This window comes from Williamsia sp. Y844 (assembly GCF_056786475.1).
On sequence record NZ_JBXCJB010000006.1, the window covers coordinates 114,722 to 172,392 of the forward strand.

The following is a 57,671-nucleotide window of genomic DNA, read 5'->3' on the forward strand; positions in this document are numbered from 1 at the left end:
GGTAGTAGCGGCAGCGCCGTGAATGGTGAAGCGGCGAAGGTGATCAGATGAGCCACCGCGGTGGGGATCGTCAGCCAGTTGATGATCTTGTCGGCCCAGGTCAACCCGAGCAGCCAGCCGAATCCATGACCGACGACCAGTGTCAGGCCACCGAAGATCACCGCGCCCAGTCCGATGATCCAGGCCAGCACCCGGACCACATCGCCCGCCCGCACCGGTCGCTCGGCGCGGATGTGCGCGAGCCAGATCCAGAGGACAAACGGAATCGCCACACCGGCAGTGATCTTGATCGCGGTGGCCAGTGCCAGCACACTCATCCCGGCAACATGGCGGCCTTCGACCACCAGCGTGACGCCTGCGATCAACACACCCATCATCAGCAGTTCGACGTGCGGGCCGCCGACCAGATGGATCAGGACCATCGGATTGAGGAGCACGATCCAGATGGCCATCGACGGATTGGTGCCGAACCGGCGGGCAAGCCTGGGCAGTGCCCACAGCGTCAACAGCAGGCCGGGCAGCAAGACCAGGCGCATCACCAGGACTCCGGCAACCGGACTGTCGCCGGTCACCTCCGTCACCGCGCGGGCAACGGCCATGAAGCCGGGTCCGTAGGGCGCGGTGGTGGTCGCCCAGACCTGCGCCATCGAATCGACCAGCGGCCCCGGATTGACCGCTGGACCGTCGGAGTAGGGATTGAAGCCGTCGCGCAGCAACGCCCCCTGCGCGAGATAGGCGTATACGTCGCGACTGTAGAGCGGTATCGCGATCAGCAGGGGAGCAGACCAGGCCACCGACGCCCAGCCGATGGCCGATGCGGGTGTGGCGCTGGTCTTCTGAGCGTTACCGGCCTGCTGTGCGTGCAGCGTGCGGCCGATCCGGACCCACGCGATCACCATCAACGCAACACCGAGCCAGAAAGCGATGGTGCTCAGGGTTCTTCCGTGGCCGTAGTACATCCACGACAGGTTCATGCTCTGGAGCGAGGTGTTGTTGCGGGGGACGTCACCGACACCGAAACTGCCGATGGTGACCAGTACCGAACCGATGAATCCGAGTACTACGTGGCGCCCGATCTCGGTGGCACAGAACTCGCGCAACGCTCGAACCGAGAAACCTCGCCGCCACCGACCGGCGACGGTGACCGGCGCAGGGGTGGTGGCGGGTACGGACATCTCGATGATCCTAGTCACCGACGATGCGGGCGGCGGCCAGGCGACCCGAGACCAGCACCGGCGGGATGCCGACCCCGGGCACCGTCGAGCTGCCTGCCAGCACCACGTTGTCGGTTCCGCGGACGAGGTTGGGGGTCCGCAGTGGTCCGGTCTGGCGCACGGTGTGGGCTGCGGCGAAGGGTGTGCCCGCCGCCATCCCCTTGTCAGCCCACGTGCCGGGGTCGTCGACCTTGACGATCTCGAAGTTCTCCCGGATGCCGTGGTAACCCCTCGACTCGAGGACGGCGAGCACCTCGTCCACGTACGGCCTCGAGAGTTCTCGCCACGGCAGAGGTGCGGAATCGAGATTGGGGCAGGGGGCGAGCACCGTCACGGATTCGCCGGCCGCGGTGATCGAGTGGTCGGGATCGGAGACCGCGGGCCGGTTGATGAGCAGCGACGGGTCGCTCATGAGCCGGCCCCGGCCCGAGCGGGCGGTCAGTTCACGGAAGGTTTGCGACCACGCCATGCCGAAGTCCAGCGTGTGATGCCCGCCCGGCCACTGTGCCGTGACGGAGGTGGGAACCACGCCGTGTGCGACCACTGCGCTCGGCGAGTAGACGATCTTGCGGGAACCGCCACGGGGCTTGTCTCCGAGTAGTCGCCGGGTCACGGGCGTGTCGGTGGTGAAGATGACGGCATCGCAGGGCCACCGGCGGCCATCGGTGGTCGCGATCGCGCTCACCCGGTTGCCGTCCCACTCGACACCTTCGGCGGCGGCGCCGAGTTCGACGCGGCCACCGGCCTCGATCAGTGCGTTGGCCATCTCCTGGGCGACCCGGCCCATACCGCCGCGCGGATAGTAGACACCCATGCTGATGTCCATGTGGGCGATGACCGCGTACACCGCGCGGGCTCGCTCCGGCGGTACCCCCGCGTACAGGGCCTGAAAGGTGAAGGCGCGCAACAGTCGTTCGTCGGTGATGAAACGCCCCGCCGCCGACGAGAGCTTGCCCAGTGCGCCCAGGCGCACCAATTGTGCTGCGTCGGTGCGGGTTTTCCGGTCTCGGACGATCGAGATGGGCGAATCGAAGTTGCGGTCGATGAAGCGGTCGAACTCGGCGTCGTACAACCGTGCCAGCCAGTCGGTGAGGCCTCGGTAGCCGCGAGACGCTTCGACGCCGAAGGTTTCGGCGATGGCGGCGGCCAGCCTGTCGATGTCGCGGTGCATCTTCAGTTCGGTTCCGTCGGCGTATCGCATGTGATAGGTCGGGTCGACGTCGATCAGATCCAGACGCCGCACCGCGTCGTCTCGATTGATGCCCACCGCGGCCAGTGGTGCGTGGACGAGTTCGGGCATCGTGAGAATTGTTGCGCCGGTGTCGAATCGGTTGGTACCGATCGTCTCCGTTGCGACCCGGCCGCCGGGTAGCTCGGCGGCCTCGAGCACGGTCACCTCGCGGCCTGCACCGCGCAGATACAGGGCTGCGGTCAGCCCCGACAACCCTGCGCCGACAACAACAATCCGGTCGCTCTTGCCTGAGGTGGTACGCGGCATCAGTACTGGCGGCGGGTCATGGCGGTTGCCAGTTCGATCAGATCGGCCTTGGCGGAGGCGGTCGCGGTGCTGGCGGTCAAGGTGGCCAGCGCGCTGGTCACCAGATCCTCGATCTGTTGTTCCACCTCGGCGACGGCACCACTGGCGGTGATGATCTCCAATGTCTGAGCCAATTCGTCGGCGTTGAGCGCACGTCCGACCCGCTCACGCAGTACGCGTGCCGCCGCCCGGTCATGGGTGTCGAGATGGCCCAGAGCGGCCGACAACAGTGCGGTCCGCTTGCCGGCGATGATGTCGTCGCCTGCCGGCTTGCCGGTGATCGACGGATCGCCGAAGACCCCGAGTAGATCGTCACGAAGCTGGAAGGCGATGCCGATGTCGGTGCCGAACGAACGCAACGACTCGATCAGGCCGGCGTCGGCGCCGCCGATCGCAGCGCCCAGGTGCAGCGGGCGTTCGACCGTGTAGGCGGCGGTCTTGAACCGCATCACGCGATAGGCGGCCTCCGGTGTCTCGTCGCCGGAGGCCTCGGTTGCGATGTCGAGGAACTGACCGCCGAGGACCTCGGTGCGCATACCCCGCCAGATCGCCGACACTGAGCGGTGGGTCTCGGGATCGAACCCGGCTTCGGCAATCAGGTCATCGGCCCAGGCCAGGGCCAGGTCTCCAAGGAGGATGGCCACACCTTCGCCGTAGTCGGCGGCGTCGCCACGCCAGCCGGCCTCGCGATGGCGGGTCTCGAACTCGCGGTGGATCGTCGGGAACCCGCGCCGCGTGTCAGAGCGATCGATGATGTCGTCGTGGATCAACGCGCAGGCCTGCATCAGTTCTAGGGCGGCGCAGACCGACAGCAGCCGGTCGGGATCGGTGCGGGCCGGGCCTGCGGACAGGTAACCGGCCCAGGCGAACGTCGGTCGGACACGTTTGCCGCCGCGGAGTACAAAAGCAGACAGTGCGTCCACCGCATCGCAGAATCCCGGACCGATGTCGGCTGCCGTGGATGCGCGGTCTGCAAAAACCCGCTGCAAGAGGTCGGTGGTCGCGGCGGGAACGTCGGTCACAGACTGGATTGCCACGTCAACCACACTACGGTGGGATGTGGCGGCGGCAGGCAGGCGGTCGTCCCCGGCCGCCACCTCTATACTTGCCGGGTGAGTTCGCAGATGACGCAATCATCGATCGTGAAGCGGCTGACCGAACCCCATTCGGGTCCGGTGCCGTTCTCGGTCGAGTTCATGCCGCCCCGAGACGAGCAGGCCGAGGCGCGCCTGTGGCGAACCGTGCGGATTTTCGAGCGAATGAACCCGGCCTTTGTCTCGATGACCTACGGCGCCGGCGGCTCCACCCGTGATCGGACATTGCGTATCACCGGGGAGATCGCGCGCGAGACCACGTTGCTCCCCGTCGCTCACCTGACTGCGGTGGGGCACAGCATCGACGAGCTTCGGGCGATGGCCGGCGGCTACGCCGACCAGGGCATCACCAACATCCTGGCCCTGCGTGGTGACCCGCCGGGTGACCCGCTGGGCGAATGGGTCAAGCATCCCGACGGGCTGGAGTACGCAGAACAACTCGTCCGGCTACTGCAGGATCTCGGCGACTTCAACATCGGGGTGGCCTCGTTCCCCGAAGGTCATCACCGGGCGCCCGACCTCGATCACGACACCAGGTACCTGGTGTCGAAACTTCGTGCCGGAGCCCAGTATTCGATCACCCAGATGTTCTTCGACGTCGATCACTATCTGCGACTGCGCGACCGGGTAAACGCCACCGATCCGGAACAGGGCGCCAAGCCGCTGATCCCGGGGATCATGCCGATCACCTCGCTCGCCTCTGTGCGGCGCATGGTCGAACTCTCGGGTTCGGTGCTCCCGCCCGCGGTCGAGAAGCGGCTGGCCGAGGCTGCAGGCGACGGGCCAGAGGAGAACCGGGAATCGGTCCGCGCTGTGGGCATCGACCTGGCCACCGAGATGGCGCAGCGCCTGATCGACGAGGGCGCGCCGTGTCTGCACTTCTGCAGCCTGAACTTCGCGAAGGCCACCAGCGAGGTCCTCGAGCGACTCGGGATGAACTCGCTCGCTGCCTGACCGCTCGACGACACCAGAGTGGGTAGCCAACCGATCAGTGTGAGTTCCCGCTGCTGTCGGTTCCGCTGCGACCCGTACCGCCGGCGTTCGAGCTTCCCACGGGTGGATGTGGGGCGTCCTTGGGACGTTTGTGCGGGGCACCTGGCCGCGACGATTGGTCGCGGCTGACCCACGCGAGCGCCACCACCACAACGGCCACGGCCAACGCGATGCCTGCCATCAGGCCCGTCCAGCCGGCGAACGCGGCGGTCCCGGGTTCGTCGTAGCGGGCCTCGGCGGTCATCGGGGTCGCCTTGCCGATCTCCGGCTTCCAGGAGACGGCGTCGTCGCCGTCCTGCTGGCCGTTGGTGGCACTGATCGGTCCGGCGAACTGGACTGAGAACTCGATGTAGTCGCGCTCAGGCGTCAAACCCTGCAGATCGGCCGTACCGCGGAAGGTGACCGCTTCTCCGCGGCGCTGCGCCTGCAGGTCCAGGGTCACGGGGGCATCCGGGTAGGCGTCGTCGACGAGTTCGCCGAGCTGGGCGAATTGGCCGAGGGTGGCCTCGGTGAATGTTGCCCGGGTGCCGATCAGTCCGTCGCGTTTGAACTCGGTGGCAGTGACCACCGTCTCGAGCGATTGCGGCACCGTGATCTGCGGACCCTTTTCCTGGCCGATGTCCTTCTCGGCGAGCACAATCGCGCCCCACAGCCGATCGCCGTATTGGGCGGGTTCGTCAGAACAGGCGGCAAGTGTCGGGCCGAAGAGCAGGGCCAGCACGAGCAACACCGCACTCAGGGGACCGCGACGGCGGTTGGGTCGGGTGATCTCAGGCACGCAGCTATCGTGCCATTAGCCGGACCGGTCCGTGAGGAGGGCCGCGCTGATCGCGTTCAGTTGATGCCGGAACGAGGCCGACGAGACAGTGCCACAGCCGCCGGTACCCCCAGGATGCCCATCCCGATCAGCCCGTACGGAACCGCCGCGGGAAGCGCGGGATCGTCGAGGAAGACCAGAAACGCCAGCGCCGATCCGAGCCAGGTCCAGGTGAACCAGCCCACCGGTGCGACCAATGTCATCGGTGTCACCGTGACCGGTTTCGGGTCGATCAGCGAGAGCAAGATGAACATGACGCACGCGACACCGGCCCAGCCGATGAAGTTGGTGACCGGGATCTGGTCGATGCCGGGGAGCCCGGCGTCATCGGTGGACCAGGTCCACAATCCGGCACTGACCATCTGCGGGTCGAGGTACAGATCCCAGCCGACCATCCCGACGGTTGCCGCGGCGATCCGGGTCGGAAGACGGCGACTGATCAGCGAGCTGATCCACCACATGCTGTAACCGCCTGCGGTCCAGGCCAAGCCGATGATCACCGGTACCTCGGCCACGGATGGCCCGATCCGATCGGTGGCGTAGGCGTAGGCGCCGAACGGGAACCCGGTGGCGACGCCGACGATTTCGGCGGTCCATCCGACGCCGGCCGTGGCCGCGAAGACCGCGACCGCCCGAAGTGGCCCCAGCCGGAACGTGGCATGAGCGAGCATCGCGGCGGCCGCGGCGACAACGACGACCACGGTGGCCTGATCGCGCGCCACCCCGTCGACCAAGGGGTAGATGATCTGCGCGGCGATCGATCCGGCGAGCAGGACCGCGGAGGTCCACAGCAAGATCTGACGTCGGGGGACCACCAGCGCGGCGGTCATCCCCATCGGCCGCGGGTGATCCTGGCCAACGGAGATCTCCGGTCGGACAGGACCGCGGTCGCCGCGATGCGACCGCTGGCACCGCTGACACCACCGCCCGGGTGGGTCGAGGCCCCGGCGAGCACCAGACCCGGGGCGCCGGGAACCCGGTGCCGGGCCAATTCGGGATGGGGGCGCCACATCAGCATCTGATCCAGCGACATCTCCACATGCATGATGTTGCCGCCGGTCATCCCGATCTCGGACTCCAGGTCGGCGGGCGTCTGGACGTAGGTGTGCTCGATCGAGTCGGCGAACCCCGGTGCGTGCCGGTCCAATTCGTTGATGATCTCCTGGCCTGCGGTAGCCGCGAGGTCAGACCAGCTGCGCCCGCCGGAGAGCTTGTACGGATGCCACTGGGCCCACAGACTCGTCTGATGCCGGCCGGGTGGGGCCAGGGTCGGATCGATCGCGGAGAAACTCATCGCGATCAGCGCGGGGCGCCGCGGCAGATCGCCTGCGCCGGCATCGGCGTGCGCCCGGGCCAGATGTCCGCGATCGGTCACCAGCAGACCCAGCCCGCCATGTACCGAGGTGTCGGTGGGCAGTCCGGGATACTGCGGCAGGGCGGTGCCCCCGAGACGGACCGCCATACCGATACCGCCACCGATCCGGATCTGTGAGCGCCACCGGTCGGCGGTGGTGCGGTCGAATCCACCGGCCTGCAACAGGTCAAGGGTGGTGAGAATGTGGCAGGCACTGATCACCGATCGGGCACGGTGCGCGCCTCCATCGGCAGTCCGAACCAGCCAGCCGTCACCCTGCTTCTCGATGGCGGTCGCAGCGGCCGAGAGTTCGAGTTCGCCGCCGTCGGCGTGAAGTTTACGGATGAGGGCTTCGGCGAGCGCGCCGCTGCCGCCGACCGCCCGGCCTGGGGGAATAGTGTGCATCGCGGCGGCAAAACCGACCATGGGTGCGGTTCCGGGTTCGTTCATCGGCGGACCCGACTGCGCTCCGAACCACGCCAGCGCCGCCTTGAGGTGTTCGGATTCGAACCAGTTGTCCAGGAGTGCATTGCCGGACATCAGGAACTCTTGTGAGAGCCCGAGTCCGGCGGCGGAGCCGTTGCCGGGGATGCGCGCAGGCAGACCCCAGAACGCCTTGCCGAGAGCGAGCGGGGAGGGCGACGAGGTGAACGCCGACATCATCGCCGCCGACCGGCGCGCCCAGACGTCGACGAATCCACGGTAGGCGCGCGCATCGGCGGGACCGCAGGCCGCCTCGATCGACGCGACCGTCTTCTCGAGGTCGCGGTGGAAGATGATCGGGGGAGCATCGTCGGTAGCGGGGCAGAACGCCCATGGGTCGCAGTCGATGTATCGCAGTCCGTGATCGGCCAGTGCGAGTTCTTCGAGGATCGGGGTGTGCCTGATCATCAGGTGCGCCGAGGATCCACGGTCGACGCGATAGCCGGGGAACCGTTCGACGGTGGACACGGCTCCGCCTGCGACACTGTCGCGTTCGAGCACCTTGACCTGTTGACCGGCGGCTGCCAAATAGGCGGCGGCCACGAGGCCGTTGTGTCCGGAGCCGATAACGAGGGTGTCGATCATGTGGTCCTATCGCAGTGGGAGGGCGCGGCCGAGGACAGCAAACGGTCTGGGATCACCGGCGAAGGTGAAGCCGCGGAGCACGTCGGCAAAACCCAACCTGCGGTACAGCCGCCACGCACGGTTGTTCTCCTCGTCTACCTCGGGTGTCGAGAGCAGCACCTGTGGTTCGGAGCGACCGGCCAGCAGGCGTTGTAGCAATTGCTCGCCGATCTGCCGGCCCTGTGCGGACGGATGCACGTGAAGTTCGGTCAGCTCGAAGTAGTTGTCGGTGAGGGCGCTGATGCGCTCACGGCTTGACCCGGCGCGGACCAGACCACTGCGCACCTGCTGGTTCCACCATTGATCGTGCGCGCCGCTGTATCCGTATGCGATCCCCACCAGGGTTTCCCGCCCGGTCGCCGGGCCGGCTGAGTCGATCGCGGCGACGGCCTTCCAACCGGGGCGCCGGATGTGGTCGTGCCACAGGGGAGCCCGTTGCATTTCGGTGCCCGGCGGGTAGTTCATCGCGGTGACGTACACGCTCAAGGCCTCGGGTAGCCATATCTGTGCATCGTGGGCCGAGAGGTCGGCGATCCGGATGGGCACAGAAGTTTCCGCCTTTTTTGCTTGATGGTTGTCGGTGTCGTTGGGTATATTGAATCTGTCGAACGGGTGTTCGAGGCTTCAACCTCCGCAAAGGCGCAAGCCGCATCGTTTACCCGCTTTACGACGTGAGGGCGGCTCGGTGGCCAACGAGGGAAGCGTAGGCCACCGAGCCGACCCCGCATAGACAACAGATAGTCCGGCAAAGGAGGACCGAGATGGCGACGATGGCACGAACCCCTGCGCGCGGCCCCCGGAATGTCGGACCGGCCTCGACCGGACGGGCCGCACGGGTCACCCGACTGCCCGAGCCGACCCAGATCATCGCCTCCCGCGAGATGCTGGAACGAGCGGAGTCGCGTCTGCGTGAATCGGATGTCGTCACCGACTCCGCCGAGGCGTTCAGCGCGCTGTATCAATCGGCGCTGCGCGCGGCCGGCGCCGTCCTGGCCGTCGCCGAGCACCCCACCCGCCGACGTGGGTCGCGCAGTGCGTGGGCGCGGTTGCCGCAGGCGATGCCTGAGCTCTCCGAGTGGGCAACGTACTTCGCCGGGCTCTCTCGCCTACGCGCCGACACCGAGGCCGGGATCCGGTCGGTGACCGACGAACAGATTGCCGAGTTGCGACCGAAGGTGGACAAGTTTTTACACGTGGTCGAGATGGAAATCCTGCGACTCGAGCGGGGCAAACCGTCGAATATGCCTGCTGGTGCGGCCTGAAGGCTCCGAAATTACTGCTAACGGACCAAAATTGACCAACTTGTGGCGGGGAATGGTGGTTCGAACTTCCAACACCTCGTATCATCGGAGGTGGGTCCACCGCAGTGGGTCCGGGCAACCGGAATTGTCTCCTCTGGATGCTCTACCGAAACCATGTGCTGAAGGAGGGGGCGGGTGCCACTCTCAGAGCACGAGCAGCGCATGCTCGAACAGATCGAAAACGCTCTGTACGCCGAAGACCCCAAGTTTGCGTCGAACGTACGGTCGCGTCGCTTTCGCGGCTCCACTGCGCGCCGTCGACTGCAGGCTGCCGTGTTGTTCCTCGTCGGACTTGTCCTCCTTGTCGGGGGAGTCGTCATCGAGGTGCAGATCGGCGGATTCCCCATTGTCAGCCTCATCGGCTTCCTGGTGATGTTCGGTGCCGGGCTGATGGCGTTGTGGGGAACTAGGAGCGGATCGACTCCCGGAGGTTCTTCGGGGTCGTCGTCGCGCGGCGGTTCGTCGGGCCGCGAGCAGCGGCAAGGACGAAAGTTTTCTGAACGGATGGAAGAGCGGTTCAACCGCCGCTTCGAGCAGGAGTAGACGTCTTCGGGCGCGCTTGACCGTAGAAGGCCGTGCATCGCATTGCGATGTACGGCCTTTTTTGTGTTTTCAGGGCATCTCGCCCCACTTTCCACCCGGGCCCCCACTTTCTCCCACCCATGAGGTTTCGCCGACAAAACGGGGCTGAAGTACCCCCTGGATCTCGAAAATGCCGCCCGAACGGTTCCCTGACACCCGGGATCAGGTTTCGTCCCCCACCTTGCTACAAGGCCTTTACCTGCAGGATCGGCGGAGTTACGCCCATTTTTGCGCTCCAAGGGGTGGAAAGTGGTGGATTGTGGGGTACAGTGGTGATCGTTGGTGGAAGAGAACCGGATCTTTCCATCAACCTTGGGGTTGGAGGTGACGACACATGGCCAGCGCTATGTTCCTCGGCACTTACACACCCAAGTTGGACGACAAGGGGCGGCTCACGCTGCCCGCAAAGTTCCGAGACGCACTTGCAGGAGGGGTGATGATCACAAAAGGTCAGGACCGCAGCCTCGCAGTGCACATGCGGGATGACTTCTATGAGTTGGCTCAACGAGTGATGAGCTCGCCCAAGAACGATCCTGCTGCCCGGGCTTTTCAACGTCAACTGAGCTCGGGTACCGATGAGCAGCGGCCAGACGGTCAGGGGCGCATAACCCTGTCCCCGGATCACCGTCGCTATGCGGGGCTGGCCAAAGAGTGTGTGGTCATCGGAAACATGAGCCACTTGGAGATCTGGGACGCGCAGACATGGCGCGATTACCAGGATGAGCACGAGGAAAACTTCTCGAGCGTGGGCTTCGACGTCCTGGACACGGCCTGAGGCCAAGGACCACAAGACCACGTGGGTGAATCGAGGCCTTTGCCCGATCCGACCCTGACGCACTTCCCCAGCGCCAGGTTCGACAGCCCGCCCCTGACGCACTTCCCCAGCGCCAGGTGCGGAGATCGGGCAGGGACCAGGATCCACCCACACACCTGCCGGCCAATTGGCGCACCCGGACCGCACGAGAGGTAGCACAGTGGATCTCGCCGATGGCCCCTTCGGGCACGTCCCGGTCATGGCCGAGCGGATGATCGAACTGCTTGCACCTTCGATCACCCGGCGACATCCCGACGGTACCGACGCGATCTACGTCGACGGCACTCTCGGCGCAGGCGGCCATACCGAACTCATCGCCCAGAGATTTCCCGGTGTTTCGATCATCGGAATCGACCGCGACATCAACGCTTTGAATCTCGCGCGCGAGCGCCTGTCACCCTTCGGTGATCGGATCACCTTTGTCCACACGCGGTACGACGCGGTGGACGAGGCCCTGGAGCAGGCCGGTGTCACGAAGATCGATGCCGCACTCTACGATCTCGGCGTCTCGTCGATGCAACTCGATCAGCCCGACCGCGGTTTCGCCTACGCGGTTGATTCTCCGCTGGATATGCGGATGAATGCTGATGACCCCCTGACCGCGGCCGACGTCCTCAACACCTACGGGCACGGCGAATTGGCCCGTGTCCTTTCGGAATACGGTGACGAGAGGTTTGCAGGCAAGATTGCCTCCGCGGTACTGCGTGAACGCGAGATCGAACCTTTCACCACGAGTGGCCGACTGGTGGAACTGTTGTATCGGTCAATCCCGGCGGCCACCCGACGTACCGGTGGTCATCCGGCCAAACGCACATTCCAGGCGTTGCGGATCGAAGTCAATGGAGAGCTGACCTCATTGAAGGCTGCTCTGCCCGCTGCACTTTCGGCGTTGGCGGTCGGTGGGCGCCTGGCGGTCATGTCCTACCAATCGCTGGAGGACCGGATCGTCAAACGCGAGTTCGTCGAGCGGACCAAATCGAAGACACCACCCGGACTCCCTGTCGATCTGCCAGGAACCGCACCGGATTTCGTGTTGGTGACCAGGGGAGCGGAACAGGCATCGGACGAAGAGATCGAGCGCAACCCGAGGTCCGCATCCGTGCGGGTGCGGGTCATCGAGCGGATAGCGGGGGGGAAGAAGTGACGGTTACCGACGACAATCTCGCCACAGCGCGTCGCCGCGATGCCGGTGAGCAGGGTGCCAGGCATTCGGGTGCGAACAGGCAACGTTCGGCCGCCGCGGAGAAGGCGCTCGAGCGTCGTCGCAAACGCCTTGGTGCCGGGGCGGTTCCGTCGACTTCGCGTCACTGGCAACGTCCCGAGGGCCCGGCCACGCCGGTGGAGAAGCCGGCGATGTGGGGCCGCATGCGAAGTGCGCCGGTACAGGCGGTGCGTCGTGTCCCGTTCGCCGTTGTCGTCGTCGGGATGCTGTTGGCCGGATTGGCGCTGACACTGTGGCTTTCGACCAAGTCGGCTCAGGACTCGTACCAGCTCGGTGTGGAACGCGCATACAACGAACAGCTGTCAGACCGTCGCGACGCTCTCAAGAAGGAATATGAGTCGGGTGATTCTGCTCCTGAATTGTCCGAAAAGGCCGGTGGATTGGGCATGATCCCGGCCACCGATGTGCCGCGGATGGTCGTCGGTCCCGATGGACGTGAAACCGTTGTCGGGGAGATAAAGCCTGCTGAAGGTGACAAAGCGCCGTCAATGAACAACGGTCCGAAAACGGTCGTGCCGAAGCCCGCCGAGACTCCGGTTGTCGCCCCGACAACACCAGGGGCTCAGGGTATTCCGATCCAGGGAACCCCGGTCGCCCCGGGTGGCGATGCCGCCAATCCTCTGCCGACCGCCCCGACCTCTCCGACGGCACCGACCGTGAATACCCCGGCCGAGGCCCCGACGGCGCCCGCGTACACAAATGTTCTTCCAACCAATGGCGGCGCGCCGGGCGCAAATTCGGGCGAAGACGGTTAGCGCAGCAGAGAATTGACAACCATGAAGGTCTCATTTGCGATGATGTTCACGGCGAATGGATCTGCTGACGATCGGTACCGCCGATGATGCGGCCGAGGAGTGCGGGCGACCGTCGTACCCGGCAGCGATCGGCGGGCAGGGATCGGGTCGGCCCATCCCAGCGTCCGCGGGGACGTCAGGGAACGGGTCCTGCCGGATATCGCGACAGCGACCATCCGGACAACGCGCCCCGGACGGCCGCCGGTCGCAACAGTTTCCCGGCCGGTGGTTCGCACCACGGGAGTGACGACATGATCCGGGCCAGTCGCCAATTCTTGCGGCGCCACCGGGTGGCAACGGCTTTGATCCTTGTTGTGGTCCTGGTGGTCACGGTGAAGATGACGATGCTGCAGGTTGTCGACGGTCCGTCATTGTCCGCCGAGGCGGCGAGTCAGCGTGCGGTGACCGAGGTGCTGCCCGCGAAACGTGGTGCCATCGAAGACCGCAACGGCAAGGCCATCGCCTACACCGATGACGCTCGCGCACTGACCTTCCAGCCGGCCAAGGTGCGCAAAGAGATCGAAGAAGCGCATCAGAAGGATTCGAAGCTACCGGACCTCGACACCCGGATCGGCGAGATCGCGAGGGGAATCCGAGAGGAACTCGGCAACGAGTTCGACGAGTCCTCGCTTCGTGAACTGCTGCGTAGCAACGAGACTTTCGTGTACCTGGCTCGGGCGGTCAGCCCGGAGTCGGCAAACAAGATCATCGACGAATTCCCCGAGGTCGGTTCGGAGCGACAGGACGTTCGGCTGTACCCCGGTGGCGAGTTGGCCGCGAACATCGTCGGCGACGTCGACTTCGACGGAAACGGGTTGATCGGCCTGGAATCCTCGATGGATTCAGTACTTTCAGGCGCTGACGGGTCGCGCACCTACGACCGTGGCTCCGACGGCGCGGTCATCCCGGGCAGCCCTCGCAACCTGCATCCGGCCGTCAACGGTGCCACTGTGGAACTGACCATCGACTCCGACATCCAGTGGTACGTCCAGAACCAGGTGCAGCTGGCCAAAGAACGCTCGGGCGCGGTGAACGCGTCGGCCGTGGTCATGGATGCCAAGACCGGTGAAGTGCTGGCGATGGCCAACGACGGAACGTTCAATCCCGCCAAACCCCTTGATGAACAGGGGGATGTGCAGCTCGGTGACCTACCGGTCACATCGCCGTTCGAGCCCGGTTCGGTCAACAAGCTCATCACCGCGGCGGCCGCCATCGAATACGGTGTCACCACGCCGGACGAGGTGCACCAGGTGCCGGGAACGATCACCATGTCCGATGCCACCGTGAAAGATGCCTGGGCGCATGATGTTGCGCCGTACACGACAACGGGCATCTTCGGTAAGTCCTCCAACGTCGGAACCCTGATGCTCGCCGAGAAGGTGGGCGAGGACCGATTTGCCGACATGCTCAAGCGTTTCGGCCTCGGCCAGAGCACTGATGTGGGTCTGCCGGGCGAGAGTGGCGGCGTGGTCCCGGCCCGCACGCAGTGGTCGGGTGGCACCTTTGCCAACCTTCCGATCGGCCAGGGTCTGACGATGACGCTGCTGCAGATGACGGCCATGTACCAGGCCGTTGCCAACGACGGCGTGCGGATCCCGCCGCGGATCATCCAGGCGATCAACGGCGAGGGTCAGCCCGGTGTCACCGAGCAGCCTGCAGGGGTTCGGGTGGTGAGCCCCGCGACCGCCAAGTCGGTTCGTGACATGTTCCGTTCGGTGGTCCAGAGCGATCCGATGGGTGTGCAGAACGGCACCGGCGTGAAGGCCGACGTCCCCGGATATCAGATCAGCGGTAAGACCGGTACCGCGCAGCAGGTGGATCCGAAGTGTGGTTGCTATTCCAACGAGGCGTACAACATCACATTTGCCGGAATCGCGCCCGCTGACAACCCGCGATACGTGATCGGCATCATGCTGGACAACCCGAAACGAAGCAGTGACGGCACCGGTGGACAGAGCTCTGCGCCGCTTTTCCAGACCATCGCGTCCTGGATGCTGCAGCGCGAACGGATACCACTGTCATCGGGCCCGACGCCTCCACTGGTCTTGCAAGCCGGGTGACCCCGCGGCGGTATGTTGAGGAAATGTCTGCTCCCGATAGTTCGGTGTTGCGCCCTGCCCTGGTCACCCCGACCTCGGTCGAGGCTCTCGCGGCGACCGGCAACACACAGATACATCTGATCGGCACGGCGACAGGACAGACCGCGGTGAGCGGTGTGACCCTTCGGGCGCAGGATGTTCGGCCCGGAGACCTGTTCGCGGCGCTACCGGGCAGCCATTTCCACGGTGCGCAATTCGCCGCGGATGCACTGGCTGCCGGTGCGACGGCGGTACTGACCGATCCCGCCGGACGCGACATCGTCGCCGGTCTCGATGGCGCCCATGACTGTGCCGTGCTGGTTCATCCGCAGCCGCGGCAGGTCCTCGGTGACCTCAGCTCCCAGATATACGGCCACCCCTCCCGGCGTCTGACACTGATCGGTATCACCGGAACCTCGGGCAAGACCACCACGAGCTACCTCACCGAGGCGGCGCTGATGGCGGACGGGCACTCGGTGGGACTGATCGGCACCGTCGAGACCCGGATCGCCGGGATTCGGCAGCCCAGTGCGCTGACCACGCCGGAGGCCCCACAGTTGCAGGGGTTGTTGGCCGCAATGCTCGAGCAGGGTGTGGATTCGGTGGTGATGGAGGTCTCGAGTCACGCCTTGTATCTGGGTCGTGTCGACGGCAGCCGGTTCGCGCTGGGGGCTTTCACCAATCTCTCGCAGGATCATCTCGACTTCCATCCGACGATGCGCGACTACTTCAACACCAAAGCGCTTCTGTTCCAGCCGGATTCGCCGGTTCACGCCGAGGCGTCGGTGATCTGCATCGATGATGACTGGGGCCGTGAGATGTTGCAGATCGCCGGCCCCGGCGCGGTCTGTGTGTCGACGTCGGGTTCAGGGGAGGGCGTCGACTGGCATGCCGGACCATCCGAGCTGTCCGCAGACGGTGCACAGCACGTCACGGTGACCGGGCCGGACGGCCGGTCGTACGTGATGGCTGTCCCGATGCCGGGCCGATACAACGTCGCCAATGCGCTGACCGCAGTTGCGCTCGCGGCCGGTGCCGGTGTGCCGACGGCGACGGCGATCGCATCGATCGGTGACGTTGCGGTACCCGGACGAGTCGAGCGCGTGGTCCGCGGGCAGCCGTTCCTCGCCGTGGTCGACTACGCCCACAAACCCGCCGCGCTCGAGGCCGTCATCGGCACGCTGCGAGGACAGAGCAAAGGCCGCATCGCCGTTGTCGTGGGAGCCGGTGGCGACCGCGACACCGGTAAGCGTCCGATCATGGGTGAGGCGGCCGCACGCGGCGCCGAGTTCGTGGTCGTGACCGATGACAATCCGCGATCCGAAGTACCAGCCGAGATCCGGGCGCAGGTGGTCGCCGGAGCCGCGGCCGTACCGCTTGCCGAGCGCCCCTCGGACGCTGAACCGGTCCAGGAGATCGGCGACCGGGCCGAGGCGATCGAAGCCGCCGTCCGCTGGGCGCGGCCCGGTGACGTGGTGCTGGTGGCGGGCAAAGGCCACGAGGCCGGTCAAGAGATCCACGGCGTGAAGCATCCCTTCGACGATCGGGTCGTCCTGGCCCGGGCGATCGATGATCTTGGAACGCAACAGAATTCAACTGACACGGAGTCATCACAGTGAGCAATACCGATAGTGGCCAGGCCGAGCAGGTGGACCGGGTCGACACCAGGGCGGTACGCGCCGCCCTGCGGGACCTGGCCGATGCGGTGCACGCCGCGCCGGAGCGGCGCAGTTGGGCGGTGCTCGGTGAGATGGACCTCCCGCCGGATCTCGATGCCGATGATCGGCTTCAGATGACGCGCTGGGTGGTCTCCCACGACGAACTCGGACGGCTGGCTGTGCGCCTGGACATCGGTCAGGTCATCTGCGTGGGTACCTCTCGAGCCGTACACGGACTCCACCAAGGTGCGGTCATGGAGGGGTCGTGGGGTTCGGAGGCGGTCCTGGTGTCCACACCACAGGAGGCTGCGGAGATACTGGACGCGCAACTCGGCGAGCACGATGTGGTGCTGGTGATGGGTGGGCGCGAGCTCGGTCTGACCGAATTCTTGAACGGCCGCGGCGACCGCCGGACTCCGGGCGGCGATCCTGCGTGAACGTCTTCGACCACAGCTTTGATACTCGACAGATAGGGATGTTCAGGTGAGGCAGATCCTGATTGCGGGCGTGATCTCGCTGGCGGTGGCGATCTTGCTGACCCCGGTGCTGATCAAGGTCTTTTCGCGTCAAGGCTTCGGTCAGGAGATCAGGGTCGAGGGGCCCGCGAGCCACCAGACCAAGCGCGGGACCCCGTCGATGGGCGGCGTGGCGATCGTCGCCGCACTGTGGGCGGGCTACTGGGGATCGCATCTGTTCGGGTACATCACAGACGGCAGCGGTCCGACGGCCTCGGGCATCCTGGTGCTGTCGCTGGCGACCACGTTGGCGCTTGTCGGCTTCCTCGACGACTTCATCAAGATCCGCAAGCAGCGCAACCTCGGACTGAACAAGACCGCGAAGTCGGTGGGTCAGCTCATCGCCGCATTGCTGTTCGGTGTGCTGGCGCTGCAGTTCCGCAACGAGGCCGGTTACCAGCCGGCAAGCCCGAAGCTGTCCTATGTCCGTGAGATCGACGCCATCGCCATGGGTTCGGTGGTCTTCATCATCTTCGTGTGGCTGGTCGTGTCGGCATGGTCCAACGCGGTCAACTTCACCGACGGACTCGACGGCCTCGCCGCGGGTTCGATGGCGATGGTGCTCGGGTCCTACGTCCTGATCACGTTCTGGCAGTACCGCAACGCCTGTGTCGGTGGGCCCAAAGCTGCCGAGCCCGGTTGCTATACCGTCCGCGATCCACTCGATCTGGCGTTGATCGCGGTGGCCGGCGGTGGAGCCTGTCTGGGATTCCTGTGGTGGAATGCCGCGCCGGCCAAGATATTCATGGGCGACACCGGTTCTCTGGCACTGGGTGGTCTGCTTGCCGGTCTCTCGATCACGACGAGTACCGAGTTGTTGGCCGTCGTCGTCGGCGCGTTGTTCGTCGCCGAGATCATCTCGGTTGTCATCCAGATCGCAGTCTTCCGGACCACCGGCAGGCGGGTGTTCCGGATGGCGCCGTTCCATCATCACTTCGAACTGTCCGGGTGGGCGGAAACCACGGTGATCATCAGGTTCTGGCTGCTGACCGCCATCGCCTGCGCTCTGGGGCTGTCGCTGTTCTACAGCGAATTCCTCGGTGCAAGTGGGGGATAGCCGATGACGGTGCAGGAATCACCGTGGGGTGAGCGGGTTCTGGTCGCAGGCGCCGGTGTTGCCGGAGCCTCCGCAGCACGGTTCCTGCTGAACCAGGGTGTGGCGGTCACCGTCTGCGACAACCGACCTGCCGCGCTCGAGCCGCTGGTGGCCGCCGGTGCTGCGGCGGTGTCCCCGGACACTCTGACCGCTACCTCGGACTGGACCACCGACTTCGACCTCGTCGTCGCATCGCCGGGCTTTCGGCCCGACAACCCGCTGGTGGTTGCGGCCGCGGGGCTACCGGTCTGGGGCGAGGTCGAATTGGCCTGGCAGGTGGACCGATCCGGCGTCACCGGGCCGCCACGTCAGTGGCTGGTGGTCACCGGTACCAACGGCAAGACCACCACAACCGGGATGATCGAGTCGATCATGTCCGCTGCCGGAGCCTCGGTCATGGCCTGCGGCAACATCGGCCTGCCGGTGCTCGACGCGTTGGTCGCGGAGCCCCGCGTCGACGTGCTCGCGGTGGAACTGTCGTCCTTTCAACTCTTCTGGGCACCGTCCGTACGTCCGACCGCGGGTGTGGTGCTCAACATCGCCGAAGACCACCTCGACTGGCACGGCTCGATGGATGCCTACATCCAGGCCAAGGCGATCGCCCTGTCGGGGCCGGTTGCGGTGGTCGGCCGCGACGACCCGGTGGCAGGCAACCTCACCGGTTCGGATCCGGAAGGGCGCACGCTCGGATTCCGGCTCGGGGTCCCGGAACCGGATGAACTCGGTGTTGTCGACGGCCGACTGGTCGACCGGGTCGACTGGGACGCCGGTGGCGATTCCCGTCCGGTCCCGTTGTCCGATGTCGTTGCCTTGATCGACGCCGACAAGGTGCGGCCGCAGGGTCCGTCCGGCGTACTCGATGCGCTGGCGGCGGCGGCGCTGTGCCGGTCCGTCGGGGTGAGCCCGCAGGCCGTGGCCGAAGGGCTCGAAGCGTTCACCGTCGCCGGACACCGCAGTGCGCCGGTCGCCATTGTTGGGACCACCACCTTCATCGATGACTCGAAGGCGACGAACCCCCACGCCGCGCAGGCCTCGATCCTGGGACATCGCCGGGTGATCTGGATTGCCGGGGGATTGCTGAAGGGCGCTTCGGTCGACGAACTCATCGTCGCCGTCCGCGATCGGCTCGCCGGGGTGGTGATCATCGGAGCCGATCGCGACATCATCAGAGATGCAATGGCACGACACGCCCCTCTGGTCCCAACAGTCACACGAGTAACAGGGGAAGATGGGGCGGTGAACATCGCTTCCGCTACTGCGGTCATGGACAGCGCGGTGCGGGCCGCCTGGGACCTCTGCGCAGCCGACCCGGACACCCCTGATGCAGTGGTGTTGGCCCCGGCGGCGGCATCGCTGGACATGTTCTCCGGTTACGGAGCCCGCGGCGACAGCTTCGCCGCGAGTGCCCGCGCCCTCCCGGGCGCGCAGGTGCTGGGGGAATCCTGATGCGAAAGAACCGGATCAACGCGGACTCTGACAATTCTGATTCGAATATCGACTCCGATCCGGAAACAAGCCTGGGCGGCGTAGACCTCGAGGACGACGGGGATCTGGAAGGCGTCGACATCGGCGGCGGCTCCGATGACAAGGCCGAGGCCGCCGGTTCGACCGGGGCCGGTACTCGCAGCACATCCAAGTCCGGGCCAGAGCGCAAGTCCGGGCCAGAGCGCCGCGTCATCTCCCTTGGCGAGGGGATCGGTTCGATTCTGACCAGGGTCGCCGGTGTCCTGAGCCGGCCACTTGCGTCGTTTCATCTCGTGGTGACCCTCACCGTCCTGCTGACCGCCTTCGGGTTGGTGATGGTGCTGTCGGCATCGTCGGTGGAGGGCTATTCCAAAACCGGTTCGTCGTACGGCATGTTCACCACGCAGTTGGTGTTCGCCGCGATGGGTGTGGTGCTGTTCTACTTCGCCGTCCGGATGCCGGTGCGGATCATGCGACGGCTGGCCGCCCCGGCGATCATCATCACCACGATCATGCTGATGCTGGTCCTCGTGCCGGGCATCGGAACGCTGAGTCAGGGTGCCCGACGTTGGTTTGTCATCGGTGGACTCTCGGTGCAGCCCTCAGAACTGGCCAAGGTTGCACTCTGTGTCTGGGGTGCCCATCTGCTCGCCTCCCGTCGCCGGGATGACGCGCAACTGCGTGAGCTGCTGATCCCGCTGATCCCGGTCGCGGTCCTGATCTGTGGCCTGATCATCCTGGAGCCGAACCTCAGTACCACCATCACCATCGCGATCATCATCGGCGCACTGCTGTGGTTTGCGGGTCTGCCGATGAAGGTCTTCGGCTTCTTCGCGCTCACCGGTGTGGCGCTGGCCGCCGTGTTCGCCATGTCGGCCGGCTACCGCAGCGCGCGGGTGCTCAGCTTCCTGGGTCAGGACAACGATCCGCAGGGTGCCGGTTACCAGGCCCGGCAGGCACGCTATGCCCTCGCCAACGGTGGACCGTTCGGTGAAGGACTCGGGCAGAGCCGGGCGAAGTGGAACTACCTGCCCAACGCCCACAACGACTTCATCTTTGCGATCATCGGCGAAGAACTCGGACTCGTCGGTGGCGTCATCGTGCTGCTGCTGTTCGGTCTGTTCGCCTTTGTCGGCCTGCGGATCGCGGTGCGCTCGGTGGACCCGTTCCTGCGACTGCTCACCGCGACCATCACGATCCTGGTGACCGCGCAGGCACTGATCAACATCAGCTACGTCGTCGGACTGCTCCCGGTGACGGGCATCCAGCTGCCGTTGCTGTCGGCCGGTGGCACCTCGACGCTGACCACACTGATCATGTTCGGTTTGCTGGCCAACGCGGCTCGGCACGAACCCGAAGCGGTTGCGGCGCTGGCATCGGGCGGTGACGGCAGGTTCGGCCGAATGCTCCGGCTGCCCAACCCGGTTCCGTACGCTCAGACCCGTGCCGAGGTTCTGCGCGACCGCCTGGACCGGCGACGGGTGCAGCGCGCACCGAGTCCGGTGGGACGCGCACGCCGCGCCGCGGCCACCGAACCGGCGCGGCGACCGGCCCAGAAGCGGCAGCCTCCACGCAGCCATCCGGCGCGTGAGGACACCAGGCGCGTGCGGGTGCAGCGACCCCAGGATTGGGGTTACGACGGCACTGCGAACCCGCCGCAGCGCCGGTCGCAGTCACTGCGTAACAATGACAGTTATGCCCATGATCGTCAGCCGCGAGATATCCGTCGCGGCAGCAATACCTCTGCCCGTCCGGCCTACGGCGAGGACCGCCGATACCGCGATCCGCGACCGAGGCGGTGAGCGAACCGCCGGATGGAAATCTGGACGGGGCGCAGGCGGATGGGGCACGAAACCATGAGTGAATCGACCCGGCCACTGTCGGTTGTGGTGGCAGGTGGCGGTACAGCCGGTCATATCGAACCGGCGATGGCCGTCGCGGATGCGTTGATCGAGATCGATCCGACGATCAAGGTCACCGCGCTGGGTACAGCGCGTGGGCTCGAGACGACTTTGGTGCCCGAACGCGGCTATCGGCTCGAGCTGATCCCGCCCGTACCGTTGCCCCGCAAACCCAACGCGGATCTGGCCAAACTTCCACTGCGGCTGCCCAAGTCGGTCGCGGCCACGCGTCGGATCCTCGACGAGGTGGACGCCGATGTGGTCATTGGCTTCGGTGGATACGTCGCGTTGCCTGCGTACCTGGCGGCCCGTCTGCGGAGCCGTTCGGGCGCGCGGATCCCAGTGGTCATCCATGAGGCCAACGCGCGCGCCGGTGTGGCGAACAAGGTGGGTGCGCGGCTGGCCCAGCGCGTGCTGGCCGCGGTTCCCGGATCGGGCCTGGCGGCCGAAGTTGTCGGAATCCCCGTGCGCGCAGCAATTTCCGATCTCGATCGGGGTGCGTTGCGAGCGCAGGCCCGAGCCTTTTTCGGGCTCGATCCCGATGCGCCGACACTGCTGGTGTTCGGTGGATCGCAAGGTGCGCAGAGTCTGAACTCCGCGGTCCGCGGTGCGGCGCAGGTATTGGCGGACAACGGTATCGGTGTTCTGCACGCCTATGGGAAGAAGAACACCCTCGAGCCGTTCGACGCGAGACCGGCGTACGTCGGCCTGCCTTACATCTCGCGGATGGACCTCGCGTACGCGGCAGCGGATCTGGCCATCTGCCGCTCTGGCGCGATGACCGTTGCCGAGGTCTCGGCAACCGGCCTGCCTGCGGTGTACGTCCCACTTCCGCATGGCAACGGTGAGCAACGACTGAACGCCGCTCCACTGGTCGAGGCCGGCGGTGGACTGATGGTCGACGATGCCGATCTGACGCCGGACTATGTGGCACAGACCATTCCGCCGTTGCTGACCGATCCCGAGCGGCTGGCGGCCATGGCCGCTGCGGCCGCCGGATCGGGTGCCAGGGGTGCCGCGCAGGCTGTCGCCGCGGCCGGCATCGAACTCGCGCAAGCCCGGCGTGCGGCGGCGAGCCGATGAACGAGCCGATCGCCGGAGACATGAAACAACCGTTGCCTGCACAACTTTCGCGCGTGCACATGGTCGGGATCGGTGGCGCGGGTATGTCCGGGCTGGCACGCATCCTGTTGGCGCGTGGGGGTCAGGTCTCGGGAAGCGACGCAAAGGAATCGCGGGGTGTGGTCGATCTGCGCACTCGTGGTGCCCAGATCCACATCGGGCATGACAGTGCCGCACTCGACATGCTCGACGGCGGCCCGACGGTGGTGGTGACCACCCTGGCCGCCATCCCCAAGGACAACCCCGAACTGGTGGCCGCACGCGAACGGGGAATCCCCATCCTGCTGCGGCCCGGAGTGCTGGCGACGTTGATGGAGGGGCATCGCAATCTGCTGATCGCGGGCACCCACGGCAAGACGTCCACCACGTCGATGACGGTGGTCGCCCTGCAGCACTGTGGTCTCAATCCGTCGTTTGCCATCGGTGGGCAGCTGAACGAATCCGGAACCAACGCACACCACGGCTCGGGCGAGCTGTTCGTGGCCGAGGCCGACGAGAGCGATGGATCGCTCCTGGAATACACGCCGAATGTGGCTGTGGTGACCAATGTCGAGTCCGATCATCTCGATTTCTTCGGGACCGTAGAGGCCTATGTGAGGGTGTTCGACGACTTCGCCGACCGCATCGTCGACGGCGGGACCCTCGTGGTCTGCCTGGACGATCCGGGTTCGGCGGCGTTCGCGGGCCGAGTGGTCGACCGGTTGGCCGAGCGGGGGATATCGGTCCGCGGCTACGGCGAAGGTGTGCATCGCGATCTGGCGCCGAATGTTCCGTTGGATGCCGAGCTGTTGGCCTGGCAGAGCCGCGCCGGTGGGGGTGTCGCGCAGGTGCGATTCACCGACCGTGACGGTGTGGTCGCCGAACGCGAGATGAATCTGCCGGTCCCCGGTAAACACATGGCGCTCAACGCGATGGCTGCGGTACTCGCCGGAGAGTCTGCCGGGGCGCAGATCTCCGATGTGATCAGAGGCGTTGAAGGTTTCACCGGTGTACACCGCCGATTCCAGCTGCGCGGTGCGGTCGGTGGAATCCGCGTGTTCGACGACTACGCACATCACCCCACCGAGGTTCGGGCGGTGCTGACCGCGGCGCGCGACATGGTGGACGTCGACGGTGGCCGTGTGGTGGCCATCTTCCAGCCCCATCTGTATTCACGCACACAAACATTCGCGACCGAGTTCGCCGCCGCACTCGACCTCGCCGATCAGGTCATCGTGCTCGATGTCTACGGAGCCCGCGAGCAACCGATCCCGGGGATCAGCGGCGTGACGATCGCCGAACGGATCGGCAAACCCGTTGCGTTCCAGCCGGATGTCTCGGCGCTACCGCGTCAGGTGGTCGAGCTGGCCCAGCCGCAGGACGTGATCCTCACCATCGGTGCCGGCGACGTGACCATGCAGGCAGGGGAGATAGTCATAGCGTTGCGCGATGCCGGTCGGGTGAATCAGGACGACCGGATTCCGCGGGGCGAACAATGAGCGACCGTCGTCGGCCCGGCCGCGATGGGAAGTCGCGGCGTACCGGCGACGCAGAGGTCGTCGGTTCGGATGAGCTCGGTCCAGACGACCCCGACCCAGGGAAGATCGAAGCAGCGGACACGGACGCGGAAGACCCTGGCCCACATGATTTCGGGGACGAGTTCGGCGCAGAAGAATTCGATCCCGACGAGTTCGGTGATGACCTGGAAGACGACGACATCAAAGTCGGCGATATCGAAGCCGGTAAGGGCGTCGAGGACTCCGACAGATCGGACGATTCGGACGGCAGGGGAAGGTCGGCGAGGGACCGCGGCCGACAGTTCGGCCGCAGCAGGTTCAGTTGGCTGCGTCGCAACAACAGTGGTCGCAAGAACAGTGGTCGCAGTCGCGCCCGGCCCGCGATCAGCGGCATGCGTGTGCTGGTCGGCACCATCGGTGCCATCGTGGCGGTCATCGCACTGTTCCTGGTTGCGTACTTCACGCCGCTGATGTCGGTGCGAAGCGTCGACGTGACGGGCAATTCCGTGGTGCAGGCGGAGGAGATCACCTCCGCGGCAGCAGTTCCCGCGGGTGAGCCGCTCCTGCAGGTCGATGCTGCGGCCGCGGCCCAGCGGGTGTCGATGATCCCGCGGATCGCCTCGGTCCGGGTCAAGCGTGAGTACCCCTCGACCATCAGCATCTCGGTGGTCGAGCGCGTCCCCGTGGTGTTCACCGAACGTGACGGACAGAAGTACTTGATGGACAAGCTGGGATTCGAGTTCGCGCAACAGGATCCGCCGCCCGGGCTGGCCCAGCTACGTACCCGGAACCCGGGTTCGGGCGACGCCTCGACGCGGGCCGCGTTGACCGTGATGGCCGAGGTTCCCCCTTATGTGTCCGGACAGATCGCCGCGATCGAAGTCAGTTCTCCGGTCAATATCGTGTTGGTACTCAAGGACAACCGCACCGTGGTGTGGGGAGACGACAGTCGAAACGCGGAGAAAGCGGAGACCCTGCGCCATGTGCTGACGCAACCGGGGACCGAATATAATGTGTCCAGCCCGTCGAATCCGACGTTCAAATAGCCGATTTGGTGCAATTCGCAGAGTTCTTTCCCGACACGCCGCGCCGGTTGCTGGCTCCGGTGTCCGAAGGTGCCTAGCGTTTCCATCAGCACACGACTACTTGACATAACTCTAAGCCTGTGGTTTAGGTTGAGGGTTTTCGCGAAGCGGCCGTGCCGTAGAACCAAACTGGTTCGAACAGACCAAAAGGAAGGCGAGCGCCATGACGCCCCCGCACAACTACCTTGCCGTGATCAAGGTCGTCGGTATTGGCGGCGGCGGAGTAAATGCCGTCAACCGCATGATCGAACAGGGACTCAAAGGTGTTGAGTTCATCGCGATCAACACCGATGCCCAGGCCCTGCTGATGAGTGACGCCGACGTCAAGCTCGACGTCGGTCGCGACTCCACCCGCGGACTCGGCGCCGGCGCCGACCCCGAGGTCGGTCGCCGCGCCGCCGAAGACGCGAAAGACGAGATCGAGGAGCTCATCAAGGGCGCCGACATGGTCTTCGTCACCGCGGGCGAGGGCGGTGGCACCGGCACCGGTGGCGCACCCGTCGTCGCGAGCATCGCGCGCAAGCTCGGTGCGCTGACCGTGGGCGTGGTCACCCGGCCGTTCTCGTTCGAGGGCAAGCGTCGCGGGGGACAGGCCGAGGTCGGCATCACCGCTCTGCGCGAATCGTGCGACACCCTCATCGTGATCCCCAACGACCGTCTGCTGCAGATGGGCGATGCCGCCGTCAGCCTGATGGATGCGTTCCGCAGTGCCGATGAGGTGCTCCTGAACGGTGTTCAGGGCATCACCGACCTGATCACCACACCCGGGCTGATCAACGTCGACTTCGCCGACGTCAAGGGTGTGATGAGCAATGCCGGTAGCGCCCTGATGGGTATCGGTTCCTCGCGCGGCGAGAATCGCGCAACCAAGGCCGCAGAGTCGGCGATCAACTCGCCGCTGCTCGAGGCTTCGATGGAGGGCGCGCACGGCGTGCTCATCTCCATCGCAGGCGGCAGCGACCTCGGTCTGTTCGAGATCAACGAGGCGGCCACGCTGGTGCAGGAAGCTGCCCACATCGACGCCAACATCATCTTCGGCACCGTGATCGACGACAACCTCGGCGACGAGGTCCGCGTCACGGTCATCGCAGCCGGCTTCGATAGCGGATCACCGGCTCGCAAGCCGGTCGAGTCCGCGGCCACGGTCGCCGCTCGCAGCGCCTCGGTTGGATCCGGACGCTCCGGTGTCGTGTCGAAGGGCAGCGACTCCGAACGCCGCGACTCGCTGTTCGCGCAGGCTCCTGCCGGAGACCCCTTTGCCGATGATCGCCAGGGACGCCAGACCTCACGTCCGGCCCACGGTATGGACGAGGCCGACGACGAGGTGGACGTTCCCCCGTTCATGAAGCGCTGAGCGTGGCAGTGGGTTTTCGTGTCCGGCGGGTGACCACCTCGCGGGCCGGTGGCTTTTCGACCGGACCCTATGCTTCGTTCAATCTCGGTGATCATGTCGGTGACGATCCGGAGGCTGTGTCACGCAACCGGATCCGGCTCGGTGAAGAGATCGGTGTCGGTCCCTCGCGGGTGGTCTGGATGGAACAGATCCACAGCCGCAACGTGGTGACCGTCGACGGTCCGGTGTCCGAGCCGGTGCCTGCCACCGACGCGTTGGTCACCACGACCAAGGATCTCGCGTTGGCGGTGCTCTCGGCCGATTGCGTTCCGTTGCTGCTCAGTGATGAGACGGCGGGTGTGATCGCGGCCGTCCATGCCGGACGGGTCGGCGCGCGGATCGGGATCGTGCCGCGCGTGCTCGCCGAGATGGAAGCCGCAGGCGCGGTGGTGAGCCGGATCGGCGCGTTCATGGGACCGGCGGCCAGTGGTCGGCAGTACGAGGTGCCCGCGCACATGCAGGCCGATGTCGAGGCGCACCTGCCCGGCAGCGCCACCAAGACACTCAAGGGCACCCCCGGGCTGGATCTTCGGGCAGGCATCCGCCGGCAGCTATTGGAGGCCGGGGTCAATGGGGTGGCGCAGGATCCTCGGTGCACGATCGAGGACCAGTCCCTGTTCAGTCACCGGCGTGGTGCGCCGACAGGACGGATCGCCTCTGTCATCTGGATGGACAGCGGTGCCTGAGGGCTCTGACCGGTCATCCGAGCGCGGAGAAGAACTCGCCGCGAATTTTGAACGTGTGCGCAGTCGTGTCGACGCGGCTTGCCTCGCGGCAGGTCGCTCCCCGGCCGAGGTTCAGTTGCTGCCCGTCACCAAGTTCTTCCCGGCGCAGGACGTGCTTTTGCTGGTTGCCGCAGGCGCCACCGAGTTCGGTGAATCGCGTGAACCGGAGGCCGGTGAGAAGGCCGCGGAGGTTCGGGCCTCGACCGGTCGCGCCGATCTGCGGTTCCACATGATCGGGCAGTTGCAGCGCAACAAGGCGAAGTCGGTGGCCCGCTGGGCCGACCGGGTGCATTCGGTCGACAGTCTCAAACTCGCCCAGGCACTCGACCGCGCCGTCGGAACTGCCCGCGAGGACGGCGCGCGGGCCGGAGCGCTGGAGGTTCTCATCCAGATCGGCCTCGATGACGACGAGGCCAAGGGGCGCGGCGGGGTATCGGCAGACGAACTGCCGGGCCTGGCCGACGCCATCGCCGAATCGGCGAATCTCGAATTGTGCGGGCTGATGGTGATCGCTCCACTCGGTGGTTCGGCGGAGCAGTGGCTGGAGCAGGCGGCCCGCATCCACCAGGGATTTGTCACGCAATACCCGGCGGCGACCGAATTGTCGGCGGGTATGTCAGACGATCTCGAGCTCGCTGTCAAGTACGGATCGACATGCGTGCGTGTCGGTACCGCAATCATGGGCTCCCGGCCAGTAATCTCGCCCTAACAGTTAGTCACATGAGTAACACGAGCAACACGGCTAACAAAGATTGTCGAGTACAAGCTGCGACTGAAAGAGGAAATGCGATGAGCACCATCCACAAGTTCAAGGCGTACTTCGGCATGGTCCCGCCCGGAGACTACGAAGACGACTACTTGGAGGATCCGGCTCCCGCCCGGGCTCGCCGGTATGAGCGTGACTACCGCGATGGCGACTACCGCGAGCCGTTCTACGGTGACGAAGCCGCTGTCGCCCGTCCGTATCGGGACGAGGTCGATGACCGTGACTACCGCGAGGCCGAGTTCGCAGGCGCCGAGTACGAGCGCGCTCCGGAGTACGCCTACGCCGGTGCTCGTCGCCCCCAGTTCGAATCGGCCGATCGGTACGCCGCCGCACCGGCGCCTGCCCGGCCTTCGGCACGCCTCGAGCCGCTCGGCAGCACCCGGCCCGCAGCCGCGCGTACCACCACTGTCGGTGGCGGCACGAGCACTCGTGGCGCACTTGCACTCGATTCCCGCGCAGAGTTGGACCGCGTCTTCGAAGAAGGCAACCCGCTCGGCAAGATCACCACGTTGCGGCCGAGCAGTTACGCCGAGGCGCGCACCATCGGTGAGCGTTTCCGCGACGGCAGCCCGGTCATCATGGATCTCGTCGACATGAGCAACGCCGACGCCAAGCGCCTGGTCGATTTTGCGGCCGGTCTTGCGTTCGCTCTGCACGGATCGTTCGACAAGGTCGCGACCAAGGTCTTCCTGCTGGCCCCCGCCGACATCGACGTCTCGGCCGAGGATCGCCGCAAGATCGCCGAGACCGGCTTCTACAACCACCAGTAGGACCTCGGCAACAGGCCGCTGGTGCTGCGGTTTTCCCAAACCGCAGCGAAATCGGGCAGAGTTGTGGCGTGACGATCGCGCGAGAGATTATTTACTACGTCCTTTTCATCTACTGGTTGCTGCTCCTGGGCCGGTTGGTGATCGAATTGGTTCGTACATTTGCCAGGGAATGGCGCCCGACCGGCGCCTCGGTTGTGGTCATCGAGGGTGTCTTCACATCCACCGATCCGCCGATCAAGACGCTGCGGCGCATCCTCCCGCCGATCCCGCTCGGTCCGGTCCGCTTGGATCTGTCCCTGATGATCACGATGATCCTGGTGTTGATAGCGATGACCGTGGTTGCCGGATAGTTCGGCCCGCCCAGATTCTATTGCCCGAATCCTCGTATCCGCCCACTGATTTCGTGGGAGATCCGCGGTGCGTGGCGTCGGAGACACTCCGCGTGAACAGGGCGATGATGTTCCGGATCAACTTGAGTGGCGTGGGACGCACTAGTATCGAGTAGGTTGATAACAAACGGGTCACGGATTCACGGCGCGCCGTTGTAAATGGTGCGTTTTGACCGCTGTTTGATTTCGACATCGCATCCATAGGGTGCAACGAACGGTTCTAGTGTGACAGGATGGACGCCAGTTACAGCCTGTGTGCATATCGTGAATAATATGAAGGACGCTCACGGTTCGGCGGACACGCTGAGCCAGCATCTGCCCGAAAAGTAGAAGACCGAAGTTCGACACAAGGTATAAGGGGACCGACCAATGCGGCTGACACCAGCTGATGTGCACAACGTCGCGTTCAGCAAACCGCCGATCGGCAAACGCGGCTACAACGAGGACGAGGTAGATCAGTTCCTCGACTTCGTAGAAGCCGAACTGGCGCGTTTGATCGAAGAGAACACTGACCTGAAACAACGGGTTGAAGAGCTCGAGGGCGAGGTCACTGCGGCGAAGAACGCGCCGGCACCGACTCCAGAACCTGCAACGCAGGCGTTTGCGGCAGCACAACCGGCGGCTCCGGCCCCCGAGTCCGCGCCGCCCGCGGCACCGCAGAACGACGACCAGAGCGTCCGGGCCGCCCGAGTGTTGGGTCTGGCTCAGGAGACCGCCGATCGACTCACCAACAATGCTCGTAGTGAGTCCGAGTCAATGGTGGCCGATGCCCGCGCCCGCGCAGACGCGCTGGTCGGCGACGCCCGCTCGAAGTCCGAGGCGATGCTGAGCGACGCGCGTCAGCGGTCCGAGGCCATCCTCGCCGATTCGCAGACCCGCGCCGAGACGCAGACGCGTCAGGCTCAGGAGAAGGCAGCTGCCCTACAGGCGGATGCCGAGCGCAAGCACACCGAGATCATGGGCACCATCAACCAGCAGCGTTCGGTGCTGGAAGGCCGGATCGAGCAGCTCAAGACCTTTGAGCGCGAGTACCGGACACGGCTCAAGACCTACCTGGAGTCGCAGCTCGAAGAGCTGCAGCAACGGGGCAGCGCGGCACCGGTGGACAACGCACGCGGTGGTGATGCCTTCTCGTCCGATCCGGGCAATGGTGGCTTTACCAACACGGGCGGATTCTCCAAGCCGAGCAACTGACGCGACCGGGTAACCAGGACGCTTCAAGTGTTGGTTTTGGCGCTGTCGGCCACGCTGGTGGGATTCGTCCTACTGGTGGCGGCTTTGCTCAGTGGTGTTCTCTGGTTGGCGATAGCCTGTGTGGTCGTCTGCGTGATAGGCGTCGGATTTCTCATCGCCGACCTACTCGGACTGGGGCGGAGTTCCTCTGCCGCAGCCCAACCCGGCGCGGACGATCCCCACGACAGTGACGCTTCCAGTGGCGACACCGCGGACAGTGATTTGAGTGATGACGAGGTCGGGGCCTCGGATCAGGAGCAGGCTGGGGATTGGTCCGCCGTGGCGGAACATGAGGAAGATCCCGCAGCCGGCGACTCGTCCGAGGGCCACACCCGCAATGCAGGCGACGATGACGTGGGATCTGAAGCCGACACCGGTGAGATCCCGCGGATATCGAAACATGGTCGGAATGACGATCCGCCGACCGAAGAAATCTTTCTGGACAAACCACGTTAGACTCGAACACGCGTTGATCCGGCCATCACCGGGGAGCACCCGGAAGAACGGGGCCGTGAGGTCCCCAGTAGAACCGGGCGGATGAGGTCCGTCAAAGCCTCGGCGATTGCCGGCAGGAGTATGCCGGTCAATCGATGGAGTGGCGCCGATTCCAGGCGCAAGCGGGGTGGTACCGCGGCCGATGAAACCATCGGTTCGTCCCCGTGCCGGCTAACACGCCAGAGCACGAGGAGACGGTAGTGAGTTCACACGAATCGGCAGCGCAGAGTTCTTCGGGGCAGGAATCGGCTGGGGAGAAGGCGACCGAGCGGGTGTACCCGTTGGTTGATCTCGCAGGCGGCATCCGCAGCGGGGCGCCTTCATTTCCCGAGGTCGAGGAGCGGGTGCTCGACTATTGGAAGTCTGATGACACCTTCCGGGCTTCGATCGACAACCGGGCGGACGCGCCGGAGTTCGTCTTCTACGATGGACCGCCCTTCGCCAACGGTCTGCCTCACTACGGCCATCTGCTGACCGGTTACGTCAAAGACCTCGTGCCGCGCTTCCAGACCATGCGCGGCAAGAAGGTCGACCGCCGGTTCGGTTGGGATACGCACGGTCTGCCTGCCGAACTCGAAGCAGAGCGGCAACTCGGGATCACCGACAAGTCCCAGATCGAGACCATGGGCGTGGCGAAGTTCAACGACTACTGCCACTCGTCGGTGCTGCGTTACACCGATGAATGGCGCGAGTACGTCACCCGCCAGGCACGTTGGGTCGACTTCGACAACGACTACAAGACCCTCGACATCGACTTCATGGAGTCGGTCATGTGGGCATTCAAGACACTGCACGACAAGGGCCTGGTTTACCAGGGCTACCGCGTGCTGCCGTATTCCTGGTACGAGCAGACGCCGCTGTCCAATCAGGAGAGCAAGCTCGACGACGCCTATCGGATGCGTCAGGATCCCGCACTCACCGTGCGGATGACGCTGACCACCAAGGACTTCGGGCCTTCCGAGCTCGACGGTGTGAATGCCCTGATCTGGACCACCACGCCCTGGACGCTGCCCTCGAACCTGGCGATGGCCGTTCATCCCGACACCGAGTACAGCCACGTTCGTGGGGAGGACGGGCAGGAGTACCTGCTCGCCACCGCGCTGCTGGGCAGCTATGCGCGCGAATTGGGTTCGGACCCAGAGGTACTCGGCACCTACACCGGTTCGCAGCTGGAAAACATCAGGTACCAGCCGCCCTTCGACTTCTTCGTCGGACACGAAGGCGCACATCGGATCCTGTTGGGCAACTACGTCACCACCGAGAGCGGAACCGGAATCGTCCATCTGGCACCGGCTTTCGGTGAAGAGGACATGGATCTTGCCACGGCCAACGGGATCGAGGTCGTGCAGCCGCTGGATCCGGGTGGCCGTTTCACCTCGATGGTCCCGCCCTACGAGGGCCAGATGGTCTTCGATGCCAACCCGGTGATCATCAAAGACCTCAAGTCGGCAGGCAAGATCCTGCGCCATGAGACGATCGAGCACTCCTACCCGCACTCGTGGCGGTCCGGAAAGCCGTTGATCTACATGGCCGTTCCGTCGTGGTTCGTCGCTGTGACCACCTTCCGTGACCGCATGGTGGAGCTGAACAAGCAGATCGAATGGTCCCCGGAACACATCCGTGACGGCCAGTTCGGCAAATGGCTCGAAGGGGCGCGGGACTGGAACATCAGCCGCAACCGCTACTGGGGTGCGCCGATCCCGGTGTGGATCTCGGATGATCCCGAATACCCGCGCACCGATGTCTACGGCAGCCTCGACGAACTCGAACGCGACTTCGGTGTCCGCCCGGACAACCTGCACCGGCCGTACATCGACGACCTCACCCGCCCCAACCCCGACGACCCGACCGGGCGCTCGACGATGCGTCGCGTGCCCGAGGTCCTGGACTGCTGGTTCGAATCCGGATCGATGCCGTTCGCGCAGGTGCACTACCCGTTCGAGAACACCGACTGGTTCGAGGGTACCGACACCGAACCAGGCCACAGCCCAGGCGATTTCATCGTCGAATACAACGGGCAGACACGCGGCTGGTTCTACAACCTGCACGTGCTCTCGACCGCACTGTTCGATCGTCCGGCATTCCGGACCGTGGCCGCACACGGCATCGTGCTCGGCGACGACGGTCAGAAGATGTCGAAGTCCAAACGGAACTACCCCGATGTGAACGAGGTGTTCGACCGGGATGGCAGCGACGCCATGCGGTGGTTCCTGATGGCTTCTCCGATCCTGCGGGGCGGCAACCTGGTCGTCACCGAGCGTGGGATCCGGGAAGGTGTCCGACAGGCATTGCTGCCGTTGTGGAATGCCTACAGCTTCTTGCAGCTGTACGCCGAGCGGCCCGCGCAGTGGAGCACCGCGTCCACCAACGTGCTCGATCGGTACATCCTGGCGAAGGCTGCGGCCACCCGTGATGCGATGACCGAGCAGATGGAGACCTACGACGTCGCCGGTGCGTGTGACGAGTTCCGGAACTTCTGTGAAGCGCTGACCAATTGGTATGTGCGGCGGTCGCGTTCGCGATTCTGGGCCGGTCAGGATGAGGCCCCGGAGGCGTTCGACACGCTGTACACGGCGCTGGAGGTGGCCTGCCGCCTGGCTGCGCCGCTGCTGCCGCTGACCACCGAGGCGATCTGGCGTGGGCTGACCGGCGAGCGGTCGGTGCATCTGACCGATTGGCCTGCCGAGGTCGAACTCCCCGCTGATCCGGAACTCGTCGCGGCGATGGACGACGTGCAGTCGGTCTGTTCGGTGGCGTCGAGCCTGCGCAAGGCCAACAAGTTGAGGGTTCGACTTCCGTTGCCGGCGTTGACCATTGCCTCGCCCGATGCGCTGCGGCTGGCTCCGTACACCGATCTCATCGCCGACGAGATGAACGTGAAGTCGGTGAACCTGACCGAAGATGCGGATCAGTACGGCAAGGTGGAGTTGTCCGTGAATGCCAGGGTGGCCGGTCCGCGCCTGGGCAAGGACGTCCAGCGGGTCATCAAGGCCGTCAAGTCCGGGAACGTCAGCATCACCGAACGTGACGGCGCCGAGGTGGTCAGTGCCGACGGAATCGAACTGCTCGAAGGTGAGTTCAGCCGCAAACTCGTTGCGGTCAAGCCGGAATCGACTGCCGAGCTGCCGTCGGGCAACGGGCTGGTGGTACTCGACACCACGGTCACCGAAGAACTCGAAGCCGAGGGCTGGGCCAAGGACCGGATCCGGGAACTGCAGGAAGCGCGCCGCAGCGCCGGCCTGGATGTCTCCGACCGGATCAAGGTGGTCCTGGCGGTGCCTGCCGAGCACCTCGAGTGGGCCAGGCGGCACGCCGATCTCATCGCAGGGGAAATCCTGGCCGTGGACCTGACGTTGGTCGACGGACGCGAGGAACCCGCATCGGGGGAGTGGGTCGAACTCGGCGACGGCGTCCAGGCGACGGTCACCAAGGCCGGCTAGGTCACTGAAGTCGGTATCAGTCCGATCCGATCGAGGAGCCCATCGATCTGCAGTGCGAACAACCGCTGCATATCGGTGGGTGACTCGACGCCGAACTGACCGAACACCTCCAGACTTGTCAGGCCGACTGTGCCTGCCCACAAGGCAATTGCGCTGTGGAGGTGGTGGTCGTCGAGATCGAGGCCGAACTCTTTCCGGATGCCGTCGAAGACGGCGTCGACACGCGACTCGATGATCGAGGGTTGCGGCGCGATCCGGCCTGACGCGGCGGCGTCGGCGATGGTGCGCATCAACAGTGCGACAACACGTGTCCCGGGTTCGGTGGTCTTCTCGGCCGGTGCCTGATATCCGGGGACCGGGCTGCCGTAGAGCAGTGCGTACCGCGCGGGTTCGGCGACCGCCCAGTCGTGGAACGCCATGCAGCTGCGCCGGATCTGTTCTCTCGGGTCGTCGGCCGGTGCGGTGTTGTGCGCGGCACCGACCTGGTCGGCGAGTTCGGCGTACGCGTCGACCACCAACATCGTCAGCAGATCGTCGCGGCTCGCGACGTATCGGTACACCGCCGACGACACCAGACCGAGTTCCCGGGCGATCGCCCGCAGTGACAGCGCTGCCGCGCCATACTTCGCGAGATGCTCGCGGCCCACCTCGAGGATGCGCTGGTTCGTCTGTATCCGGGCCTGCGCGCGCGGTGTCACCTTGTCGGTCATGTCTCCATCCTGCCACAAGCGAGAGCGGTGCTCTTGCAATTGTTGCAGCGGTGGTGCACACTCGACATCAAGCGAGAGCAGTGCTCTCCAAAACGAGTGGAGGAACAGGTTATGACCGCAATCACGCATTACAACCGGCCCGGCAAGAGCGTGCACTTCTTCAACGGCATCGTCTCGTGGCTGGCCGACCGTGGGATCACGCTCGCCGGTGCACGCACACTCGAGGTGCGCGGCCGGGTCTCGGGCAATCTGCAACGAATCCCGGTCAACCCGCTGCGGATCGAGGGGCGCACCTATCTGTTCGGAGCGCGGGGTGAGACCCAGTGGGCGCGCAATGTTCGAGCGGCGGGCACCTGCACGCTGCGTGGTGGCCGGACCGCGACCACGTACTCGGTGTCGGAAGTCGACGTCGCGGACAAGCCGGCATTGCTGCGCCCGTACCTGAAGCGCTGGGGTTGGGAAGTCGCCTCGTTGATGCCGGTCAAGATCAGCGCGGACTCCTCCGATGAGGACCTGCTGGCGGCGGGTCGGATCATTCCGGTCTTTGAGTTGCGGGCCACTTCCTGACGCCCGGGCGGCGTTCCGGTGTCGAGGCCGGGGCATACGATTACCGATGTGCAACAACAGGGCGGGGGCAGCAGTTCCCGGTGGGTGATGCACATCGACATGGATGCCTTTTTCGCCTCGGTCGAACAGCTCACCCGGCCGACATTGCGCGGGCGGCCGGTGATGGTCGGCGGTATGGGCGGGCGCGGAGTGGTCGCAGGCGCGAGCTATGAGGCTCGGGTATTCGGTGCGCGCTCGGCGATGCCGATGCATCAGGCGCGCAGGCTGGTCGGCGCCGGTGCGGTGGTGTTGCCGCCGCGGGGGTCCGTGTACGGAGCGGTGAGCAGGCGGGTGTTCGGCCTGATGCGCGAGATGATCCCGGTGATCGAAACACTCTCGTTCGACGAGGCATTCGGGGAGCCCGCCGAACTGGCCGGTGCCGATGCCGCTGCCGCGGAAGAGTTCGCACAGCGGCTGCGGAAGCGGATCAGCGACGAGGTGGGCCTGGCCGCCTCCGTCGGTTTCGGAACCGGCAAGCAGATCGCCAAGATCGCTTCCGGCATGGCCAAACCCGACGGCGTGGTGGTCGTCCGCCCCGCCGAGCAGCGGGAGTTCCTGGCCCGATTGTCGGTGCGCAAACTGTGGGGGATCGGACCGGTCGCCGGAGAACGGTTGCAGCGCTTGGGTATCGACACGATCGGCGATCTGGCGGCCATGTCGTCGATGGAGGTCTCGTCGGTGCTGGGCGCCACGGTTGGTCCCGGATTACACCTTCTCGCGCAAGGTGTCGACGACCGGCCCGTGGCCGAGCGGGCTTCGGCCAAACAGATCAGCGCCGAATCGACATTTGCCGAGGACATCACGGATCTCGTCAAACTACGTGGTGCGGTGGAACGGTCCGCGGCATCGGCGCATCGCCGACTGCTCGCCGATGGACGTGGATCACGCACGGTGGTCGTCAAACTCAAGAAGTCCGACATGTCGGTACTCACCCGGTCGAGCACGCTGACCGCGGCCACCACAGAGTTTCCGGTCCTCGCCGCGGCAGCCCAGCGTCTGGTGCTCGACCCGCAGGAGATCGGACCGATCCGCCTGGTCGGCGTCGGATACTCCGGTTTGACGGCGGTACAACAGTTTGCGATGTTCCCGGAATTGGACGTGTTCTCCGGGGCTGAGGCGGGCGAGGGTGATGCGACCTCGGCGGAGGAATCCTTTCCAGGCGGCCGAACCCCGGACGTCGATCGGCTGCGCTGGACCACCGGCGACGACGTCCACCATCGGCAGCACGGCTACGGCTGGGTACAGGGCAGCGGCCACGGCCGGGTGACGATCCGATTCGAAACCCGGGCCAGCGGTCCGGGGTTCGCCCACACATTCGCCCTCGACGATCCCGAACTGCACAGTGCCGATTCGCTGCTGAGCCTCGACTGGCCGGATGAGTATCTGCGTCCGGTGCACGAGGAGGACTGACCGCCGACCGAGTGCATCCGGTTCGGGTCGATGACTTTGCCCAGAGCGCACAGCATTACCCGGCAGGTAATGGACTGCGCGCACCTGCCAAGTGCACGCTGGTGGCCATGACCGATACCGAGGGAACCCAGCTGTTTCACACGACGATGCCGTTCACCGAGAAGCTGGGGATCGAGGTGCTCGAGCACGGACCGAACCTGGTTCGTAGCCGGCTGGCCTGGGACGAGAGCTTGTGCACCCTGGGCGGAGTGCTCCACGGCGGGGCGCTGATGTCGCTGGCCGATGCCACGGCCGCGGTATGCGCGTACCTGAATCTGCCCGCGGGGAAAGCGGGCACGACCACGGTTGAATCGAAGACGAACTTTCTGCGCGCCGTGCGGTCGGGCCACGCCATCGCGTCGGCGACACCTTTGCACGCCGGCAGCAGATTCATTGTGGTCGAGACGGAAATCTCTGACGATGCCGGAAAACTCGTCGGGAAGGTCACGCAGACCCAAGCCGTGCTCTGAGGATGACCGGTTGACCGGCTGTGGTTCAGACGGTGGCAAAGAAGTCGGAGATTTCCTCTCGGCCGCCGCCCCCGGCGAGTATCGCCTGCACCGCGATTCGTGCCTGTGACGCGCGAAGCCATGGCGAGATCACGGCGCCGCGCTTGATCAAATCGATTGCGCCGCCGCCGCCGCCGTAGAGCGGCACCACCTCACCAAGGGGAACCCGCGAACACACGACCACTGGCAGCCCGCGATTGATCACTCGATCGACGGCCGCGACAACGTCGGGATGAGTGTTCCCGGAACCGCTGGCCGACAGCACAATTGCGGCGGCACCGACATCGGCGGCCCGGTCGAGGATCTGGGGGTCGATGCCCGGATAGAGGGCGATGGTGTCGACCCGGACACCGGCGATCGGAGCGGTCGGCACCAGTCGGCGGGGTAGTCCCGGATGAACCTGCCGGAACGGCATCGGTGTTCGGGTGTCGAACTTGGAAGCACCGCGTGCGGCGACCACCTCTCCGCCCATGGCGATCAGGACCCCACGCCCGCGCATGTCGGGGTCGAGGACCATTGCGATGGCCGCGTCGATATTGGCCGGACCGTCGGCATCGGGGGAGTCCGCGGGTAGTTGCGCGCCGGTCACGACAACCGGCCGGGGATCGGCGTGCATCAGGTCGAGAAGCATTGCGGTCTCTTCCATGGTGTCGGTGCCGTGTGTGACCACAACCCCGGACACGTCAGGATCGGCGAGTTCGGATGCCACCGCCTGCCGGATCGCATCCTGATCGGTGGGGAGCAGTGCCCCCGAATCGACCTGCACCACCTCGCGGACCCGCAGTTCGGTCTCGTCCGATGCTGCGGCCGCAACGAGTTCGGCACCACCGACATCCGGACGCGCTCCGTCGGCGAAGCGGCGACTCGCGATGGTCCCTCCGGTGGTGAGAATTGACACCACAGCCTGCTTGTACGCCATGCAGGTCAGCTTTGACTCCCTGACCGTACGGGTCAAATCCAGAAGCATTTGGCATAGTGGGTCGGGACCGATGCCGATTTGGCCCAACGACCAGATTCACCTGTCACTTCCGGTGACCGGTTGTGAAATGAGAAGGACGGATTTTGAAGCTTCGTAAGTTCGTGACCGCCGGAGTCGCAGTATGCGCCTTCCTGTCCATTGCTGCCTGCTCCGACGACGACGGCGGCTCGACCACCACCACCACGACTACGTCGTCTGTCAGTTCTGAGGCCCCGGGCGAGGGCGGGCTGACCGACTCCAGCAAGCCGCCGACCGCCGCGCAGCTCAACACCATGCTGGAGACGGCGCTGGATCCGAATGTGCCTGCCAGTGAGAAGACCAAGCTGGTGCAGAACTCCGACAAGGATCCCGGACTCTTCGACAAGCTGGTCGAGGCCGCCCAGGCCAACCCGGACCTGGACTACCAGATCGTTGCCCCGGTCCGCCCCGCGGGCAAGGACCAGGCCAAGGCCAACGTCAAGGTCAAGCTCCCGGACACCCCGGAGCAGCAGCTCGAGGCTTTGATCGTCTTCGATCAGGGCACCTGGAAGCTGTCCTCGACCACGGTCTGCCTGCTTCTGTCGGCTGCCAACGAGACCAGCCCGATGTGCCCGGCCACCAGCTAGGACACACGTTGACCTGAGCAATCGGGACGACAACAGATACAAGACCAGCACCGGCGCCGAACGCGAACTCTTCGCGATCGGCGCCGGTGCTGCTGTGCGCTGGGTCGTGCGGTGACCAGTGCTACTGCGACCACGTCGAGTTGAAACCGAGGAGCTGCCGGAACTGGGTTCCATCGCCGCCGACCAGGGTGCGACCACCGGAAATGTTCATCTGACCGGAGACGGGCACACCCCGCGTCAGATCGATGACGACTGTTCCGCCACCGGTCATCGAATAGCTCTCGATGTTCAGGGTGCCGCCCTCGGGAAGCCGGAACACCGAGTTGTTCGGCGATTCATCGATGGTGAACTCGATCGTCAGCCGGTCGCCCTCACGTTCGGTGAGCGTTGCATTGATCGTCTGACGCACACTGGCTCCGGCGTTGACGGTCCGGACGGCCTCCCATCGTGCCCCGACCCCGATGGGCTCGGTTGGCAGGGTGACCGATCGCTGGAAGGTGGAGATGAGGGCTTCCTCCACCGCCTGACGTGCGTTGTCGTCCGCGTCCTTGCCCGGCAGGATCCGAAGTGAGATGGGCGCCATACCTGTGCCGATGCTCATACCGGCCCGCGAGCCGTCCTGGGCTTTGAGTGCTTCGTTCAGGGCGGTGTCGGGGGAGCCGGCGGCACCGATCTGCAGGTCGATGTCGGTTGCATCGGTGCAGTTGACGCGGGACGTCATCGGTAGGTCCACCGTGGTCGCCGACGAGGCGGCACCCTCGCCGTCCGGGGAGGCGAACGTCGACGTCGTCACGAGCTTGGCGGGTTGTGCGCTGGCCCGGTCGAACGCGCTCAGCGCCACCCCGAGGGGCTCGTCACCTGCGGTTTCCAGGGTGACCTTCGCGGGCGGGACCGGTAGTAGAGCCGCGTCCGTGGAACCGGCGGTGGAATCGGTGGCGCATCCCGTCGGTGCGGGAGGAGGGGTGCTTTCGTCGTTCGATCCACATCCGGCCAGGCCGAGGGTCAGGATCAGGGCCGCGGCGAGGGATCCGACCGGTCGCGACAACAGGGGAAGGTGGGGAATCGACAGAAATCGGACTCGGGTCGATGACCGGAGCGGAGCAGGAGAGGACACGGCCGCCAGCGTATCGAGTCACTCATGGATGATGGACAGGTGACAAGCGAGCCCACCCCCCAGTCAGCCGGCGATTCGACCGCTGACGCAGCCCCGCAACCGGCCCGGCCCAAGGTCTGGGTGACCCTGGTGATCGTCGCCGTCGTGATCCTGATCGCCGACCTCGTGACCAAGATCATCGCGGTCGCGGTGATCGAACCCGGGGATCCGATCGAGATCATCGGCGACACGGTCACCTTCAAACTGGTGCGCAACAGTGGCGCGGCCTTCTCGATGGCCACCGGATACACGTGGGTCCTGACGATCGTCGCGCTCGCCGTGGTGGTCGGGATCGTGCGGTACAGCAGTCGGCTCGGTTCGATCTGGTGGGCCGTCGGTCTCGGGTTGGTGCTCGGTGGCGCCGTCGGCAACCTGATCGACCGCATGTTCCGGTCGCCCGGCGTACTCCGAGGGCACGTCGTCGACTTCGTGTCGGTCGGATGGTGGCCGGTGTTCAACGTCGCCGACTCGGCGGTGGTCTGTGGCGCCGTCCTCCTGGTGGGTCTGACCCTCTTCGGGTTCGAGTTCGACGGAACCCGCGCCGGCGACCGCCGCGACGACGACCACCGGGCCGACGACACCAGCACCTCGACAACAACAAAGGCAGTGAACGACAACGTGAGCACGGATGATTCAACAGAGAACGGCCGCGACGCATGACCCGGGAATCACGGTCCATGCCGATTCCGGACGGTCTCGACGGTATGCGAGCCGATGCGGGCGTCGCCCGGATGCTCGGATTGTCGCGGACGGTTGCGGCGACACTTGCCGACGACGGTGACATCAGCGTCGAGGGTGCACCGGTCGGCAAGTCCCACAAGCTGGTCGGCGGTCAATGGCTCGAAGTGGTGCTCCCTGCACCGGCGCGGGTCCTGACCATCGAGGCACAACCGGTCGAAGGCATGGAGATCATCTATTCCGACGACGACATCGTGGTGGTCGACAAGCCGGTCGGGGTCGCGGCCCATGCGTCGGTCGGGTGGACCGGACCGACCGTCATCGGCGGTCTGGCGGCAGCGGGATTCCGTATCTCGACCTCGGGAGCCCATGAGCGGCAGGGCATCGTGCACCGGTTGGACGTGGGTACCTCGGGTGTGATGGTGGTCGCCACCTCCGAACGCGCGTACACCTCGCTCAAGCGGGCCTTCAAGCAGCGCACCGTGGACAAGCGCTATCACGCTGTGGTCCAGGGGCATCCGGATCCGCGCAGTGGGACTATCGACGCCCCGATCGGCCGCAGCCGCGGAAACGACTGGAAGTTCACGGTCTCGGCCTCGGGCAAACACAGCATCACCCACTACGACACCGTCGAGATGTTCCGGTCTGCAAGCCTTCTCGATGTGCATCTGGAGACCGGCCGCACACATCAGATCCGGGTGCATTTCTCGGCCCTGCACCATCCCTGCTGCGGCGACCTCACGTACGGCGCCGATCCGGTGCTCGCCGCCCGGCTCGGGCTGGAGCGGCAGTGGCTGCACGCCAGGGCGTTGTCGTTCGCTCATCCGGCTGACGGTCGACTGGTGGAGTTCACGAGTCCGTATCCGGCGGATCTGCAGCGTGCGCTGGACATTCTCCGGGCCGGTTAGCCATGAGTTCGGCCGTCCGCACCGCACTTGGCCTGTTGGCCGTGATCGTGGTGCTGGTGGCCGGCCTGTATGTGGTCGGTGTGGTCAATCCGGTCCCGAAGCCGGTGGTCACCGATGATGTCCTGGGCCCAGACAACGGGGAACAGGTCGCCGGTTATCTGGCCCGCGCCGAGGAGTCGTTGTCCGGACCCGACACCGACCGGTGGGCGCTGATCTCGTTGTCGGCGGCGAACTCACTCGACCAGGGCTGGGATCTGGGCACTTCATATCCGACGATGTTGCTGTCGCAGAACATCTTCAACGTGCAGATCAACAGAGTTCAGACACCGACGGTGCGGGCCGCGACCGGCAACACCAAGGATTCGTTCTACTGGTCGGAGCAGATCGCTGCCGAGCAGGTGATCGTCCGGTCGACAGGTACCGACCGCGCCGAGCAGGTCGGTGCGGTGGCCGCAGCACGGCTGCGGGCCGGATGCACGTGCCTGATCGGACTGGTGGTCCGCGATCGGCTCGCCGTCCTGCAGCAGGTCGCCACCGCTCCGGGGGTCCGGGCGGTTGAGGCATTGCCAACCGATGCCTCGGCGGGCATGTTCACCGTGATTCCGTTGCTCCCGTCAATGGTCGATGTCGTCGAACCGGTGCCCGACGATGGACCCATTCCGGCGAGCTAGCTCGTTATATGGTGTGCCCTAGACAATTCGCGAGTTGTGGGAGGGGACACCATGTTGCAGCCGGGGTCCTGGATTGCCGGGTATCGGGTGGAGCGTGCCCTCGGTAGTGGCGGCATGGGCGCGGTATACCTGGCCAAACATCCCGAACTGCCGCGCAGTGACGCCATCAAGGTGCTCGGTGAGCAGGTCGGGCAGGACGATCAGTTCCGTAAGCGGTTCTTGCGGGAGGCCGAGGTCGCTGCCGGACTCGACCACCCCAACATCGTCACGATCTACAACCGGGGCAGCAACGACGGCATGCTCTGGATCTCGATGCAGTACGTCGCAGGCACCGACTGTGCGCAGGAATTGCAGCGTGCGCAGGAGAGGGCCGGTGCGCAGGTGGGTTTGCCGCCGCAGCGGGTCGTCCGGATCGCCGGTGAGATCGCCCGTGGCCTCGACTACGCACATCGGCGCGGGTTGCTGCACCGTGACATCAAACCGGCCAACATCCTGCTGTCGGAATATGAGTCGAGCGAATTCGGTGACGGGATCGACCGCGGCTACACCACCGATGCCGATGAACAGCGGGTGTTGCTGACCGACTTCGGTGTGGCCAAGGCGGCCAACGAGACCGAATCGCTGACCGTCGTCGGAACAGTCCTCGCGACGTTGTCCTATGCCTCGCCCGAGCAGCTCAAAGGCCAGTCGGTCGATGCCCGAACAGATCAGTACTCCTTGGCGGCCACCACGTTTCATCTGCTGGCCGGCCGGGTTCCGTTCAAGGGTGACGGCACCGCCGACGTCATCGCCGGACATCTGAGCAAGCCGGTGCCGCGGTTGTCCGAGATGGTCCCTGCGGTGCCGCCCGCCGTTGATTCGGTCATCGCCAAGGCCATGGCCAAGGAGGCCGACGACAGGTTCGCCAACTGCAGGCAGTTCACCGACGCATTGCAATCAGCACTACGTCAGGGGATGTCCGCCTACTCGCCGTCGGTCTCGGCCAGGCCACCGGTGACCTCCCGCCCGGCAGGTCCGGTGACACCGCTGCCGCGGCACTCCACGCCAACGCCCAACCAATCCGCCGGACCCCAGTCGCTCGGGCAGCAGCAGCCGGGGCAGAGCGCTGCCCCGCGGTACCAGCAGGCGACGCCGTCGCCCGCGCACCAGGTCTCGCCGCAGTATTCGCAGCCACGACATCCCGCCCAAAATCAGTCGGGGGCCAATGCCTCAGGTACCGGTGCCTCGGATTCCAACGCGGTGATGATCGCCTTGCTGATCGGGTTGGTCGTGGTGGCCATCGCGATCGTGGTGGCGATCTTCCTGGTCGCATGACGGGGTCACAGTGCGTTGCATGACGAGGTCACAGTGCGTCGCAACAGGCACATCCGTCACTTCCTGATGAGGTGTCCGCCGCGCCTGTCCGAGCTCGTCGGTAGCCCCGCCTAGACTGAAGGCCTTGCGCCCGCGACCCGCTCTCGGCGGTGGTGTCGGCGTGGTGTTCGAGAGTTCGAATTGAGAGGTAGCGCGTGTCGGATTCGTTTGTCCATCTGCACAACCACACTGAGTACTCGATGCTCGACGGGGCCGCCAAGGTCAAACCGATGATGACCGAGGCCACCCGGTTGGAGATGCCCGCGATCGGCATGACCGACCACGGAAACATGTTCGGCGGCAGTGAGTTCTACAACGTTGCCACCGATATGGGCGTCAAGCCGATCATCGGTATCGAGGCGTACATCGCACCGGAGTCGCGTCTGAACACCAAACGCGTCCTGTGGGGCAGCCGGGACCAGAAGGGCGACGACGTCTCGGGTAGCGGCGCCTATACCCACATGACGATGGTGGCCGAGAACGCCACCGGTCTGCGCAACCTGTTCAGGCTGTCGTCGAGGGCGTCGATCGAGGGACAACTCGGCAAGTGGTCCCGCATGGATGCGGAGATCATCGCGGAGCATTCCGAGGGCATCATCGCCACCACCGGTTGTCCGTCCGGCGAGGTCCAGACGCGACTGCGACTCGGCCATGAGCGCGAAGCACTCGAAGCCGCCGCCAAGTGGCAGGACATCTTCGGCAAAGAGAACTTCTTCCTGGAGCTGATGGAACACGGCCTCGAGATCGAGAGCCGCGTCCGCGACGGTTTGCTCGAGATCTCTCGCAAGCTCGGGATCCCACCGTTGGTCACCAACGACTGCCATTACGTCACCAAAGATCACGCCGCCAGCCACGAGGCGTTGCTCTGTGTGCAGACCGGCAAGACGCTGTCCGATCCGACGCGGTTCAAATTCAGCGGCGACGGCTATTACCTGAAGTCGGCCGCCGAGATGCGCGAGCTCTGGGACCAGGAGGTACCCGGCGGCTGCGACAACACGCTGCTCATCGCCGAGCGGGTACAGAGTTACTCCGAGGTCTTCGAGCATCGTGACCGGATGCCGATCTTCCCGGTGCCCGAAGGCGAGACGCAGCCGAGCTTTTTGCGCAAAGAGGTCGAACAAGGTCTGAAGACCCGGCGGTTCCCGGACCGGGAGGTGCCGCAGGAATACCTCGATCGGGCGAGCTACGAACTCGACGTGATCATCCAGATGGGTTTCCCCGCTTACTTTTTGGTGGTCGGAGACCTCATCCGGCATGCCAACGAGGTCGGCATCCGGGTGGGTCCGGGCCGTGGATCGGCCGCCGGGTCACTGGTGGCCTGGGCGCTGGGCATCACCAATATCGACCCGATTCCGTACGGCCTGCTGTTCGAGCGGTTCCTCAACCCCGAGCGTGTGTCGATGCCCGATATCGACATCGACTTCGATGATCGTCGTCGTGGCGACATGGTGCGGTACGCGACCGAACGGTGGGGTAGCGACAAGGTCGCCCAGGTCATCACTTTCGGAACCATCAAGACCAAGGCCGCGATCAAGGACTCGGCCCGCGTCCAGTTCGGCCAGCCCGGTTATGCGATCGCCGACCGCATCACCAAGGCACTGCCGCCGCCGATCATGGCCAAGGACATCACGATTGCCGGTATCACCGATACCGGCCATGAGCGGTACAAAGAGGCCAGCGAGGTCCGCACGCTCATCGAGACCGATCCGGATGTCAAGAAGATCTACGACACCGCCCTCGGCCTCGAAGGTCTGATCCGTAACGCCGGCGTCCATGCCTGCGCGGTGATCATGTCGTCCGAGCCGCTGACAGAGGCGATCCCGGTGTGGAAGCGCGCGCAGGACGGCGCCATCATCACCGGCTGGGATTACCCGTCGTGTGAGGCCATCGGTCTGTTGAAGATGGACTTTTTGGGGTTGCGCAACCTCACGGTCATCGGCGACACCATCGACAACATCAAACTCAACCGGAACATCGACATCGACCTCGATGCACTGCCGCTCGATGATCCGGCCACCTATGAGTTGGTGGCGCGCGGCGACACGCTCGGCGTCTTCCAGCTCGACGGTGGACCGATGCGTGAGTTGCTCAAACGTATGCAGCCCACCGGGTTCGGTGACATCGTCGCGGTGCTGGCGCTCTACCGTCCGGGTCCGATGGGCATGAACGCCCACAACGACTATGCCGACCGTAAGAACAACCGGCAGCCGGTCAGCCCGATTCATCCGGAGCTCGAAGAGCCGCTCAAGGAGATCCTCGGCGACACCTACGGTCTGATCGTCTACCAAGAGCAGATCATGCAGATCGCGCAAAAGGTGGCCGGGTACTCGCTCGGACAGGCCGACATCCTGCGTCGGGCCATGGGTAAGAAGAAACTCTCGGTGCTCGAAGAGGCCTACGCCGGGTTCCGGCAAGGCATGCTGGACAACGAATTCTCCGAGGCCGCGATCAAGGCACTGTGGGACACGATTCTGCCGTTCGCCGGCTACGCGTTCAACAAGTCGCATGCTGCCGGTTATGGTCTGGTCTCGTTCTGGACCGCGTATCTCAAAGCCAACTATCCGGCCGAGTACATGGCGGGCCTGCTCACCTCGGTGGCCGACGACAAGGACAAGGCCGCCATCTATCTGGCCGACTGCCGACGCCTCGGGATCACGGTGCTACCACCGGATGTCAACGAGTCGCAGCAGAACTTCTCCGCCGTCGGTGAGGACATCCGGTTCGGTATGGCCGCGGTGCGCAACGTCGGAAGCGGCGTGGTCGCCTCGATCATCGAAGCGCGCAAAGAGAAGTCGAATTTCACGAGCTTCTCGGACTACCTGGCGAAGATCAGCGTGACCGCCTGCAACAAGAAGGTCACCGAATCGCTCATCAAGGCCGGCGCCTTCGACTCGCTCGATCATCCGCGCAAGGGCCTGTTCCTGGTCCACGCGGACGCGGTTGACGCGGTCCTGGGTACCAAGAAGGCCGAGGCGATCGGACAGTTCGATCTGTTCGGTGACGCCGGTGGTGACGGCGGCGGCGGTGTCACCGACGATGCGTTCGCGGTGAAGGTCCCGGACGAAGAGTGGGATACGAAACACAAACTCGCACTCGAACGAGAGATGTTGGGGCTCTACGTGTCCGGCCATCCGCTCAACGGCGTCGAGCACGTCATCTCGGCCCAGACGGACACGTCGATCACCTCGTTGCTCGAAGGCAATGCCAAAGACGGTGCGCAGATCGTGATCGGCGGCATCATCTCGGCCGTCACCCGACGGGTCAACAAGAAGGGCGAGTCGTACGCCGTTGTCCAGATCGAGGACATGGTCGGTGGCGTCGAGGTCTATTTCTTCCCGCGGGCCTATCAGGCATTCGGCATGGACATCGCCGCCGATGCGGTGGTGTTGGTGAAGGCGCGCGTCAACCTACGTGATGACAGCATGATGATTTCCGCGAATGATCTTGCCGTACCTGATCTTTCGCATGTCGGAGTCGCCAAGCCGGTGTCGTTGATCATGCCGACGAGGTTGTGCACCGCCGACCGGGTCAGCGCGCTCAAGCAGGTGCTGGTCCGTCATCCCGGAACCTCCGACGTCCACGTCCGGTTGACCAGCGGCTCCAAGGAGACCACGCTGAAACTCGACGATCAGCTCCGCGTCAACCCGACGTCGGCACTGATGGGTGATCTCAAGGCGTTGCTCGGACCGTCCTGTTTGAGCGTTTAGACCCCCAACGGGCAGGAATATCGGCCCGGCGGGGGAGGTTGACCGGAATTCGTGCACGCGGTTCGTGCACGTGAACACATATGGAGGATCGATGCCACTACAGGGTGAATACGAGCCGAGTACTTCCGACTGGGCGCGCAAGCAGGCCGAAGAGATCGAAAAGTCGGGCGGCACCAAGGGCACCGAGCTCGAGGGTATGCCGGTGGTGGTGCTCACCACCGTGGGCAACAAGTCCGGCAAACTCCGTAAATCCCCGCTGATGCGGGTGGAGCACGACGGCAAGTACGCCGTCGTCGCATCGTTGGGCGGGGCACCGAAGAACCCGGTCTGGTACTACAACGTCGTCGCCCACCCGCAGGTCCAACTCCAGGACGGCCCGAAGGTCCAGGACATGGTCGCCCGCGAGGTGTTCGGTGAGGAGAAGGCGATCTGGTGGGAGCGCGCAGTGGAGGCATACCCGCCATACGCCGACTACCAGAAGAAGACCGATCGCCAGATCCCGGTGTTTGTGCTCGAGCCCGCGCAGTAACCGGGCAGGTGTGGCGGCGGGAACCGCGTTTTGGTGAAGTGAGACCATTGCGGGCGTGACTAGTGGATCTTCGACCGACAACACCATCGCCACACCGCTCGATGCCGCCGCAATCGACGCGGCGGCCGAGCGCATCAGTGACGTGGTTGTCGCCTCTCCGCTGCAGCTCTGCGAGCGGTTGTCCGCGCGCACCGGCGCAACGGTCTACCTCAAGCGAGAAGACCTGCAGTCGGTGCGCTCGTACAAGATTCGTGGCGCCTACAACGTCATGGCGCAGCTGACCGACGCCGAACGTGACGCCGGTGTGGTCGCCGCCAGCGCAGGCAATCATGCGCAGGGCGTTGCTTACGCGGCCCGCACCATGGGGATTCGGGCCCGGATCTACGTACCGATCAACACACCCAAACAAAAGTGCGACCGGATTCGTTGGCACGGTGGGGAGTTCGTCGAACTCATCGCCGTCGGAGACACCTACGACGCTGCGGCGGCCGCGGCGCTGACCGATGTCGCGGCCACCGGAGCCACCTGGATCCATGCGTTCGACGACCCTCGCACCGCAGCCGGACAGGGCACCATCGCCAAGGAGATCGTCGCCCAACTCGGGGTGATGCCCGATCTGGTGGTCGTGCCGGTGGGCGGTGGTGGCGCGCTGGCCGGCATCACGACCTATCTCCGTGCGCACAGTGACAAGGTGCGCATCGTCGGTGTCGAACCGACCGGTGCGATCTCGCTGTCCGCAGCGCTTGTCGACGGTGGTCCGGTCACCTTGAACAAGATCGACTCATTTGTCGACGGTGCCGCCGTCAGGCGCATCGGGAACATCGGGCATCAGGTCATGGTTGCCGCAGGCGCGACCGTCGCCTCGCATCCGGACCTCCCGCCGGCGAGCACGGTGCATCACGACGTCGACAAGTTGCCCATCGGCGGCTCGCACATCACGCATGTCGACGAGGGCGCGATCTGCTCGGCCATGCTGGAGCTCTATCAGAACGAGGGCATCATCGCCGAGCCTGCCGGTGCGCTGTCGGTGACCGCGCTCGACGACCTGCCGATCGAACCGGGCTGGACTGTGGTCTGTCTGCTCTCGGGCGGCAACAATGACGTCTCGCGGTACGGCGAGGTCATCGAACGATCGCTGGTTCATCGCGGGCTCAAGCACTACTTCCTGGTGGACTTCCCGCAGGAACCCGGCGCCCTGCGGAGATTCCTCGACGAGGTGCTCGGCCCGGACGACGACATCACGCTGTTCGAGTACGTCAAGCGCAACAACCGGGAGACCGGTGCCGCACTGGTCGGTGTGGAACTCGGATCGCCGGACGGTCTGGGCCCGCTGCTCGGCCGGATCGACAACTCGCGCCTGACCTGTGAGCGTCTCGAACCCGGATCCCCGGCCTACCGCTACCTCACCTGACCCGGACCCCACTACTCAAACGCTCCGGTTATACGAAGATGCTCCACAAATATGTGGAGCATCCTCGTATAACCGGAGCGTTTGGGGGGGCGAGGGGATCAGGTCCGGCGGATGACGATTGCGTTGTGTCCGGCCATTACGCCGTCCGGAGTAGGCGGTTCCCAGGCCAGCAAGACGGTGCCGGTGAACGGCAAAGGGACCGACTGCCCGGTCAGCGTCACCACCGTGGTGATTCCGCCGCGGTGCATGGCGAACCAGGTATCGTCGGCGGCCCAATCGGTGGCCACCGAATCGAAGGTGTTCGCAGTCAGATCGGGTTCGCGGGCACGCAGCGCGATCAGTGCGCGGTAGAAGGCGAGCACCCGGGCGTGCTCGCCGACGCCGACCTCGTCCCAGCGCAACTTGGAGCGCTCAAAGGTCGCCGGGGCCTGCGGATCGGGGACTTCGGCGGCATCCCAGCCGTGTTCGGCGAATTCGGCCTTGCGGCCGTTCGCGGTCGCCTCACCGAGTTCGTCTTCCGGATGCGAGGTGAAGAACTGGAACGGTGTGCTCGCCGCCCATTCCTCACCCATGAACAGCATCGGGGTGAATGCGGAGGTCAGGACCAGCGCCGCCTTCACCGCGAGTTGTCCGGCACTCAGGTATTCGCTGGGCCGGTCGCCGATCGCGCGGTTGCCGATCTGATCGTGGTTGCACGTGTAGACCACCAGTGAGGTGGCCTTGACCAGCTCCGGTTCGATCGGCAGGCCGTGCCTGCGACGCCGGAAGGACGAGTATGTCCCGGCGTGGAGAAAACCTTCCCGCAGGACCTTCGACAGGCTTTCGAGATTGCCGAAGTCGGCGTAATAGCCCTGGCGCTCGCCCGAGACCGCGGTGTGGATTGCGTGGTGGACGTCGTCACACCATTGCGCGGCCAGGCCGTACCCGCCGAACTCGCGCGGGGTGATCAGCCGGGGGTCGTTGAGGTCGCTCTCCGCGATCAGTGACAGGGGTCGGCCCACCCGGGCCGAGAGTTCGTCGGTGCGGATCTGGAGTTCGTCGAGCAGATGCAGTGCGGTCCGGTCGACGAGGGCATGCACGGCATCGAGTCGTAGGCCGTCCGCATGGAAGACCTCCATCCATCGCAGTGCGGAGCCGAGGATGAACTCGCGGACGTCGTCGGAGTCGGCCTCGTCCAGGTTCACCGCCTGCCCCCACGAGTTGGCGCCGGAGGTCATATACGGGCCGAAGTTCGGGAGGTAATTGCCCGAAGGTCCGAGGTGGTTGTAGACGGCGTCGATGATGACGCCGAGCCCACGCTCGTGGGCTGCGTCCACAAACCGAACCAGCGCGTCCGGGCCGCCGTAGGGTTCGTGGACTGCGTACCAGCCGACACCGTCGTAGCCCCAGTTGTGGGTACCGTTGACGGCATTGACCGGCATCAGTTCGACGAAATTCACGCCGAGTGAAACCAGATGATCGAGTCTGTCGATCGCCGAATCCAGGGTTCCGGCGGCCGTGAACGTCCCGATGTGCAGCTCGTAGATGACCGCTCCGGCGACCGGCTTGCCCACCCAGTCGGTATCGGTCCAGACCTGCTCCGCGATCTCGTGAACCTGACTGAGTCCGTGGACGCCATCCGGCTGTCTCGCCGAACGCGGATCGGGGAGTGGCTCGGTGGCATCGTCGATCAGGTATCCGTACCGCGCGCCGGGTGCGGCGCTGACCGGAGATTCCCACCAGCCGCCAGGGCGCGGCAGCATCTCGTGTCTCGTACCGTCGATGATCACGCGCATCTTCTGTGCGGCAGGCGCCCACACCGGGAGGAATGTCACCCCCGAACCGTATGTCCTCGGAGCCGAGAACGCTGTATGTGCAGTCTTCTGGTTGCGGCCCCTCTCGATGGGCTAAGTTAACGAAGAATCGCACCGGGTACCGATCAGGATCGGGACCTGGGCTAGTGTGACTTCGCACGCTTCCATTTCTCGGGGGAGTTTTCCGGAGTCCCGTATTGCATCAGTTGCGCTACGGAACCAGGTTTTCAGGGGGACCACGCGTGTTCGTTGGGTGGTTCGATATCCATATGGCACTATGAGCGAACTCACACGATGCAGTTACGTGTGGCGGGGACAACGAAGGTAGGGCGTGACTACACAATCCGTGACGGCAGGCACCGGGGGAGCTGCCGCGACACGCAGAAGGCCGGCACCGCTCACTCGGTGGTTTCGTGAGCACATCGTTGCCTCGTTCGAGACCTTCGGCCGGCAGATGACGCTGTTCCTCGAAGTCTTCAAAGTTCTCTTTGTCGACATCGTGAAGCGGCGGTTCCCGTTCGGTGAGTTCATCCGCCAATGTGCGTTCATGGCGAACACCTCGGTGATCCCCACCCTGCTGGTGGCGATCCCGGTCGGCGTGATCGTCTCGATTCAGGTCGGCAACATCGCCAATCAGATCGGTGCCACCTCGTTTTCGGGTGCGGCCACCGGCCTCGGCGTCATCCGGCAGGGCGCTCCGCTGGTGACCTCGCTGCTGCTCGCCGGGGCCGTCGGCTCGGCCATCGCGGCGGATCTCGGTTCTCGCACGATTCGCGACGAGATCGACGCGATGAGGGTCATGGGCGTCAACCCGACCCAGCGGCTCATCTCGCCGCGACTGCTCGCGACGATGGTTGTCAGTTTCCTGCTCTGTGGCTTTGTCTGCTTCATCGGATTCGTCACCGGCTATGTGTTCAACGTCTACGCGCAGGGAGGTACGCCGGGTAGCTATACCGGCACATTCGCGTCGTTTGCCAGTCCGGCCGATCTCGCTTTCGCCATTCTCAAAGCGGTGATCTTCGGTGCGATCGTTGCCGTGGTCGCATGCGATCGCGGTCTCAACACCAAAGGCGGACCGTCCGGCGTCGCGAACTCGGTGAACGCCGCCGTCGTCAATTCGGTGATCCTGCTGTTCACGGTCAACGTCATCCTGACCCAGATCTTCGCCGTGCTCGTCCCGACGAGGGTGGTCTGAGATGGTTGCGTCCAAATACACGCCCCCGGTACTGAAGCCGGTCGAGTGGGGCAAGAAGGTCTATGAGGGACCCCGCGACGTCCTGGTTCTGATCGGTCACCAGGTCACGTTCCTGGTCCGTTCGGTCGGGGCTGTCCCGATCGCGTTCAAGCACTACAGCAAAGAGATCTGGCGCCTGCTCTCCGACGTCACCTGGGGCAACGGTGCCATCGTGGTCGGCGGCGGCACGATCGGCGTCATCATCCTGCTGGGCATCATGGGCGGCGCCACGGTCGGCATCGAGGGCTACACCGCGCTGAACCTGCTCGGGATGTCGCCGGTGACCGGTGCCGTGTCGGCGTTCGCGACAACCCGCGAACTCGGCCCGCTGCTCGCGGCCGTGGCATTCACCGCGCAATCGGGCTGCCGGTTCACCGCGCAACTGGGATCCATGCGCATCAGTGAAGAGATCGACGCGCTCGAATCGATCGCGATCCGTCCGATGCCGTATCTCGTCACCACCCGGATGATCGCGGCCGTCATCTGCATCATCCCGCTGTATTCGGTCTCACTCGCCGCGAATTACATTGCCTGTCAAGTGATGTTCCAGGTGCAGAGCGGTCAGGGCAACGGGGTCTATCTGTCCTACTTCTACCAGTTCATCCTGTCGCGCGACATGGTCTACTCGGTTATCAAAGTAGTCATCTTCGTCATGCTGACAACGTTCATCCAGTGCTACTACGGCTTCTTCGCCTCGGGTGGTCCCGAGGGTGTCGGGGTGGCCGCCGGGCACGCGATCAGGTTGTCGATCATCGTGCTGGTGTTCGCGAATCTCTTGTTGACACTTGTCTTCTGGGGTCTGTCGCCCGGCATCAGGATCTCGGGGTGATGGCATGAAGGTCGACACAACCGGGCGGAACCCATCGGCGACGCAGTACCTTCTGCGCGGTGTCGCGTTCGTGATCGTCCTCATCCTGATCCTGGCGGTGCTCGCATTGCGGTACCAGGGGGCGTTCGACGAAAAGGTCGAAGTAACAGCCAGTCTCGAGGACATCGGGGACGGCCTGGTCAGCCAGGCGGATGTGCGTTACAACGGGCTCATCGTCGGTGTGGTCACCTCGATCGACGTCACCGACACCAGCTTGTCGGACGTGAACATCAACATCATTCCCGAACAGGCGCCGGGCATTCCGGCCAACGTGACCGCCCGGACGGTCCCGAGCAACCTCTTCGGGGTCAACTCGGTGGAGCTGATCCCGCCTGCCGACCCGAACGGTCATCTGTCGAGCGGGAGCAAGATCGTCGCGGACGAGTCCAAGGAGACCATCGCCCTGCAGTCGGTGCAGAACGAACTCCGCGAACTGTTCACCGCGGTACCGCCCGAGGAGATCGGTCGCGTCCTGGCGACGATCGCCGAGGCGCTGCGCGGTGGTGGCAATGTGTTCAGCGCATTTGTCGGCACCCTCAATCAGTACTGGGAACAGATCAATGCCCAGTTCCCTGACGGTGCGCCGCCGGGCTTCGACAACTTCAACGACTCCATGCAGGGAATCGAAGAGTCCACGCCCGCACTCCTCGACGCGATGGGGCGAGCGGTTGTGCCGTCGCTGACGATCATCGAGCGTCAGCGTGAACTCGTGAGCACCCTGACCGCCGCACAGGGCATGATCGACGGCCTGCAGACGCTGTTCGCGGCCAACGGAGATGGCGGAATCCGCATCGTCAACGACCTGAACATCATGACCGGAGCCATTGCCGTGGATGCCGACGCGCTGCCGCAGAGCCTGCGCGCACTCAACGTGCTTGCCGCCAAGGTGCTGACCGTGTTCACCGGCACCAACGGCAAACCCCTGCTCAACATCGGTGTCAGCTTCAGCCCGTTTCAGATGTACAAGCATCAGAACTGCCCGGTCTACGACGGCGGGGAATACGGCATCACCCGCGGGCCGGGCTGTACCGGACCCGGTACCGGCACCGGACCGACCAGTTCGGGTCCGCTGGCGATCACCCCCGCCGGGGCAACCACCTCCGATGCAACAACTGACATGAGCCCGGCGTCTGCGCCGGGTGTGGTCACCACCGCGACCGACAACAAGACACTGCAGGCCGCGCTGGACCGGGAGCCGTCGGCGGCCGACACGTTGATGCTGGGTCCGCTGGTGCAGTCCGTCCAGGTTCAGGGAGGTGGGAGATGAGTTATCGCAAGCCGTTGATCGGATTCAGTCTCTTTGCCGTCCTGGCGCTGGTGCTGACCTGGACGATCTGGTCGACGCTGGAGCGGTCGGTACCGGGGGAGACGGCCAAGTACACCGCCCACTTCAACGACGTGGCCGGTCTGCACGAAGGTGATGACGTGCGGATGGCAGGCGTCCGGGTGGGCCGGGTGGCGTCGATCGAGCTCGATCGCAACCGCGCCGAAGTGCAGTTCGAGGTCCAGAACGACCAGTCGGTCTTCACCAACACCCGCGCATCGATCAAATATCAGAATCTCATCGGACAGCGATACCTCGGCTTGGAACTGGTCAACGACTCCGAGCAGCAGCGGATGAAGGCGGGTTCGACGTTGCAGGAGCCGTCGCAGGACTCGTTCGACGTGTCGGCTTTGCTGGCCGGGTTCCAACCGGTGTTCGACACCCTGGAACCGGAGCAGGTCAACGCGCTCTCGGAGAGTCTGGTCCAGACATTCCAGGGCAATGAGGTCTCACTGAGTTACACGATCGCCCAGATCGGCGAGGTGGCCTCCGACTTTGCCAACCGCGACCAGGTGATCGCCGCCATCATCACGAACCTCAGTGCGGTCATGGGAGATCTGAGCAAGCAGGGCGAACAGATGCAGGAGCTCGTGAACAATCTGGCCGGTCTGATCGAGGGGCTCAACGCCAACTCGCCCGCGCTGGGTGCCTCGGTCGACAGCATCGGCAGCGCCACCGACCGTCTCGGCGGGCTGCTCGGTCAGATCCGTCCGGATGTCGAATCGATCGGCAGCGGCCTGCGATCCACCACCAGCGAGCTGATCGGCGTCGGCGCCAAGCTCGACCAGCTGGCCATCGACCTGCCACTGTTCCTGGTGCATTTCCCGATGGTCATGGGTCAGGGCACATACCTGAACATCTATGCCTGCGACCTGGATGTCTCCATCGGTGGGGTGTTGTTCCCGCCGGGATTGATCAGCCAGATCGGCGGCTCAGAACATTCGGTGGTGTGCCGATGAGCGTGTTCAGTCGTGATCGCATGCGAACGAGCTGGCGCAACAGCCGGTTCATCTGGCTTGGTGTCCTCGGTGCGGTGGCTTTGCTGGTTGTTGTGATGGCGACGTTTGTGTTGTCCGACTCCGGAATCGGCAAGCGCGAGTACACGGGCGACTTCTCGCAGGCCGGAGGTATTCGGACCGGTGACAAGGTTCGGGTGGCCGGTATCGATGTCGGTGAGGTGTCGTCGACCAAGCTGGCAGGCGACCACGTCAAGATCGGCATGGAGGTGGACAAGGACGTCGAGGTGATGGTGGACGGCTCGGCGGAGATCAAACTCTCGACGTTGCTGGGTCAGCGGTTCATCGACCTCAAGATCGGGGATTCGACCGAGCAGCTGAGCGGATCCCGCATCCCCAACACCCAGGTGCCCTACGACCTGCAGAAGACGATCGAGCGCGGCACGCCGGTCCTGGCAGGCATCAACGCCGGCGAACTCGCAGGCAGCGTCGACGCACTGAACAAACAGTTGGCCGATGCGCCAGGGGTCACCCGGCAGACGCTCGATGCGCTGACACAGATGTCGCAGGTGATCACCGATCGCACCGACCAGATCAACCTGCTGATCCAGGACACCGAGACGGTGACCGATGTGATCACCAGCAGCCAGTACCAGCTGTCGGTGATCGTCGGGCAGGGTCAGCTGCTGGCACAGAAGATCGCCACCCGGCAGGAAATGGTGATGCGCCTGCTCGACGGTGTTGCCGAGCTGTCGAACGAGATGGAGGCGCTGGCGGCGGAGAACAACAACGAGTTCGCGCCCCTGGTCATGAACCTGAACACGATCTCGGAAGGGATGGAGAAGAACCGGGACAACCTGCGGCATCTGCTCGAGGTGCTGCCGTTGACGGTGCGCTCGATCGCGAACACCACGGGATCGGGTCCGTACGCGATGGGTTATCTCCCGTGGGGCCTGTTCCCCGACAACTGGCTCTGCGCAGCGAATGTGGTGGCCGGATGCTGACTCGGACCGATACTCATCTGCTGGGGGCACAGGTGCGCCGCACTGTTGTCCTGATCGCGGTCCTGCTCACCACGGCCCTGGTGGGTACCGGTTGTTCGCTGATCCCTGAGGGTCTGAAACATGCTGCGGGACAGTCGATCAAGCTGACGGCCTACTTCGACAGCGTCGCGGGCCTGTATGTCGACAACGATGTCTCGGTGCTCGGGATGCCGGTGGGCCGGGTTCTGTCGATCACTCCGGAGGGCGAACACGTCAAGGTCGAGTTCACCGTCGACAATGACATCCCGATTCCCGCCGATGCCACCGCCGCGATCATCAACACCTCGTTGGTGACCACCCGGCACGTCGAGTTGTCGCCGCCGTATGTCGAAGGGGCGAAGCTCGAAGAAGGCGACACGCTGGCGAACGCGAAGTCGCCGGTGGAGATCGGCACGCTGTTCGACACCGTCGACAATCTGGTGCAAGAGTTCGCGTCCGACCCGGATGGCAACGGTCCACTCGGCGACATGTTGACGATCTCGGCCGGCATCTTCGGCGGCAACGGTGAGCGCATGAAGACCGCGATCGACGAGCTCAGCAAGTTCGCACAGGTCGGTGTCGACAACGGTGACGCCCTGGTCGAGGTGATCAAGAACATGTCGGAGCTGACCACGGCCCTGGTGGACAACTACCCGAAGATGACCGCATTCTCCGCGTCGCTCACCGAGGTGTCGCAGATGCTGGGCGACCAGTCGGTCGGCCTGCAGGCCACACTCGGAGCGCTCAACCA

General features: G+C 64.9%; 51 protein-coding genes (2 of these 51 running past the window's edge). 40 read left to right on the top strand and 11 right to left on the bottom strand.

Features of this window, described 5'->3' with window-relative positions:
- The 3 genes in view from AC1TQG_RS27240 to AC1TQG_RS27250 are tightly spaced (at most 10 nt apart) and all read right to left on the bottom strand, a layout consistent with a single transcriptional unit that may run on beyond the window.
- Window positions 1–1,175, bottom strand: partial view of an alpha-(1->6)-mannopyranosyltransferase A gene (locus AC1TQG_RS27240; protein ID WP_482142052.1) — the 5' portion only. Its footprint begins 430 nt before the window's first position; the window shows 1,175 of its 1,605 coding nt (coding positions 1–1,175); its start codon is at window positions 1,173–1,175; the stop codon falls past the left edge of the window.
- 10 nt (window positions 1,176–1,185) lie between these two features.
- Window positions 1,186–2,712, bottom strand: a complete 1,527-nt coding sequence (gene crtI, locus AC1TQG_RS27245; protein ID WP_482142053.1) for a phytoene desaturase family protein — start codon at window positions 2,710–2,712, stop codon at window positions 1,186–1,188.
- Complete coding sequence (locus AC1TQG_RS27250; protein ID WP_482142148.1) at window positions 2,712–3,827, bottom strand: polyprenyl synthetase family protein; 1,116 nt, start codon at window positions 3,825–3,827, stop codon at window positions 2,712–2,714. The genes crtI and AC1TQG_RS27250 overlap by 1 nt, the downstream gene beginning before the upstream one ends.
- Before the next feature lie 48 nt (window positions 3,828–3,875).
- Here AC1TQG_RS27250 and AC1TQG_RS27255 point away from each other — a divergent pair, with 48 nt between their 5' ends.
- Window positions 3,876–4,799, top strand: a complete 924-nt coding sequence (locus AC1TQG_RS27255) for a methylenetetrahydrofolate reductase (RefSeq protein WP_482142149.1) — start codon at window positions 3,876–3,878, stop codon at window positions 4,797–4,799.
- 34 nt (window positions 4,800–4,833) lie between these two features.
- Here AC1TQG_RS27255 and AC1TQG_RS27260 read toward each other — a convergent pair whose 3' ends face one another.
- The 4 genes from AC1TQG_RS27260 to AC1TQG_RS27275 are packed head-to-tail and all read right to left on the bottom strand — an operon-like array spanning window position 4,834 to window position 8,662.
- Window positions 4,834–5,616: an LppM family (lipo)protein gene (locus AC1TQG_RS27260; protein ID WP_482142054.1), complete on the bottom strand. Its 783-nt coding sequence runs from the start codon at window positions 5,614–5,616 to the stop codon at window positions 4,834–4,836.
- A 56-nt stretch (window positions 5,617–5,672) separates the two neighbouring features.
- Entirely contained in the window at window positions 5,673–6,491 is an 819-nt protein-coding gene (locus AC1TQG_RS27265; RefSeq protein WP_482142055.1) for a carotenoid biosynthesis protein, read from the bottom strand.
- The gene (locus tag AC1TQG_RS27270; RefSeq protein ID WP_482142056.1) at window positions 6,482–8,077 is read right to left on the bottom strand and encodes a phytoene desaturase family protein; all 1,596 of its coding nucleotides are present in this window, start codon (window positions 8,075–8,077) and stop codon (window positions 6,482–6,484) included. Before AC1TQG_RS27270 ends, AC1TQG_RS27265 begins: the two co-directional genes overlap by 10 nt.
- A gap of 6 nt (window positions 8,078–8,083) precedes the next feature.
- Window positions 8,084–8,662 carry a GNAT family N-acetyltransferase gene (locus tag AC1TQG_RS27275; RefSeq protein WP_482142057.1) on the bottom strand — a complete coding sequence of 193 codons (579 nt, stop codon included), beginning with the start codon at window positions 8,660–8,662 and terminating at the stop codon, window positions 8,084–8,086.
- A gap of 215 nt (window positions 8,663–8,877) precedes the next feature.
- Between AC1TQG_RS27275 and AC1TQG_RS27280 the strand changes: the two genes are divergently transcribed.
- The 22 genes from AC1TQG_RS27280 to ileS all read left to right on the top strand — a co-directional run bounded on the left by AC1TQG_RS27280 (window position 8,878) and on the right by ileS (window position 34,455).
- The gene (locus AC1TQG_RS27280) at window positions 8,878–9,378 is read left to right on the top strand and encodes an SAV_6107 family HEPN domain-containing protein (RefSeq protein WP_482142058.1); all 501 of its coding nucleotides are present in this window, start codon (window positions 8,878–8,880) and stop codon (window positions 9,376–9,378) included.
- A gap of 174 nt (window positions 9,379–9,552) precedes the next feature.
- The gene (locus AC1TQG_RS27285; protein ID WP_482142059.1) at window positions 9,553–9,960 is read left to right on the top strand and encodes a DUF3040 domain-containing protein; all 408 of its coding nucleotides are present in this window, start codon (window positions 9,553–9,555) and stop codon (window positions 9,958–9,960) included.
- A 385-nt stretch (window positions 9,961–10,345) separates the two neighbouring features.
- Window positions 10,346–10,774 (top strand): division/cell wall cluster transcriptional repressor MraZ, encoded by a 429-nt coding sequence (mraZ, locus tag AC1TQG_RS27290; protein WP_482142150.1) that lies wholly within the window; start codon window positions 10,346–10,348, stop codon window positions 10,772–10,774.
- A 238-nt stretch (window positions 10,775–11,012) separates the two neighbouring features.
- The gene (rsmH, locus tag AC1TQG_RS27295) at window positions 11,013–11,957 is read left to right on the top strand and encodes a 16S rRNA (cytosine(1402)-N(4))-methyltransferase RsmH (RefSeq protein ID WP_482142151.1); all 945 of its coding nucleotides are present in this window, start codon (window positions 11,013–11,015) and stop codon (window positions 11,955–11,957) included.
- Window positions 11,954–12,790, top strand: coding sequence for a cell division protein FtsL (gene ftsL, locus AC1TQG_RS27300; RefSeq protein ID WP_482142060.1), 837 nt, complete (start codon window positions 11,954–11,956; stop codon window positions 12,788–12,790). The genes rsmH and ftsL overlap by 4 nt, the downstream gene beginning before the upstream one ends.
- A gap of 83 nt (window positions 12,791–12,873) precedes the next feature.
- Window positions 12,874–14,889, top strand: a complete 2,016-nt coding sequence (locus tag AC1TQG_RS27305) for a peptidoglycan D,D-transpeptidase FtsI family protein (protein WP_482142061.1) — start codon at window positions 12,874–12,876, stop codon at window positions 14,887–14,889.
- 23 nt (window positions 14,890–14,912) lie between these two features.
- The gene (locus AC1TQG_RS27310) at window positions 14,913–16,526 is read left to right on the top strand and encodes a UDP-N-acetylmuramoyl-L-alanyl-D-glutamate--2,6-diaminopimelate ligase (RefSeq protein ID WP_482142062.1); all 1,614 of its coding nucleotides are present in this window, start codon (window positions 14,913–14,915) and stop codon (window positions 16,524–16,526) included.
- On the top strand, window positions 16,523–17,002 hold the full coding sequence (locus tag AC1TQG_RS27315; protein ID WP_482142063.1) for a UDP-N-acetylmuramoyl-tripeptide--D-alanyl-D-alanine ligase: 480 nt from the start codon (window positions 16,523–16,525) through the stop codon (window positions 17,000–17,002). Before AC1TQG_RS27310 ends, AC1TQG_RS27315 begins: the two co-directional genes overlap by 4 nt.
- Before the next feature lie 46 nt (window positions 17,003–17,048).
- Window positions 17,049–18,137 (top strand): phospho-N-acetylmuramoyl-pentapeptide-transferase, encoded by a 1,089-nt coding sequence (gene mraY, locus AC1TQG_RS27320; RefSeq protein ID WP_482142064.1) that lies wholly within the window; start codon window positions 17,049–17,051, stop codon window positions 18,135–18,137.
- Between the two features lie 3 nt (window positions 18,138–18,140).
- Complete coding sequence (gene murD / locus AC1TQG_RS27325) at window positions 18,141–19,622, top strand: UDP-N-acetylmuramoyl-L-alanine--D-glutamate ligase (protein ID WP_482142065.1); 1,482 nt, start codon at window positions 18,141–18,143, stop codon at window positions 19,620–19,622.
- Entirely contained in the window at window positions 19,622–21,442 is a 1,821-nt protein-coding gene (ftsW, locus tag AC1TQG_RS27330; protein WP_482142066.1) for a putative lipid II flippase FtsW, read from the top strand. Before murD ends, ftsW begins: the two co-directional genes overlap by 1 nt.
- 54 nt (window positions 21,443–21,496) lie before the next feature.
- Window positions 21,497–22,624, top strand: coding sequence for an undecaprenyldiphospho-muramoylpentapeptide beta-N-acetylglucosaminyltransferase (gene murG, locus AC1TQG_RS27335; protein WP_482142067.1), 1,128 nt, complete (start codon window positions 21,497–21,499; stop codon window positions 22,622–22,624).
- Entirely contained in the window at window positions 22,621–24,141 is a 1,521-nt protein-coding gene (gene murC / locus AC1TQG_RS27340) for a UDP-N-acetylmuramate--L-alanine ligase (protein ID WP_482142068.1), read from the top strand. The genes murG and murC overlap by 4 nt, the downstream gene beginning before the upstream one ends.
- Window positions 24,138–25,205, top strand: coding sequence for a cell division protein FtsQ/DivIB (locus AC1TQG_RS27345; protein ID WP_482142069.1), 1,068 nt, complete (start codon window positions 24,138–24,140; stop codon window positions 25,203–25,205). The genes murC and AC1TQG_RS27345 overlap by 4 nt, the downstream gene beginning before the upstream one ends.
- Before the next feature lie 202 nt (window positions 25,206–25,407).
- Entirely contained in the window at window positions 25,408–26,598 is a 1,191-nt protein-coding gene (gene ftsZ, locus AC1TQG_RS27350) for a cell division protein FtsZ (protein ID WP_482142070.1), read from the top strand.
- Window positions 26,599–26,606: 8 nt separating this feature from the next.
- Entirely contained in the window at window positions 26,607–27,323 is a 717-nt protein-coding gene (gene pgeF / locus AC1TQG_RS27355) for a peptidoglycan editing factor PgeF (protein ID WP_482142152.1), read from the top strand.
- On the top strand, window positions 27,316–28,071 hold the full coding sequence (locus AC1TQG_RS27360) for a YggS family pyridoxal phosphate-dependent enzyme (protein WP_482142071.1): 756 nt from the start codon (window positions 27,316–27,318) through the stop codon (window positions 28,069–28,071). The genes pgeF and AC1TQG_RS27360 overlap by 8 nt, the downstream gene beginning before the upstream one ends.
- A gap of 80 nt (window positions 28,072–28,151) precedes the next feature.
- Window positions 28,152–28,898 carry a cell division protein SepF gene (locus tag AC1TQG_RS27365; RefSeq protein ID WP_482142072.1) on the top strand — a complete coding sequence of 249 codons (747 nt, stop codon included), beginning with the start codon at window positions 28,152–28,154 and terminating at the stop codon, window positions 28,896–28,898.
- A 68-nt stretch (window positions 28,899–28,966) separates the two neighbouring features.
- The gene (locus AC1TQG_RS27370) at window positions 28,967–29,248 is read left to right on the top strand and encodes a YggT family protein (RefSeq protein WP_482142073.1); all 282 of its coding nucleotides are present in this window, start codon (window positions 28,967–28,969) and stop codon (window positions 29,246–29,248) included.
- Window positions 29,249–29,656: 408 nt separating this feature from the next.
- On the top strand, window positions 29,657–30,481 hold the full coding sequence (gene wag31, locus AC1TQG_RS27375) for a DivIVA-like cell division protein Wag31 (protein WP_482142074.1): 825 nt from the start codon (window positions 29,657–29,659) through the stop codon (window positions 30,479–30,481).
- A gap of 27 nt (window positions 30,482–30,508) precedes the next feature.
- Window positions 30,509–30,976 carry a hypothetical protein gene (locus tag AC1TQG_RS27380; RefSeq protein ID WP_482142075.1) on the top strand — a complete coding sequence of 156 codons (468 nt, stop codon included), beginning with the start codon at window positions 30,509–30,511 and terminating at the stop codon, window positions 30,974–30,976.
- Window positions 30,977–31,287: 311 nt separating this feature from the next.
- On the top strand, window positions 31,288–34,455 hold the full coding sequence (gene ileS / locus AC1TQG_RS27385) for an isoleucine--tRNA ligase (protein WP_482142153.1): 3,168 nt from the start codon (window positions 31,288–31,290) through the stop codon (window positions 34,453–34,455).
- On the opposite strand, the gene AC1TQG_RS27390 is transcribed toward ileS, so the two are convergent.
- The gene (locus AC1TQG_RS27390) at window positions 34,452–35,165 is read right to left on the bottom strand and encodes a TetR/AcrR family transcriptional regulator (RefSeq protein WP_482142076.1); all 714 of its coding nucleotides are present in this window, start codon (window positions 35,163–35,165) and stop codon (window positions 34,452–34,454) included. The genes ileS and AC1TQG_RS27390 overlap by 4 nt on opposite strands.
- Before the next feature lie 111 nt (window positions 35,166–35,276).
- Here AC1TQG_RS27390 and AC1TQG_RS27395 point away from each other — a divergent pair, with 111 nt between their 5' ends.
- From AC1TQG_RS27395 to AC1TQG_RS27405, 3 genes are all read left to right on the top strand, one after another.
- Window positions 35,277–35,732 carry a PNPOx family protein gene (locus tag AC1TQG_RS27395; RefSeq protein WP_482142077.1) on the top strand — a complete coding sequence of 152 codons (456 nt, stop codon included), beginning with the start codon at window positions 35,277–35,279 and terminating at the stop codon, window positions 35,730–35,732.
- A gap of 87 nt (window positions 35,733–35,819) precedes the next feature.
- Window positions 35,820–37,181, top strand: coding sequence for a DNA polymerase IV (locus AC1TQG_RS27400; RefSeq protein WP_482142154.1), 1,362 nt, complete (start codon window positions 35,820–35,822; stop codon window positions 37,179–37,181).
- Between the two features lie 107 nt (window positions 37,182–37,288).
- Window positions 37,289–37,690 carry a PaaI family thioesterase gene (locus AC1TQG_RS27405; protein ID WP_482142078.1) on the top strand — a complete coding sequence of 134 codons (402 nt, stop codon included), beginning with the start codon at window positions 37,289–37,291 and terminating at the stop codon, window positions 37,688–37,690.
- Window positions 37,691–37,715: 25 nt separating this feature from the next.
- Here AC1TQG_RS27405 and AC1TQG_RS27410 read toward each other — a convergent pair whose 3' ends face one another.
- The gene (locus tag AC1TQG_RS27410; RefSeq protein WP_482142079.1) at window positions 37,716–38,648 is read right to left on the bottom strand and encodes an asparaginase; all 933 of its coding nucleotides are present in this window, start codon (window positions 38,646–38,648) and stop codon (window positions 37,716–37,718) included.
- A gap of 143 nt (window positions 38,649–38,791) precedes the next feature.
- On the opposite strand from AC1TQG_RS27410, the gene AC1TQG_RS27415 reads away from it, so the two are divergent.
- Window positions 38,792–39,313 (top strand): WKL family lipoprotein, encoded by a 522-nt coding sequence (locus tag AC1TQG_RS27415; RefSeq protein ID WP_482142080.1) that lies wholly within the window; start codon window positions 38,792–38,794, stop codon window positions 39,311–39,313.
- Between the two features lie 121 nt (window positions 39,314–39,434).
- Here the strand turns inward: AC1TQG_RS27415 and AC1TQG_RS27420 are convergent, their stop codons facing one another.
- On the bottom strand, window positions 39,435–40,427 hold the full coding sequence (locus tag AC1TQG_RS27420; protein ID WP_482142081.1) for a hypothetical protein: 993 nt from the start codon (window positions 40,425–40,427) through the stop codon (window positions 39,435–39,437).
- 24 nt (window positions 40,428–40,451) lie between these two features.
- On the opposite strand from AC1TQG_RS27420, the gene lspA reads away from it, so the two are divergent.
- From lspA to ilvA, 7 genes are all read left to right on the top strand, one after another.
- A complete protein-coding gene (gene lspA, locus AC1TQG_RS27425) occupies window positions 40,452–41,126 on the top strand; it encodes a signal peptidase II (protein WP_482142082.1) in 675 nt (224 codons plus the stop codon).
- Complete coding sequence (locus AC1TQG_RS27430; RefSeq protein ID WP_482142083.1) at window positions 41,123–42,052, top strand: RluA family pseudouridine synthase; 930 nt, start codon at window positions 41,123–41,125, stop codon at window positions 42,050–42,052. Before lspA ends, AC1TQG_RS27430 begins: the two co-directional genes overlap by 4 nt.
- 2 nt (window positions 42,053–42,054) lie before the next feature.
- Window positions 42,055–42,723 carry a hypothetical protein gene (locus AC1TQG_RS27435; RefSeq protein WP_482142084.1) on the top strand — a complete coding sequence of 223 codons (669 nt, stop codon included), beginning with the start codon at window positions 42,055–42,057 and terminating at the stop codon, window positions 42,721–42,723.
- A 51-nt stretch (window positions 42,724–42,774) separates the two neighbouring features.
- Complete coding sequence (locus AC1TQG_RS27440) at window positions 42,775–44,037, top strand: serine/threonine-protein kinase (protein ID WP_482142085.1); 1,263 nt, start codon at window positions 42,775–42,777, stop codon at window positions 44,035–44,037.
- A gap of 194 nt (window positions 44,038–44,231) precedes the next feature.
- Entirely contained in the window at window positions 44,232–47,783 is a 3,552-nt protein-coding gene (dnaE, locus tag AC1TQG_RS27445) for a DNA polymerase III subunit alpha (protein ID WP_482142086.1), read from the top strand.
- A gap of 91 nt (window positions 47,784–47,874) precedes the next feature.
- Window positions 47,875–48,312 (top strand): nitroreductase family deazaflavin-dependent oxidoreductase, encoded by a 438-nt coding sequence (locus tag AC1TQG_RS27450; RefSeq protein ID WP_482142087.1) that lies wholly within the window; start codon window positions 47,875–47,877, stop codon window positions 48,310–48,312.
- Window positions 48,313–48,367: 55 nt separating this feature from the next.
- Window positions 48,368–49,723, top strand: a complete 1,356-nt coding sequence (ilvA, locus tag AC1TQG_RS27455) for a threonine ammonia-lyase IlvA (RefSeq protein WP_482142088.1) — start codon at window positions 48,368–48,370, stop codon at window positions 49,721–49,723.
- A 98-nt stretch (window positions 49,724–49,821) separates the two neighbouring features.
- Here ilvA and treZ read toward each other — a convergent pair whose 3' ends face one another.
- Window positions 49,822–51,537, bottom strand: a complete 1,716-nt coding sequence (gene treZ / locus AC1TQG_RS27460; RefSeq protein WP_482142089.1) for a malto-oligosyltrehalose trehalohydrolase — start codon at window positions 51,535–51,537, stop codon at window positions 49,822–49,824.
- Window positions 51,538–51,970: 433 nt separating this feature from the next.
- Here treZ and AC1TQG_RS27465 point away from each other — a divergent pair, with 433 nt between their 5' ends.
- The 6 genes in view from AC1TQG_RS27465 to AC1TQG_RS27490 are tightly spaced (at most 4 nt apart) and all read left to right on the top strand, a layout consistent with a single transcriptional unit that may run on beyond the window.
- Window positions 51,971–52,711, top strand: coding sequence for an MlaE family ABC transporter permease (locus AC1TQG_RS27465; protein WP_482142155.1), 741 nt, complete (start codon window positions 51,971–51,973; stop codon window positions 52,709–52,711).
- Between the two features lies 1 nt (window position 52,712).
- A complete protein-coding gene (locus AC1TQG_RS27470) occupies window positions 52,713–53,579 on the top strand; it encodes an ABC transporter permease (protein ID WP_482142090.1) in 867 nt (288 codons plus the stop codon).
- Between the two features lie 4 nt (window positions 53,580–53,583).
- Window positions 53,584–54,885, top strand: coding sequence for an MlaD family protein (locus AC1TQG_RS27475; protein WP_482142091.1), 1,302 nt, complete (start codon window positions 53,584–53,586; stop codon window positions 54,883–54,885).
- Window positions 54,882–55,901, top strand: coding sequence for an MCE family protein (locus AC1TQG_RS27480; protein WP_482142092.1), 1,020 nt, complete (start codon window positions 54,882–54,884; stop codon window positions 55,899–55,901). Before AC1TQG_RS27475 ends, AC1TQG_RS27480 begins: the two co-directional genes overlap by 4 nt.
- Window positions 55,898–56,902, top strand: coding sequence for an MCE family protein (locus AC1TQG_RS27485; RefSeq protein WP_482142093.1), 1,005 nt, complete (start codon window positions 55,898–55,900; stop codon window positions 56,900–56,902). Before AC1TQG_RS27480 ends, AC1TQG_RS27485 begins: the two co-directional genes overlap by 4 nt.
- On the top strand, window positions 56,896–57,671 hold the 5' portion of the coding sequence (locus AC1TQG_RS27490; RefSeq protein WP_482142094.1) for an MCE family protein. The gene runs 349 nt beyond the window's last position; only the first 776 of its 1,125 coding nucleotides appear in the window; its start codon is at window positions 56,896–56,898; its stop codon lies off the right edge, out of view. The genes AC1TQG_RS27485 and AC1TQG_RS27490 overlap by 7 nt, the downstream gene beginning before the upstream one ends.

Bases quoted from the DNA above. Each gene is read 5' to 3' on its own strand.
- AC1TQG_RS27365 (WP_482142072.1), top strand. From the start codon at position 28,152: ATGAGCACCATCCACAAGTTCAAGGCGTACTTCGGCATGGTCCCGCCC.
- murD (WP_482142065.1), top strand. From the start codon at position 18,141: ATGACGGTGCAGGAATCACCGTGGGGTGAGCGGGTTCTGGTCGCAGGC.
- AC1TQG_RS27470 (WP_482142090.1), top strand. From the start codon at position 52,713: ATGGTTGCGTCCAAATACACGCCCCCGGTACTGAAGCCGGTCGAGTGG.
- AC1TQG_RS27480 (WP_482142092.1), top strand. From the start codon at position 54,882: ATGAGTTATCGCAAGCCGTTGATCGGATTCAGTCTCTTTGCCGTCCTG.
- AC1TQG_RS27475 (WP_482142091.1), top strand. From the start codon at position 53,584: ATGAAGGTCGACACAACCGGGCGGAACCCATCGGCGACGCAGTACCTT.
- AC1TQG_RS27485 (WP_482142093.1), top strand. From the start codon at position 55,898: ATGAGCGTGTTCAGTCGTGATCGCATGCGAACGAGCTGGCGCAACAGC.
- AC1TQG_RS27280 (WP_482142058.1), top strand. From the start codon at position 8,878: ATGGCGACGATGGCACGAACCCCTGCGCGCGGCCCCCGGAATGTCGGA.
- AC1TQG_RS27270 (WP_482142056.1), bottom strand. From the start codon at position 8,077: ATGATCGACACCCTCGTTATCGGCTCCGGACACAACGGCCTCGTGGCC.
- AC1TQG_RS27265 (WP_482142055.1), bottom strand. From the start codon at position 6,491: ATGGGGATGACCGCCGCGCTGGTGGTCCCCCGACGTCAGATCTTGCTG.
- AC1TQG_RS27310 (WP_482142062.1), top strand. From the start codon at position 14,913: ATGTCTGCTCCCGATAGTTCGGTGTTGCGCCCTGCCCTGGTCACCCCG.
- AC1TQG_RS27390 (WP_482142076.1), bottom strand. From the start codon at position 35,165: ATGACCGACAAGGTGACACCGCGCGCGCAGGCCCGGATACAGACGAAC.
- AC1TQG_RS27400 (WP_482142154.1), top strand. From the start codon at position 35,820: ATGCACATCGACATGGATGCCTTTTTCGCCTCGGTCGAACAGCTCACC.
- AC1TQG_RS27440 (WP_482142085.1), top strand. From the start codon at position 42,775: ATGTTGCAGCCGGGGTCCTGGATTGCCGGGTATCGGGTGGAGCGTGCC.
- AC1TQG_RS27305 (WP_482142061.1), top strand. From the start codon at position 12,874: ATGATGCGGCCGAGGAGTGCGGGCGACCGTCGTACCCGGCAGCGATCG.
- AC1TQG_RS27255 (WP_482142149.1), top strand. From the start codon at position 3,876: ATGACGCAATCATCGATCGTGAAGCGGCTGACCGAACCCCATTCGGGT.
- murG (WP_482142067.1), top strand. From the start codon at position 21,497: ATGAGTGAATCGACCCGGCCACTGTCGGTTGTGGTGGCAGGTGGCGGT.
- wag31 (WP_482142074.1), top strand. From the start codon at position 29,657: ATGCGGCTGACACCAGCTGATGTGCACAACGTCGCGTTCAGCAAACCG.
- lspA (WP_482142082.1), top strand. From the start codon at position 40,452: ATGGATGATGGACAGGTGACAAGCGAGCCCACCCCCCAGTCAGCCGGC.
- AC1TQG_RS27405 (WP_482142078.1), top strand. From the start codon at position 37,289: ATGACCGATACCGAGGGAACCCAGCTGTTTCACACGACGATGCCGTTC.
- AC1TQG_RS27450 (WP_482142087.1), top strand. From the start codon at position 47,875: ATGCCACTACAGGGTGAATACGAGCCGAGTACTTCCGACTGGGCGCGC.
- murC (WP_482142068.1), top strand. From the start codon at position 22,621: ATGAACGAGCCGATCGCCGGAGACATGAAACAACCGTTGCCTGCACAA.
- AC1TQG_RS27410 (WP_482142079.1), bottom strand. From the start codon at position 38,648: ATGGCGTACAAGCAGGCTGTGGTGTCAATTCTCACCACCGGAGGGACC.
- AC1TQG_RS27395 (WP_482142077.1), top strand. From the start codon at position 35,277: ATGACCGCAATCACGCATTACAACCGGCCCGGCAAGAGCGTGCACTTC.
- ftsZ (WP_482142070.1), top strand. From the start codon at position 25,408: ATGACGCCCCCGCACAACTACCTTGCCGTGATCAAGGTCGTCGGTATT.
- rsmH (WP_482142151.1), top strand. From the start codon at position 11,013: ATGGCCGAGCGGATGATCGAACTGCTTGCACCTTCGATCACCCGGCGA.
- AC1TQG_RS27435 (WP_482142084.1), top strand. From the start codon at position 42,055: ATGAGTTCGGCCGTCCGCACCGCACTTGGCCTGTTGGCCGTGATCGTG.
- AC1TQG_RS27345 (WP_482142069.1), top strand. From the start codon at position 24,138: ATGAGCGACCGTCGTCGGCCCGGCCGCGATGGGAAGTCGCGGCGTACC.
- ftsW (WP_482142066.1), top strand. From the start codon at position 19,622: ATGCGAAAGAACCGGATCAACGCGGACTCTGACAATTCTGATTCGAAT.
- AC1TQG_RS27430 (WP_482142083.1), top strand. From the start codon at position 41,123: ATGACCCGGGAATCACGGTCCATGCCGATTCCGGACGGTCTCGACGGT.
- mraZ (WP_482142150.1), top strand. From the start codon at position 10,346: ATGTTCCTCGGCACTTACACACCCAAGTTGGACGACAAGGGGCGGCTC.
- crtI (WP_482142053.1), bottom strand. From the start codon at position 2,712: ATGCCGCGTACCACCTCAGGCAAGAGCGACCGGATTGTTGTTGTCGGC.
- AC1TQG_RS27465 (WP_482142155.1), top strand. From the start codon at position 51,971: ATGACGCTGTTCCTCGAAGTCTTCAAAGTTCTCTTTGTCGACATCGTG.